Source organism: Kitasatospora sp. NPDC023120 (assembly GCF_055560835.1).
This window is the reverse complement of the sequence record NZ_JBVHHY010000013.1, coordinates 176985-234010: the sequence shown is the minus strand read 5'-3', so window position 1 is coordinate 234010 and position 57026 is coordinate 176985. Positions and strand designations below refer to the sequence as shown.

Sequence of the window (57026 nt, the reverse complement as noted above, 5' to 3'; positions counted from 1 at the left end):
CAGCGTGGTGCGGCCGGTCATCACCGAGCGCAGCGCGTCGTGGATCTCCGCCTCGACCTGCGGGTCCACCGCCGAGGTGGCGTCGTCCAGCAGGAGGATCCGCGGGTCGGTGAGGATCGCGCGGGCCAGGGCGATGCGCTGGCGCTGGCCGCCGGAGAGGGTCAGGCCCTGCTCGCCGACCTTGGTCTCGTAGCCGTCCGGGAGCGCGCGGACGAACTCGTCGGCCTGCGCGGCGCGCGCGGCGGCGACGATCTGTTCGTCCGTGGCGTCCGGGCGGCCGTAGGCGATGTTGGTGCGCACCGACTCGGAGAAGAGGAAGCTCTCCTCGGGGACGATGCCGACCGTCGCCCGGACCGAGTCCAGGGTGAGGTCGCGCAGGTCGTGGCCGTAGAGGCGGACAGTACCGGCGGCGGGGTCGTAGAAGCGGGGCACCAGCTGGGCCACCGTCGACTTGCCGGAGCCGGAGGCGCCGACCAGGGCGAGGGTCTCGCCGGGGGCCAGTTTCAGGCTGAGACCGTGCAGGACGGGAGCGGGGTGCTCGGGGTCGTAGCGGAACTCGACCCGGTCGAATTCCAGGGCGAGGTCGGGGGTCCGGGCACCGACGGTGGTGCCGCGCGGGGTGTCATCCTGCGGGACGGCGCTCTGCGAGCTGGCGTCATGCGGGACGGCGTCATGCGGGACGGCGCTCTGCGCGAGGTCCAGGGTGAGGGCGTCCGGGCGCTCCTGGACCAGCGGGCGCTCGTCGATCAGCTGCAGGACGCGCTCCACACCCGCACGGGCCTGCTGGCCGACCGTGATGATCATGGTCAGCATCCGCACCGGGCCGGTCATCTGCGCGACGTAGGTCGAGAAGGCGACGAAGGTCCCGAGCGAGACCTGGCCCTCGACGGCCAGCCAGCCGCCGAAGGCCAGGACGGCGACCTGGGCGAGGGCCGGGATCGCCTGCATCGCCGGGTTGTAGCGGGCGTTGAGCCGGATCGAGCGGAGCCGGGCGGCGAACAGGTTGTGGGAGGCCTGCTCCAGCTTGTCCAGCTCCTGCGCCTCCTGGCCGAAGCCCTTGACCACGCGGACGCCGCCGATCGCGCCGTCCACCACGCCGGCGACGGCGGCCGCCTCCTGCTGGGCTGCCCAGGTGGACGGGAACAGGCGCTTGCGGCTGAGCACGGAGACCCACCACAGCGCGGGCGCCATGACCAGCGCCACCAGGGTGAGCGGCGGGGACAGCCAGACCATCACGACCAGCGACATGACGAACATCAGCAGGTAGCCGGTCATCATCGGCACCATCGAGAGCAGCCCGTTGACCAGCTGGAGGTCGGAGGTCGCGCGCCCCACCACCTGGCCGGTGTCCAACCGGTCCTGGCGGTGGCCGTCGAGCCGGCCGAGCGAACGGAACAGGTCACTGCGCAGCTCGTGCTGGACGTCGACGGCGAGCTGGCCGCCGTAGTAGCGACGGACCTGGGTGCACCCGAAGACCACGGCCGCGGCCAGCAGCAGCACCACGGCCCAGGGGGTCAGCGAGCGGGTGTGGGCGACGATGACGTCGTCGATGATCAGCTTGGTGACCAGCGGCACCAACGCGGTGATGGCCATGCCGAGGAGCGAGGCGCCGAAGGCGAGCAACAGGCTGCGACGGGACCGCCAGCTGTAACCGATCAGACGGCGCAGCCAGCCGGCGGGCTCGGTGTGGCCGCCGTCGGCGTCCGCGCCGGATGCGCCCGCTCCGGATGCGCCCGCTCCGGAAGCGTGCTCGTCTGCGGGGGCCTCCGGGGTCTGGCCGGGGGCCGGTGGGCCGCTCGGGGATTGCTCCACCGTGGATCCGTGAGTCTCAGGCATATTTAGGGATGCTAACCATTTCGTCGGGTGGCCGCCACGGCGTTTCCGACCCGGGTGGGTTCGGGACGGGCCGGGGCGGCGCGGATCGTCCGGTCCGGCGGACTGGGCAACAGCTCGCGACCGGCGGAGATTCCCGATCGAACATCCGCACGGCCGCCATCGACCCGCCGTCTGTCTCCAGGGTCGCCGACCACCCGCCGAACGCCCAGCGACCGGGGGAGGTCGGGCACCGGCCTTTGGGCCTAGGCCTCCGGGCGGGCGCGGGGCGGGGACGGGCCGGGTATGCAGGCGGGACGGGTGTGCAGGCGGGGCCGGCTGGACTCAGCCGCTCGCGGACGCCGAGTCCGCGGTGGCCGCTTCCGCGGCAGCGGCGAACGCCCCGTGGGCGAGGGTGTGGAGCAGGGCGGCCATGCCGTCACGCTGAAGCCCGGAGCGCTCGCCCTGACCGGAGCGCTCGCCGTGGCCGGAGCGCTCGCTGTGGCCGGGGTTCGCGCCCAGGCTGTGCGGGGTCGAGTTGATCAGGCCGAAGACGGCGTGCACGGCGGCCCGCGCCACCGGCTCGGCGGCGGGGTCGGCCAGCGGCGGGTAGGCCTGCCGGACCACGTCCACCCACAGCTCGACGTAGCCGCGCTGGAGTCGGCGGACGGTGCGGCGGTCCTCTTCCTTGAGGTTCAGCAGCTCGCGGTCGTGCAGGGTGATCAGGTCGCGGTCGTCGAGGGCGAAGTCGACGTGGCCGCCGATCAGCGCGTCCAGCGCGGCCGCCGGACCGTCGCCGCCGCCCGCCCGGCGGCGCCCCTCCTCCAGCAGGCGCTCACTGATGCCGATCAGCAGGTCGGCGAGCATCGCGTCCTTGCCGGCGAAGTGCCGGTAGAGCCCGGGGCCGCTGATCCCGACCGCCTTGCCGATCTCGTCCACGCCGACACCGAGGAAGCCCCGGGCGGCGAACAGTCGCGCGGCCTCCCGGCGGATCTGGTCGCGGCGTGGGAGCGCGGAGGCTGCGGGGACGTTCGGCATGCCGCCCATCGTAGACAGTCGGGTTATCGGTCGTTAACCTGGGCGGCGTAAGTTAACGTTAATTAACGTGGGATTCCATGGGCGCGCCGCATCCGGCGCCCACCTGGTGCCGAGGGCAAGGGAGCTCTTGGGAATGGTCATCTCAACCGCCGGCGTACCCACCGGCGTCCAGCTCAGCGCAGCGAACGGCACCGCGGCGGCGTCGACCGCCGTACCGCCCGGAGCCGCCGCGCCGGCCCCCCGGCTCGGCACTTCCGTCGACCCAGGGTCCGCCGCCTACCGCGCGAACACCGAGGCGCACCAGGAGCTGGTCGCCGAACTGCGCGCGAAGCTCGACGTGGTCGCCCAGGGCGGCGGCGCCAAGGCCCGCGCCCGGCACACCGCACGCGGCAAGCTCCTCCCCCGCGACCGGGTGGACACCCTGCTCGACCCTGCCTCGCCCTTCCTGGAGCTGGCCCCGCTGGCCGCCGACGGGATGTACGACGGGGCGGCGCCCGCGGCCGGGGTGATCGCCGGCATCGGCCGGGTCGCCGGACGCGAGGTGGTGGTGGTCGCCAACGACGCCACCGTCAAGGGCGGCACCTACTACCCGATGACGGTGAAGAAGCACCTGCGCGCCCAGGAGGTCGCGCTGGAGAACCGGCTGCCCTGCGTCTACCTGGTGGACTCCGGCGGCGCCTTCCTCCCGATGCAGGACGAGGTCTTCCCGGACCGCGACCACTTCGGGCGGATCTTCTACAACCAGGCCAGGCTCTCCGCCGCGGGCATCCCGCAGATCGCCGCCGTGCTCGGCTCCTGCACGGCCGGCGGCGCGTACGTCCCGGCGATGAGCGACCAGGCCGTGATCGTCCGCAACCAGGGCACGATCTTCCTGGGCGGGCCGCCACTGGTGAAGGCCGCCACCGGCGAGGTGGTCACCGCCGAGGAACTGGGCGGCGGCGACCTGCACTCCCGCACCTCGGGCGTGACGGACCACCTGGCCGAGGACGACGCCCACGCCCTCTCCATCGTCCGGACGATCGTCGCCGGGCTCGGCCCGCGCGCGGCCAAGCCCTGGCCGCTCACACCGGTCGAGCCGCCGGCCGTCGACCCGGCGGGCCTGTACGGGGCCGTCCCGGTCGACCCGCGCACGCCCTACGACGTCCGCGAGGTGATCGCCCGCCTGGTGGACGGCAGCCGCTTCGCCGAGTTCAAGGCCGAGTACGGCGCGACCCTGGTCACCGGCTTCGCCCGGATCCACGGCCACCCCGTCGGCATCGTCGCCAACAACGGCGTGCTGTTCTCCGAGTCGGCCGTCAAGGGCGCCCACTTCATCGAGTTGTGCGACCAGCGCGGCATCCCCCTCCTCTTCCTGCAGAACATCACCGGCTTCATGGTCGGTCGGCAGTACGAGGCGGGCGGCATCGCCAAGCACGGCGCCAAGATGGTCAACGCCGTCGCCTGCACCCGCGTCCCGAAGCTGACCGTGGTGATCGGCGGCTCGTACGGAGCCGGCAACTACTCGATGTGCGGCCGGGCCTACTCACCTCGCTTCCTGTGGATGTGGCCGGGCTCCAAGATCTCCGTGATGGGCGGCGAGCAGGCGGCCTCCGTCCTCGCCACCGTCCGCCGAGACCAGTTGGAGTCGCACGGCGAGCAGTGGCCGACCGAGGCGGAGGAGGAGTTCAAGCGCCCCGTCCGCGAGCAGTACGAGCGCCAGGGCAACGCCTACTACGCCTCCGCCCGGCTCTGGGACGACGGTGTGATCGACCCGATGGACACCCGCACCGTCGTCGGCCTCGCGCTCACCGCCTGCGCCAACGCCCCGCTGGCACCGCCCGCCCCGTACGGCGTCTTCCGCATGTGATCCCGCGCCAGGGCTCCCCGCGTTCGTGACCCCTTCCTTCCGGGTCTGACGTCCACGGCGCCGGTCCGACCCCGGGCCGGCGCCCAACCGCCCACCGCCACCTCCTTCGTACGGCTCCCCTCGACCCGGAGGAACGCCTCCCATGTTCGACACAGTTCTGGTCGCCAACCGCGGTGAGATCGCCCTCCGGGTGATCCGCACCCTGCGGCGGCTCGGCGTCCGCTCGGTCGCCGTGTTCAGCGACGCGGACGCCGACGCTCCGCACGTCCGCGAGGCGGACGTCGCGGTCCGGCTCGGCCCGGCCGACCGCAGCGACAGCTCGGCTGCCGAGACCTACCTGCGGACCGACCAGATCCTCGCCGCCGCCCGCCGCACCGGCGCCCAGGCCGTCCACCCCGGCTACGGGTTCCTCGCCGAGAACCCCGGCTTCGCCCGCGCCTGCGCCGACGCGGGCCTCGTCTTCATCGGACCACCTCCTGGTGCGGTCGAGCTGATGGGCGACAAGATCAACGCCAAGGAGGCCGTCCGAGCCGCCGGCGTCCCAGTGGTCCCCGGCAGCCAGGCCACCGCGCCCACCGACGAGGAACTCGTCGCCGCCGCCGAGGGGATCGGCTACCCCGTGCTGCTCAAGCCGTCCGCCGGCGGCGGCGGCAAGGGCATGCGCCTCGTGCGGGACCCGGCCGACCTGCCCACCGAGATCGCCGCCGCCCGCCGCGTCGCCCGCACCGCCTTCGGCGACGACACCCTGCTGCTGGAGCGCTGGATCGACCGGCCGCGCCACATCGAGGTGCAGGTGCTGGCCGACGCCCACGGCACCACCGTCCACCTCGGCGAGCGCGAGTGCAGCCTGCAGCGCCGCCACCAGAAGCTGATCGAAGAGGCTCCCTCCGTTCTGCTCAATGCCGAGACCCGCGCCGCGATGGGCGCCGCGGCCGTCCGCGCCGCGGAGTCCTGCGGCTACACCGGGGCCGGCACCGTGGAGTTCATCGTCCCCGGCATCGACCCGGACGCCCCCGCCTCCGCCTCCGAGGGGGTGCGGGACTTCTTCTTCATGGAGATGAACACCCGTCTCCAGGTGGAACACCCCGTCACCGAACTCGCTGTCGCCGTGGGCGCCGACGCGGCCCGGCTCGACCTGGTCGAGTGGCAGCTGCGCGTCGCCGCCGACGAACCGCTCTCCTTCACCCAGTCCGACATCTCCTTCCTGGGCCACGCCATCGAGGCCCGCATCTGCGCCGAGGACCCGGAACGGGACTTCCTGCCCACCGGCGGCCGCATCCTCACCCTGGACGAGCCCCGGGGCGAGGGCATCCGCGTCGACTCCGGAGTCACCCCCGGAACCGTCGTCACCAGCGCCTACGACCCGATGCTCGCCAAGGTCATCGCGTACGGGCCCGACCGCCCGACCGCGCTGCGCCGGCTGCGCGCCGCGCTGGCCGACACCCGCATCCTGGGCGTCACCACCAACACCGGATTCCTGCGCCGGCTCCTCGCACACCCCGAGGTCGTCGCCGGCCGCCTGGACACCGGCCTGGTGGAGCAGACCGCCCAGCAGCAGCCGGCCCTGCTCACCGCGCCGTACTCCCCCGTCAACGCGACCGCCCCGGCCGACACCACGACGCCCGCCCAGCCCGGGACCGGGACCGACGCCGCAGCGGCCGAACCGTCGCCCGCTCACCTCCTCTACTACGCGGCCGCGCTGGCACGGCACCTGGAGCTCACCCCGGCCGCCACCCCCGGCGGCTGGACCGACCCGTTCTCCCTTCCCTCCGGCTGGCGCCTGGGCGGCACCCCCGCCTGGACCACCCACCGACTCCGTACCCCCGGCCAGGATCCGGTCTCGGTGCGCATCCGTTCGATCACTGCGGGCAACGTAACCGATGCCACTGACAATCCCGCCGGGTTCACCCGCGAGGTGGAGCTCCGGCTCGGCGACGGGCCCGTGCACCGCGCCCGCGCGGCCCTGGCCGGCGACCGGCTACACCTGACCGTCGACGGCCTGCAGACCACGTTCTCGCTGGCCACCGACGCCACCCCCGGCCTCGCCGCCGGACCGGTGACCTGGCTCGGCATCGAGGGCGACGCCTGGCCGCTGCACGCCTACGACCCGGTCGTGGAGAGCGCCGCCGGGGCCGGCGCGCACCACGGCGCCCTGACCGCCCCGATGCCCGGCACCGTCACCGTCGTCAAGACCACGGCGGGCGAGACGGTCCGCAAGGGCCAGCCCCTGCTCGTGCTGGAGGCCATGAAGATGGAACACGTGATCGCCGCACCGCACGACGGCATGGTGGCCGAACTGCGGGCCACCGCCGGCGCCACCGTCGCGATGGAGGACCTGCTGGTCGTGGTCACCCCGGTCGAGGCGGCGGCGGTCGAGGAGGCCGCGGTCGAGCCCTCCGCCGATGCCGGCGCCGAGCCCGCGGAGGTGCGGTCGTGACTTCCCCCGCCCCCGCCCCCGCCCCCGCCCGCGAGCCTGATGCCCTCGACCTCGGCCTGCCCGACCCCGTCCGCGCCCCCGGCCTGCCCGAGGAGATCCGGATCCACGAGGTCGGGCCGCGCGACGGCCTGCAGAACGAGGGCTCGCTGGTGCCCGTCGAGGTCAAGGCCGAGTTCATCGCCCGGCTCGCCGCCGCCGGTCTGCGCACCGTCGAGGCCACCAGCTTCGTTCACCCGAAATGGGTACCGCAGCTGGCCGACGCCGAGGAGCTGATGCCCCGGCTCGCCGACCTGCCGGAGCGCCACCCCGGCCTGCGGCTGCCGGTCCTGGTGCCCAACGAGCGCGGCCTGGACCGCGCGCTCGCCCACCGGGCCGGCGACGTCGCGGTGTTCGCCAGCGCCACCGAGACCTTCGCCCGCCGCAACCTCAACCGCTCGGCGGACGAGGCGATGGCGATGTTCCGCCCGGTCGTGACGCGGGCCGCCGAGGCCGGGATCGCGGTCCGCGGCTACCTCTCGATGTGCTTCGGCGACCCGTGGGAGGGGCCCGTCCCGGTCCCCCAGGTGGTCCGGTACGGCGTCCAGCTGCTGGAGATGGGCTGCTCGGAGCTGAGCCTCGGCGACACCATCGGCGTCGCCACCCCGGGCCAGGTCGGCGCGCTGCTGACCGGCTTCGCTCGGGCCGGGGTGCCCGCCGACCGGCTCGCCGTGCACTTCCACGACACCTACGGCCAGGCGCTCAGCAACACCCTGGCGGCGCTGCGCGAGGGAGTCACCACGGTGGACGCCTCGGCGGGCGGCCTGGGCGGCTGCCCGTACGCCAAGAGCGCCACCGGCAACCTGGCCACCGAGGACCTGGTCTGGATGCTGCACGGGCTCGGCATCCGGACCGGCGTCGACCTGCGCGCCCTGGTCGCGACCAGCGGCTGGATGGCCGAGCGCCTCGGCCGCCCGAGCCCCTCCCGCACTGTCCAGGCGCTGCTCGGCGCCACCCGGGGCTGACTCCGCCCCGCTCCCCGACTCCGGCGCCGGCCGCGCCCCCGTACGGTCCGGCCGGCGCCAGGCACCACGTTCATCCGCACCGCTCATCCCTCGACCACACCGTGCGACCGTCGGACCGTCAGACGGACGCCGGTCGTCCCGCTCACGCCCGCGGCCGCCCCGGCCGGGCACCAGGAGGATCACCATGTTCGACCACCGACTCAGCAGCGAGTACGAGGAACTGCGGCGCACCGTCGCCGAGTTCGCCCAGGACGTGGTGGCGCCGAAGATCGGCGAGCTCTACGAGCGGGAGGAGTTCCCCTACGAGATCGTCCGCGAGATGGGCCGGATGGGCCTCTTCGGCCTGCCCTTCTCGGAGGAGTACGGCGGCATGGGCGGCGACTACTTCGCCCTCGGCCTCGTCCTGGAGGAGCTCGCCCGCGTCGACTCCTCGGTGGCGATCACGCTGGAGGCCGCCGTCTCGCTCGGCGCGATGCCGATCTACCGCTTCGGCACGGAGGAGCAGAAGCGCGAGTGGCTGCCCCGACTGACCTCGGGCGAACTCCTCGGCGCCTTCGGCCTCACCGAGCCGGAGGGCGGCTCGGACGCCGGCGCCACCCGCACCACCGCGCGGTACGACGAGGCCACCGACGAGTGGGTCATCAACGGCACCAAGTGCTTCATCACCAACTCCGGCACCGACATCACCGGTCTGGTCACCGTCACCGCGCTCACCGAACCGATCGCTCGTTCGAGTGAAGAAGGCGAATTCCGCTCGCCCACGCGGGAGATCTCCTCCATCATCGTGCCCACCGGGACCCCTGGGTTCCAGGTCTCGAAGAAGTACTCGAAGGTCGGGTGGAACGCATCCGACACCCGCGAACTGTCCTTTACCGACTGCCGCGTTCCCGCGGCCAACCTGCTGGGCGAGCGTGGCCGAGGCTACGCCCAGTTCCTGCGGATCCTCGACGAGGGCCGCATCGCGATCGCGGCCCTGGCCACCGGCCTGGCCCAGGGCTGCGTCGACGAGTCCGTGAAGTACGCCGGCGAGCGTCGGGCCTTCGGCCGGCCGATCGGCGCCAACCAGGCCATCCAGTTCAAGCTTGCCGACATGGAGCTGCGCGCCCACACCTCCCGCCTGGCCTGGCGGGACGCCGCTTCCCGGATGCTGCACGGCGAACCGTTCAAGAAGGAGGCCGCGATCGCGAAGCTGTACTCGTCCGAGGCCGCCGTCGACAACGCCCGCGAGGCGACCCAGATCCACGGCGGGTACGGCTTCATGAACGAATTCCCGGTCGCCCGTTTCTGGCGCGACAGCAAGATCCTGGAAATCGGGGAGGGCACCTCCGAGGTCCAGCGCATGCTCATCGCCCGGGAGCTCGGCATCACCTCGTGACCACACGCTCGCGACCCGCGCGAGTCGTGCCGGTCAGGTCCTGAGCCGAGCCCACCGGGTCAACGCCCTGCTCCGCAACCGTCGTTGAGGAGCGGGCCACGGTGGAGGAGGCAACAGGACAAGAAGACCGAACGAACCCTCAGGGGATCACGATCACCGGGCGGTTGGCCCGCCGCGCCAGCCGCCCGGAGACCGAGCCGAAGATCTTGCCGAGCAGGCCGTGCGTCGTGCCGACGACGATCGCGTCGGCCGCGTACTCACGGCCGACCTCCTCGATCTCGTGGCAGATGTCGCCGCCGCGCTCGACCAGGATCCACGGCACCCCGGCGAGGAAGTCCGCACAGGCGAGCTCCAGGCCGAGGACCTCGGTCCGGTGGTCGGGCAGGTCGACGAAGACGGGCGGTTCACAGCCGGCCCAGACCGTCGCGGGCAGGCGGTTGGCGACGTGCACGATCACCAGGCCGCACTGCGAACGGCGTGCCATGCCCACCGCGTAGGCGAGGGCGCGCTCGCTCGACAGCGAGCCGTCGAAGCCCACCACCACGCCGTGCTGGAAGGCCGGGTCGAGGGACGGCGCGGGGGCTTCCTGCTCCGACGACTCGGTGCTCCCGCCGAACGCGTCGGCCGCGCCCGAGGCCGCCTCCGGACGCTCCGCGCCCGGGCCCAGGCGGCCCGTCACCGGACGCCCCGCAGGGTCGGCCGGGGGCTCGCCACGCCCCGGGCGGGGCCCGGACCGGTCGCGGCGGGCGAGATTCCCGCGGCGGGCGAGACTGCGGAGCGCGCGTGCGAGGCCCGGGAAACCGTCGGTCCCGTCGACCGGGTCGAGGTTCGTGCGGACGCCGTCTCCCCCGGTCGCTGCGCCCGCGTTGTGGGGCGTGTCCGGTTCGACCGGTCGGGGAGGCTCAAAACCAGCCATGGCTCACGGCTCTTCGAGGGAGAGGGGCCGACAGGAGAGGACAACGCTGCCCGTGCGGCAGGCCCGCCCACGGGATGACGTCGGTCTGCGCCGCGCAGCACCGTATGTGACCTGTTCCTTTCAGAATACGACGGGCAGGGGGCCCAGCCCAGCGGCGAAGCCCCGGAGCGACGTTGTTCCCGCGAAAGGAGGATGCGCCCGCCGTGGCAGTGCGCCCTGCCCGCAGGCGATCGCGCCCCCTCCGGAAAGGAGGTTCTCTGGAGCTTGACTGAGCGGACCGGGCGGCGCAACAGGCCCGCGGGACACCGTGACCGGACTGTCATTGATCGGCGACGATCCGTTGCGGCACGTCGCGAACCGTTACGCCCCGCCGGTCGCGGGCCTCCGCCCCAGGGCCTGCCCGCACACCGCCCGTACCCTGCGCGTACCCGGCTACGCACCTGGTGCGTAGCCGGCGCGCACCGGCTCGAGCGGGATCCGTACGTCAGGTGTCGGAGCCCGAATCAGCCACTTGGTACGGCTTCGCGACGCGGTCTGGCATTTGCCAGGTGCATAGGCGCGGGCGCTGGCACGATGCTCGACATGCCCCTGCTCCTGTTCGACCTCGACAACACGCTGCTTCCCCGGGACGCCGCTTTCCGGGCCTGGGCGCAGGATTTCCTCTCCGAACGCGACCTGCCGCCCGGTGACCTCGACTGGTTCGTCACCATCGACGGCGGCGGCTACGTACCGCGCAGCACCGTACTGTCCGCGGTCCGGCGCCGCTACGGCCTGGACGTCTCCGCCGAGTTCCTGCTCGCCCACTACCGACGCGGCATCAACTCCCACATTCACTGCCCGCCCCGGCACCTCGAGGCGCTGCGGGCCGCGCGGGCGGCGGGATGGACGCTCGGCATCGTCAGCAACGGCGGCACCCGGCCGCAGTTGGAGAAGATCCGCCGGACCGGGCTGGGGCCGCTGGTCGACGGCTGGGTCATCTCCGAGGAGGCCGACTGCGTCAAACCGGATCCGCTGATCTTCGAGATCGCCGCCCAGCGCTGCGGCATCGCGCCCACCGGGAACTGGGCCGCGCACACCTGGATGATCGGGGACCACGCGCCCGCCGACATCGCCGGGGCCGAACTGACCGGGCTGCGCAGCGTCTGGCTGCACCACGGCCGGCCGTGGGCGGAGCCCGGGTATCGGCCGACGCTGAAGGCGGCCGGACTGCCGGAGGCGGTCGGACAGGTGCTCGCCGCGCGCAACGCGCCCTCGACCCGGCCGGGGGCCCGGGTCGGCGGCGCGACCCGGCGGGCGGCTGCCGCGGCGTCGACGCGGGAGACGGCGCTGCTCGGCGCGCGGTCCGGCGTGCGCCCGACGGCGGTCGCCCCGGAGGGTTCGAGTGCGCCGGTTCCCGCGAACACCGGGGCGGGCAGCGGGTCGGGCGCGGGGGCCGGCTCCGGTGTCCGAAACCGATCAGGCGGGTTTGCCGTGATCGCCGCCGCCCGCACCGACGTGGGAGCCGTCTCCGGGGCACCGGTGGGCACCGGGCCGGGGGCCGCACCGGATCCGGGTGCGGACGGTCGCGGGCCCGCGCCGGTCGGGCGTCCGACGCCCCTCCGTACGGCGGCGGACGGGCCCGCGCCCACCCGGACCGCCTTCGCCCCGGTGCCCGGCCCGGTGCCCGCCACGGCAGCCGCAGCGGTCGCCGCCGCCCGATAGACACCGCCCGGTAGACGCCGTCCCTCACAACGCCGCCCGGTGGCAGCCCGCGGGTACGGCGACGACCGGCCGCCCGCGCGGCGGTCAGCACTCCGTCGAGGTACGGCTCCACCAGCAGGTTCGGGCCTGCTCGGTGAACCCGAGCTTGCGGTAGAGCGGTTCGCCGACCGAGGTGGCGACCAGGGTGGCCGGGCGGTCCGGGTGCGCGTGGACCAGGGCGGTCTGCAGGACGGCCTTGGCCGCCCCGCGGCCGCGCCAGTCGGGCAGGGTGGTGACCCAGTAGACGCCGGTGGCCCGGCCGTCGTCGTAGGTGAGGCAGGCGCCCGCCACGGAGCCGTCGACGCGACCGAGCCAGGCCCGCCAACCGGGTTCGCCCAGCAGTCGCTCCGGGAGTGCGTCGCCGCGGACCCAGGGCTGGCGGGCGGGCAGCGGGAAGCCCTCCACGATCGCCCGTTCGACCAGCGCGAAGCTGTCCGCGTCCGTCACCTCATCCACCGTCAGGGTTCCGCCCCCGTGCGCGTCGGAGACCGCCGACAGGGTGGTCGTCGCGCCCTCGACCGGGCCCGGGTCCCGGACCATCACCGGCATGACCGACGTCCGGTCGGTCCCGAAGCGGGAGAGGTCGAGGCCGCCGTACGGGTCCTCCACGGTGAAGCATATGGTCGACCACTCGCCCAGCAGATCCGCCAACTCCTGCTCCACTAGGCCTGGTTCGGCGTACGGACGGGTCACCAGGAAGCGGTGCCCGTCGTTCGGGGTGCGGGCGCAGCGGACCGCCGTCAGGCCCGGGAGGACGCGGGTCTGCCAGCCGTGCGCGCGGGCTTGGGCGAGCCAGAAGGCGGCGGCGTTGTCGTTGGCCCGTTCGAGCCGGCTGTCGGTGTTCACGGCAGGACCGTAACCCGGCGGTCCGGATGGCGGTTCCACCGCACCAGGCTTGGCCGGATGAAGCCTGGGAGGCGCACGACTCACGCCCATGCGCCCTCTCGTGCACCGCCGATTTTCGGTCAATTTCGCGCCGATCCCTCCCGCTTGGGCAAATCCGCAGCCCAGACCCGCCGATCGGGCGCACGGGGGCCGGACGCCCCAGGAGCGGCCCCGCGACAACCAGCCACCGTTGCCCCGGCCCTCTTCCCAGAAAGGTCGACGGGTGCCACGCTTCGTGATCGAATGCATCACGCCAAATAGCCATGTCGACATAGCGTCGGATGGTGAACTTGTCACAACGGCAATGGTCCACCCGATAGATTTCGATCTTGGCCAGCAGTGCCGCACCACCCACACCACACCACCGAGGGGGCTTGAGCGCCTTGAGCAGGGTGAGCAGGAGCGACGCGGGTCCTGACAGCGGCCAGGCGGTGGGCGGCACCGCGAGTCGGTCCGCGAGAAGCACTGGCACCTCCGCGATCGCCGCCACCACCCGCACCTCCGGCGCCCCGGGCCCCTCCGGTGCCGCTCCGCACTCCTCGCACCCCGTAGCGCACTCCCCCGCCGGCGGCCCGGGCACGGTCCCGGGCGGCGCCGAGCACGGCGCGCCGACCCCGAACGGGGGCCAGCCGCCGTACGGGAACCATCCGACGACCGGCGGACAGCCCGTCGGCGGACACCACGGCGGCGGACACCACGTCAGCGGCGGACCGCTCGTCAGCCGAGGCCCCGTCAGTCACACCCCGGCCTACGGCGGCGAGTACCCCGGCTATCCCGGCTACTCCGCCCACCCGAGTGGCGCCCCGGGGGCCCCCGGCGGCCCGAACGGCGCCTCCGGTGCCCTCGGCGGTCCGCTCGGCGGCATCGCGCTCGGAACCGCCCCCGGCCACGGTCCGCTGAGCCACGGCGGCGGCATCGCCGGCGGCATCGGCGGAGTCGGCGGCGGCCCCGGTGCGAACGGCGCGTCGACCTCGGCGACCGCCGCCGCCCCGCGCAAGCTGTCCGGCCGGCGCCGCCGGGAGACCGTCGCGGTGCTGATCTTCGGCGGCGCCCCGATCTTCGAGAGCTCCATCCCGCTCTCCGTCTTCGGCGTGGACCGCCAGGACGCCGGGGTGCCCCGCTACCGCCTGCTGGTCTGCGCCGGCGAGGAGGGCCCGCTGGCCACCACCGGCGGCCTGACCCTCTCCGCCCCGTACGGCCTGGAGGCCCTCGCCCGGGCCGGCACGATCGTCGTACCGGCCTGGCGCTCGATCTCCCAGCCTCCGCCGGTCGAGGCGATCACCGCCCTGCGCAAGGCCCACCACGAGGGCGCGCGGATCATCGGCCTCTGCACCGGCGCCTTCGTCCTGGCCGCCGCGGGCCTGCTCGACGGGCGCCCGGCGACCACCCACTGGATGTACGCGCCGACGCTCGCCAAGCGCTACCCGCGGGTCCACGTCGACCCGCGCGAGCTGTTCGTCGACGACGGCGACGTGCTCACCTCGGCCGGCACCGCCGCCGGCATCGACCTGTGCCTGCACGTGGTGCGCAGCGACCACGGCGCCGAGGCGGCCAACGCGCTGGCCCGCCGCCTGGTGGTGCCCAGCCGCCGCGGCGGCGGAGGACAGGCCCAGTACATTGATCAGTCTTTACCGGAGGAGATCGGCAACGACCCGCTGGCCGAAGTGGTCACCTGGGCGCTGGAGAACCTCAACCAGCAGTTCGACGTCGAGGTGCTGGCGGCTCGCGCCTACATGAGCCGGCGCACCTTCGACCGGCGGTTCCGCACGCTCACCGGCAGCGCGCCGCTGCAGTGGCTGATCACCCAGCGGGTGCTCCAGGCGCAGCGGCTGCTGGAGACCTCGGAGCTGTCGGTGGACGACGTCGCGCGCCGGTGCGGGTTCCGTTCGCCGGTGGCGCTGCGCGGGCACTTCCGCCGCCAGCTCGGGGTCTCCCCGGCCGCGTACCGGACCAGCTACCGGGCACGCCGCCCCGGGCAGCAGCCGCCCGCGGCGGCCGGTGCCCACGGCGGCGACCTGCGGCTGTCCGGCGCGCTGCCGCACCCGGCCGCCGGTGCGGCGGCCGCGGCGGGCGGGCCGCTGTTCGGCGGGGCGCACGGCGCGCAGCCGTTCCCGGCCGGTCCCGGGGCGCCGGTGCCGGTCGGTCCGCACGGACAGCCGGTCAGCCACGGTCAGCCGGGGGCGCACGGGCAGCCGGTCGGGTTCGGTCCGGGCCAGGCCTCGACGCCGGCCGCCCAGGCCTTCCACGCCCGTGCCGGTCAGGCGTACCCGCACCAGCAGGCCGCGCAGCAGCCGCACCCCGGGCAGCAGGGTGTGGCGGCGCGCGGTCCGGTGCGGCCGTCGGCGGTGCCGCCGCAGGGCGGACCGGGCGCGGGGGCGGGACGTCCGCCGCGTACCGCCGAGCACGCGGCGGCCGAGGACGGCCTCCCCCAGCCGGGGGCCCGCGGCCAGGGCCAGGGGCACCGGAGCGCGGTCGAGCGGCCCGCTGACGAGCCGGGTGCGGCCGGGCGCGGTCACGGCGCGGCCGCCGGACGGATGCCGACCCCGGCCGGGCAGTCGGCGCCGGGGGCGGGCGAGCTCCGCGGCCGTCAGGCGCGGTCGCCGCAGGTCCGTACCCAGGGCGGTCGCCCCGCGGCCGACGGTGTCCGGGCGGCTCGGGAGGCCCGTACCGGGCGGGACGGCCACCCGGTCCGCCCCGGCCGGGAGGGCGAGCCGGACGGTCGTGGCGCGCTCGGCGGGGCGGAGGAGCACCAGACCGAGGCCTGCGCTCCGGCACCCCGCTCGGCTCCACCGGTCCCCGCGGCGCGTGATCGCGCCGTAGGGTGAGTTGCGTGAATGACCGTTTGGTATGGATCGACTGTGAAATGACCGGCCTCGACCTCGACCGGGACGCCCTGGTCGAGGTCGCGGTGCTGGTGACGGACTCCGAGCTGAACATCCTCGGCGAGGGCGTGGACGTCATCATCCGTCCGCCGGCGGAGGCGCTGGCGAACATGCCCGAGGTGGTGCGCGCGATGCACACCGCCTCCGGCCTGCTGGAGGAGCTGGAGCAGGGCGTGACCCTGGCCGAGGCCGAGGAGCGGGTGCTCGCGTACGTGCGCGAGCACGTGCCGGAGGCCGGGAGGACGCCGCTGTGCGGAAACTCGGTGGCCACCGACCGCGGCTTCCTGGCCCGGGACATGCCCGCCCTGGAGAAGCACCTGCACTACCGGATCGTGGACGTCTCCTCGATCAAGGAGCTGGCCCGCCGCTGGTACCCGAAGGCGTACTACAACAGCCCGCCGAAGGGCGGGAACCACCGGGCGCTCGCCGACATCCGGGAGAGCATCGACGAACTGCGGTACTACCGCGAGGCCGTGTTCGTCCCACAGCCCGGCCCGGACGCCGACACCGCGCGCGCCATCGCCGGGAAGTACCAGACCTCCACCGACTGACCCGGCGCTCCCGGCCCGGTGCTCCCCATCCGGAGAGCCTGGTCCGGAGAGCCCGGCGGGACCTCGGCGGGACTCCGACGGGAGCCGACCGCGGGCCCGCTGCAGGGCTCACGAGGGTGCCCGCGCTCGTCGGAACGGAACCCTGGCGCGAGCACCCTCTCGGATCCTGTAGAGTTCTTCCTGTCGGAACGGGAACGCGAGAGCGGGAACGGACCGGACAGATGGTGGGTGTAGCTCAGTTGGTAGAGCACCTGGTTGTGGTCCAGGTGGCCGCGGGTTCGAGTCCCGTCACTCACCCCAGAGCCCGAGGGGCCGATCTCTTCAAGAGGTCGGCCCCTCGGGCGTTTTCGCGTTCTCCCATCGAGCACGGCCTCAACTGCGCCCGGCGGTGCGGGTTTTCCGGTCGGCCCCTGCCGCCGGAAGCTACCGGCTAGTAACATCGTCGCCATGACCACACCTACGATCGGCCAGATGCTCGACGCCACCGTGCCGATGGCGCACACCCTGAAGCTCGAGTACCTGGAGACCACCCCGGAGCGCGCCGTCCTCCGGCTGCCCGACCAGCCCGCGTACCACAACCACGTCGGCGGCCCGCACGCCGGCGCGATGTTCACGCTCGCCGAGTCCGCCAGCGGCTGCATCGTGCTCGCCGCCTTCGGCGACCAGCTGTCCCGGGCCGTGCCGCTGGCCGTGAACGCCGAGATCGCGTACAAGAAGCTCGCCATGGGCGAGGTCACCGCCACCGCCGTGCTCGGCCGCCCGGCCGCCGACGTCGTCGCCGAGTTGGACGCCGGCGGCCGCCCGGAGTTCCCGGTCACTGTCGAGATCACCCGCGCCGACGGTGCCGTCACCGGTGTGATGACGGTCACCTGGACCCTGCGTCCCAACTCCTGACGCGCGGTCGGTGGCCCCGGGGACGCCGCCCCCGGGGCCACTCGCACGATGACTGTCCGTGACGGCGGGCGTGACCTCACCGCCCGTCCGCTCGTTCTCAACTCACGTGCGAGCCAATCACGCGGCCAAGCCTCAGGAACCCGCCCCCCGCGGCGTCGCCGGAGCCCGGCGCGGGATCGCCCGGCGGTTGCCCCGCCCCCGCGCCGTCGCAGCCGGCGGGGCCCTGATCGCACAGCTCTGGGGCATCGGCGCCCCCGGCGCGTACGCGGCGTCCGCCGACCCGCTGCGGGAACCCGCCCAACCCGCCGTCCGCCGCGCCCTGCAGGGCGCGCCCGCGCTCGACGCACCGGCACACCCCCCGGCACTCGGCGGGCCCGCGCTCGACGGGCAGTCAGCCGGACGCTCCGTCGGGCTCGACGGCGAGCCGACCGGTGGCGCCCCGGTCGAAGGGGCCACCGGGACGGTCGGCGGCGGCCTCCAGGAACGGATCCGGGCCGGCGGACTGCCCCTGCCCGGCCAGCGGGCGGCCGTCCCCGACGCCTTCGCGATCGCCTCCGGCCTGCTCGGCACCGTCCCCGCCCAGGCCGGGCCCGCCGAGACCCGCGCCTCCCGCGAGGGCGAGCCCGCCGGGCTGCCCGCCGCCGACCGGTCCCACCCCGGCACCACCCGTTCCGCCGTACCGCGGCAGCCCGAGGCCGCGGAGGCTCCCCCGGCCCTGGAGGCGGTGTCCGAGACCGTCACCGCGGCCGACCGTGACGGCGCGACGGCAGCCCCCGCCGGTCCCGCCGCACCGGACGACGCCGGGACTCCGGAGACGCTCGCCATCGCCGACACCGCCACGGTCACCGCCGTGGACACGACGGGCTCCGCCACCGCGACCGCCGTCCTCGCCCCCATCGCCGCCGGGCTCCTGCTCACCGGGGCGGCCATGTGCAAGCACCGCGGGCTGCCCCGCGGGCACTGAGCGGGCGGACGGGGCGGTACCGATCCGGTGGCTGGATCCGCGGTCGCCCCCAGGGCCTCGCAGAACGGCTCGGCATCCGGGTCGGAGTCGATGGTGAGTCGGCGCAGACCGAGCTGTTCGGAGGGATCCGCTGTCGGCGGCAACTCGGATGCCTGCCGACGGCTTTACCGCGAACGACCGGGCCGCGAGTCGAGGGCGCGCTGGGCGGCGAAGCCGACGCGGGACCGCACGCGCCAGCTCCCCCCGCGCGTACAGCGCGATGGGCCCGTACGTCAGTGGAAGACGCCCGGTGGGGGTTCCGGGGACGGGGCGGCTGTGGCGTCGGTGGCCGGGGTGGCTCCGGCGGTGAAGTCGGTGAGGGCGCGGCCGTGTTCGACGCGGGCGTGGGCGGGGTCGGAGGCCGCGCGGCGGGTGAGGTCGGCGACCGGGAGCGGGGCGTGGGCGGCGGCCAGGACGAGGTTGCCGAAGCGCTTGCCGCGCAGGACGGCGGGGTCGGCGATCAGGCAGAGTTCGGGGAAGACCGCGCCGAGGGTGGCGACCTGGGAGCGGGCGAACGGGAGCGCGCCGCCGTCGGTGATGTTCGCGGCGTACCAGCCGCCGGGGGCGAGGGCGCGGGCCGCGAGGGTGGTGAACTCGACCGTGGTGCAGTGGGCCGGGGTGCGGGCGCCGGAGAAGACGTCGGTGATGACCAGGTCGACGGTGCCATCGGGGGTGCGCTCCAGCACGCTGCGGGCGTCCCCGCCGCGCACCTTGATCTGCCAGCCGCGGTCCAACGGCAGTTCGGCGCGGACGAGTTCGGTGAGCGCGGTGTCGATCTCGGCGACCTGCTGGCGGGAGCGCGGCCGGGTGGCGGCGACGTAACGGGCCAGGGTGAGGGCGCCGCCGCCCAGGTGCAGGACGGTGAGCGGGCGCCCGGGCGGGGCGACCAGGTCGATCAGGTGGCCGAGCCGGCGCTGGTACTCGAAGCCGAGGTGGGTGGGGTCGGCGAGGTCGACCAGGGACTGCGGGGCGCCGTCGATCAGCAGCGACCAGGCGGCCGGGCGGTCGCGGTCGGGCCGCAGCTCGGCCAGGCCGGAGCCGACGGGACGGCTGAGCGGACCCTGGGCGTGGGTGCGTCCGCCCGCGCCGGTGGTGGCCGCCGTCTCGCCGCCGCGCACGGCTCTGTTGCTTCGTCCCATGACGGCCATTATCGCCGCAGGCGCGGGGACAGCTTCCGCCGCAGGCGCGGGGACGCCCCTGGTCAGGGGCCCGGAGTCAGGGCCTGGAGTCAGGGCCCGCCCGGAGAACCGGCCCGAGGCAGGCCGGCAGGCCCTAGAACGGCCCGAGGCCGCCCGCGGTGAGTGTGCAGGCGGCCTCGCAGAGGGCGGAACGGAGGACCCAGGCGTCGGTGGGGCGTGCGGTGCAACCGGAGCCGGCGGGCGGGATCACCCAGCGCGGGTCGGTGGCGGCGGGCACGAGGGCGCCCGCCGTACAGGAGCTGCCGGGCAGGTGCCAGGTCTCCCAGGTGCCGGCCGGGACGAGGAAGGAGACCGTGCTGCCGTTGCGGCTCTGCAGGACGGCTCCGCAGGCGCGGCGCAGCCTCAGGATGTCGACGGCCTCCAGGCCGTGCCGCAGGGCGACCGTCACGGTGTCGCAGGCGGTGACGAGGGCGCCCTCGTCACCGAGGGCGCGCCGGGGGCCGCCGCAGGAGGCGCGTCCGCCGTCGACCGGACCCCGGCCGGGGATCCGGTCGTCGGCAGGGTCGGGCACCGGGGCGGGGGCCGCGCCGGCGAGCACACCCCCGGCGAGGGGTCGGTGCGGCGGCAGTCCGGTGGCCATCACGGGCCCTCCTGTACCTCGTCGGATCCGGAAGCGCAGCTGCCCGGAGGGGCCACCGGGCTGGGACGGGCCGGGGCGACGGCCTGGCTTCCTGGTACCAGGACAACGCGGCGGACGTGCCCCAGGCCACGGGGCGCCTTACAGCAAGGCATGGCATTTCATGGCAGATATCCCGCAACATCGACCGCTTTGCCCGGGATTACCAGCAAATGTCCCACGAACCTCATGTGTTCGCTCGGTGACTCCGAGTACTCTCAGCGCCATGGCAGCCACCCCACCGGCCGAGCCGAACCGACCGTCCCCCAACACCGTGATGCGCGCGCTGCGCGGCGACCGCTCGCCCGGCGAGTTCGCCATGGCGGTGCGCCGGGCCGCCCGCGAGATCGGCGAGCACGTCTCCTGCGACGCCCGCTACGTCGGGCGGGTCGAGTCCGGTGAGATCCGCTGCCCCAACTACGCCTACGAGCGGGTGTTCCGGCACATGTGGCCGGGCCGCACGCTCGGCGACCTCGGCTTCGCCTCCCGGACCGACGTCCGCCGCCGCTCGGCGGACGTCGGCGCCGGGCGGACGGAGCCTCCCCCGGTCCACCCACCGTTCCCGCCCCTGCCCGCCCCGCGCTCACCACTCTCCACCCAACTCCCGTACGCTGCCTCGCCGTACGCGGATCCAGCCGCACCGGAAGGCCCCCCGTGGCCGAGTCCCGGCGCGGTGCCCCGGGGGCCCGATGGATCGCCCTATCTCGACGAGGAGAACGACGACGTGCGTCGCCGTACGTTCCTGGCCGGCGGCACCACCGCGCTGGCCACCGTGATCGGCATCGACCGGCCGGCCACGGCCGCCGGTCGGCAGGCCGGCACCGACCGCGCCTCCGGTGGCCGCACCGGCCAAGGCGCCCTTCCCGGTGCGGAGTTCACCGCACCGTCGCTGCTCTCGGACGACCCCCTGGTGCCCGGCCGGCCCGGGCCGGTGCCACCACTGCGCCGGGTCGGCGCCGCCGAGGTGCTCGGCGTCGAACAGGCCGTCCGGGACATCCGGCTGGCCGACGACGCGCACGGTGCCGACGCGCTGTACGAGCTCGCCGGGCAGTCGCTGCGCACCGCGTACGTCCTGCTCAACGAGGGCGAGTACAGCACCGAGACGGAGCGCCGGCTGCAGGCCGGAGCCGGTGAACTCGCCATCTCCGTAGGCTGGTTGGCACACGACTCGAACCGGCTCGCGGACGCCCGCTCGTTCTACTCCGAGGCGCTGGCCACCGCCCGGATGGCCGGGGACTCCGCGCTGGAGGCGCACGTCTTCTGCAACAGCGCCTTCCTCGCCCGGGACGCCGGCCGCCCGCGCGAGGCGCTGCGCGCGGCCCAGGCCGGGCAGGTCGCCGCCCGCCGGCTGGGCTCCGACCGGCTGCTCGCCCTGCTGGCGATGCGCGAGGCCGGCGCCTGGGCCCTGCTGCAGGACCGCACTGCCTGCGAACGCGCGCTCGACCGGGCGTACGCGCTGTTCGACCGTGGTCCGGCCGCGGCCGATCCGGAGTGGATGTCCTTCTTCGGCGAGGCCGAGCTGGCCGGCCTCCAGTCGCAGTGCTGGTCCGCGCTCGGCGACTGGGACCGCGCCAGCGAGCAGGCCGGGCTGGCCATAACGCTGCAGGCGCCGCACTTCGTCCGCAACCGGGTGCTGTACACCGCCGAGCTGGCCCACGACCGGCTCGGCCGGGGGGACTTGACGGGCGCCGCGCACCACGGCTCGGCCGCCGTCGCGCTGTTCGGCGACGTCCGCTCGGCCCGGATCCGGTCCATGCTGGCGGACACCGCCGGACGGCTGCGCCCGCACGCCGCGGTGCCCGAGGTGCGCCGCTTCCTGGCCGAGTACGAGCGGGCGGCGGCCGCCTAGGGTCCGTCCCCGGCTTCGCCCCGCAGGCGGGGGTTTGAAGACGGACCCTAGGGTGCGAAGACGGACCCCGGCGCGGTGGCGGCGCCGCCCGCGGGCACCCGTCAGTGCCCGGCGTTCAGCCCCTCCAGGTGGGAGAGGTCGTTCCAGATCTCCACGGCCGGGGCGCCGTACTCCCAGGACAGCACGCACAGCGCGGCCGTGCCGAGCTTGAAGCGCTGGGCGAACTCGGGCGCCAGGCCCAGCCAGCGGGCGGTCAGGATGCGCAGCAGGTGGCCGTGCGCGAACAGGACGACATCCCGGTCGGCGCAGTGCATCACGGTGGTGTCCGGCTCCGGGACGCCGTGCTCCTGGTTGAGGTCGGCGAGGAAGGCATCCACCCGGGCCGCCACCTCGGAGAGCTTCTCGCCGCCGGGCACGCCGTCCCGCCAGATCAGCCAGCCGGGGTGGTCGGTGGCGCGGATGTCCGCGCCGGTGCGGCCCTCGTACTGCCCGTAGTCCCACTCCATCAGCTCCGGGCGATCCACCGCGCGGTCGCCGAAGCCGGCCAGCGCGCAGGTCTCCTTGGCGCGGCCGAGCGGGCTGGTGTAGACGAGCGCGTCCGGCAGCCCGTTCCAGGGGGCCTTGGCGAGGCGGGCGCCGAGGGCCCGGGCCATCGCGCGGCCCTCCTCGGTGAGCGGGATGTCGGTGCGGCCGGTGTGTCGGCCGGTGGCGGACCACTCGGTCTCGCCGTGGCGGACCAGCACGATTCGGGCGGGCATGGGGGCTCCTCACAACGGGGAGGTGGCAATGGTCGGTCTCACCCTTGAGCACCGGGTTCCATGATCCCCCACCCGGGCGGCGGCCACGATCGCGGGCCGGTGCGGAGCGCGGACGGGCGCGAGGACAGGCGCGAGGACGGGCCCGGGGCACCGGTTCCGGCCATCCGCGTGGTCGTCCGGAGGCCGTTCCGTGCCGCGTTGTCGGACCCGGATGCGACACTGGGCCGCACCATGAACGTCTCGACGAACGTCCCGCCCGGCGGGTCCGCTGAGCCGCTCGCCCAGCGGCTCGCCGAGCTGCGCGGACCGGCCCCGCAGCGCAGCCTGAACGCCCGCTCCCTCGCCGCGCTGGCCGCCAATCCGGGCTGCCACCGCCGCGCGGTGCTCGACGCGGCCGGGGTCGACAAATCGGCTCTGGCCGCCCGGCTCGGCCGTCCCGCCCCCTTCGGCCAGTCCCCCTTCGCGATCGCCCGCGGCGTGATCTTCGAGTCCCGGCTGAAGGCGGACGACTACGCCGCGCTGCTGGAGCCGCTCCGCCGCCACCTCGACGTCCCGGTGGACGGTCACGCCCCGCTGGAGGTGCCGGACCTGCTGCAGCGCTCCGGCCCCGCCGTCCGCGCCGACCGGACGGCCCAGGCGCTGGCCCGGGCCGCCGCCGCCCCGGAGGCCTGGACGCTGCTGGACCACCCGCTGCTGCGCCTGGACGTGGCCGGCAGCACCGCCTACCTGGAGCCGGACGCGCTCGTGGTGCACGGCGGGCGGTGCACGGTGGTCGAGATCAAGTCCTTCCCGGTGCTCGACGGCGGCGCGGACCCGGCCAAGGTCGGCGCCGCCGCCCGCCAGGCCGCCGTGTACGTGCTGGCGCTCCAGCAGGCCGCCGCCACCGCGGCCGGGGTGCCGCTGGGCGACGACCCGTACACCGAGCAGCGGCTGCCCGGCAGCCCCCGGACGAGCGTGCTGCTGGTCTGCCCGAAGGACTTCGGCAACCGGCCGACCGCGGTCGCCGTCGACGTCCGCCGCGAACTGGCCACCACCCGCCGCCAGCTGAGCCGGATGACCGGCATCGGCCGGCTGCTGGACGCGCTGCCGTCGGACACCGACTTCGACCTGGCCTCCGACGAGGAGGGCGTGCCGGCCCGGTCCGCCGAGCAGCTGGCCGCCTCGGTCGAGGCGGTGCCCACCGCGTACAGCCCGGACTGCCTCTCCACCTGCGAGCTCGGCTTCCACTGCCGCGCCCAGGCCCGCTGCGGCGACCGGGTCGAGCAGCTCGGCCGGGGCGTGCGCGGCGAGCTGGGCAGCATCCGGACGGTCACCGAGGCGCTGGCCGCCGCCGGCACCAAGAGCGAGGACCTGGACGGCGCGGACGACGCCGCCGAGCGCCTGGCCTACGCGGCCGCCCTGCGCGCGGAAGCCCTGGGGGCGGGCGCATGAGCGAGCGCAGCGAGGGAGTCATCATGAGGCGCGCGTGGGCGAATGCCCCTGCCGAGCGCAGCGAGGCGGGCGCATGAGTCTCCTGACCACCCTGGCCCGCCTGGAGGCGGTGCGCAGCGGCCGGGCCGAGCCGCTGGCCACCGTCCGGCACCGGCACCTGTCCGACCGCCCGATGGTGCTGGTCCCGCTGACCGCGGCCGGCGAGTCCGGCGCGCCGCTGGCGGTGATGCTGGGCACCGACCGGGACGCGCCCCGGCTGCACCTGGTGCCGCAGCCGCTCAACCGCACCCTGCGGTCGGACTTCCTGGCCGGGCTGGCCGCCGACCTGCTGCCCTACCTGGAGTCCTTCGCCGACGAGGTCGAGCAGATCGAGGGCTCCGAGAAGGACCCGGAGACCGGCGAGAAGACCCAGGTGTTCCGCGAGCTGTGCGCGGACGCCCCGCAGCTGATCGTGCCGAACGGCGCGGGCGTGCACCACCTCGCCCTGATCGGCCGCTCGACCCGCTTCCGCCGTACCGCCGAGGACGCCGAGCCGGGCCCCTACCCGGCTCCGGTCCGGGTGCCGCTGCTCGGCCGCTGGCTGACCCACCTCACCGACCGCGCCCAGGTGCCCGGCTCCAGCCTGCTGCTGCCGATGACCGGTCTGCTGGCCCGGCACTGGGCGACCGGCCAGAGCCACCTGGAGGACCAGCACCTGGCCGCCCGGCTGGCCTGGCACCGCCCGCCGCCGGGGCTGACCGGCGCCGAGGCGGCCGAGCTGGCCGAGTCCGCCCGGGACGACGGCGGGCAGCTGCTGCACCCGCCGGCCGGGCCGGCCACCGACCCGCGCTTCGACGAGGCCCTGCTCGCTCCGGCGATCGCCCGCTACGACTCCGCCGTGGTCGCCCTGCAGCACAGCACCGAGCAGCGTGACGAGGCCGCCGCCGGGCGTGCCCGGGCGGCCGTGCGGGCCGCGGTCGGGCAGCTGGAGGAGGTGCTGTCGGCGGTCCTGCTGCCCACCTGGCGGGACGTCTGGCTGGGCCTGGACCTGCTGCGCGAACTGCCGCCGGCCGGGCACGTGGCGGAGCGCTGGACCGGCGACCGCTGGTCCTACACCGGCCACCGGGACCGTCTGGCGGCCGGGGAGCCGCCGCAGCCGCGGCAGGACGACGCCGTCACCGCCGCCCGCAAGCTCGCCCAGCGCGAGCGCGAGCAGGCCCGGCTGGACGTCCAGGAGGCGCTGGACGACCCGCTGGCGATGGCCGAACACCGGCTGGCGGGCGAGGCGTTCAGCGGTGTGGTGACGGAGGTGGTGCCGGACTGGGACACCACCGGCCGCTCCCCCAAGCCCCGCCCGCTGGTCACCGTGCGCACCGCCGACCGCCCGCACGCGGACCTCGGCCGGGAGGCGCACCGGGTGTGGGGGTCCCCCCGGCCGGAAGGCGGGGGGAGCCCGTCCGCGCAGAAGGCCGAGATCGTCGCGGTCGACGCCTCCGAGGGAACCATCACCCTGCGAGTGCTGTCCGGCATGGGCCGCAGGAAGGAGCCGGAGCCGGGCAGCCTGCCCGAGCCCGGAGAGTCGGTCACCTTCACCCTGTTCGAGTTGACGGTCCGCCAGTCCGCGCCGCTGCCCGAGCCGGACGACACCCCGTGGACGCACGGCGGCCCGCCCGGCTCCACGCCCGTACCCGCCCCGTCCGTCTCCGAGGAGTGGGAGTGATGGCCACCCCGAACCCCCAGCCGAGCGCTAGAACCCGGCCGAGCGCGGGGACCCGGCCGGGCGCCGAAGCCCGGCAGGCCCCGGGCGCGGCCGCTGACGCCGCCGTGGCCGGGATCCTGGCGGCGACGGTCCGCCCGCCGGCCGGTGCCCCGCGCGGCGTGGTGGTGGACTCCCCGCCCGGCGCCGGGAAGTCCACGCTCGTGGTGCGGGCCGCGCGCGAGCTGGTCGGGGCCGGTGAGCGGCTGATGATCGTCGCCCAGACCAACGGCCAGGTGGACGACCTGGTCGGCCGACTGGCCGAGAAGGCGCCGGAGTTGACGATCGGCCGGCTGCACGCGGCGGACTCCCGGCCCGGGCCGGAGGTGCTGAGGCATGCCAATGTGACGCCCTCCGACAAGGTCGCCGACCTGGTCGAGCACGACGTGGTGATCTCCACCTCGGCCAAGTGGCAGTGGGTGCGGGCCGAGGCCCCGTGGCGGCACGCGATCGTCGACGAGGCGTACCAGATGCGCTCGGACGCCCTGCTCGCGGTGGCCCGGCTGTTCGAGCGGGCGCTGTTCGTCGGCGACCCGGGCCAGCTGGACCCGTTCACCGTGGTCGGCACCGAGCAGTGGGCCGGCCTGTCGTACGACCCGTCCGGCAGCGCCGTGGTCACCATGCTGGCGCACAACCCGCAGATCGAGCCGCACCGACTGCCGGTGTCCTGGCGGCTGCCCGCGAGCGCGGCGCCGCTGATCTCCCGGGCCTTCTACCCGTACACGCCGTTCCGTTCCGGCACCGGCCCGGACGACCGCCGGCTGACCGCCGCCGTCCGCCACGACGGCTCGGCGCTGGACGCGGCGATCGACCGGGCCGCCGAGCACGGCTGGGCACTGCTGGAGCTGCCCGCCCGGCACACCGTGCGGACCGACCCGCAGGCCGTGGCGGCGGTGGCGGCCACCGTCCGCCGGCTGCTGGACCGCGGGCTGACCGCGCACTCCGAGCAGGGCGAGGCGCCGCTCACCGCGGACCGGATCGCCGTCGGCACCGCCCACCGCGACCAGGCGGCGGCGGTGCGCGCGGCGCTGCTCAAGGTGGGCGTCCCGGTGGACGGCGCGGCCGGGCCGGCCGTCACGGTGGACACCGCCAACCGGCTGCAGGGCCGCGAGTACGACGTCACCGTGGTGCTGCACCCGCTCTCCGGCCGCCCGGACGCGACCGCCTTCCACCTGGAGACCGGCCGGCTCTGCGTGCTCGCCTCCCGCCACCGGCACGCCTGCATCGTGGTGGCCCGGGCCGGGATCGCGGAACTACTGGACGAGCACCCCGCCACCGAGCCGGTGCAGTTGGGGGTCCCGGTGGCCTTCCCGGACGGCTGGGAGGCCAACCACCAGGTGCTGGACTACCTGAGCGGCCACCGGGTGCGCCTGGGGCGCGTCTGACAACTCGCGCCGGGCGGGAACTGCCGGACACGCCCCGGGGGTGAGGCGCTCAGTCCTCGGTCTCGCAGATCGCGAAGGCCTTGACGGCCGTGTGGTCGGCCTGCGCGTGCCAGCCGGTGGCGTCGGGATTCGGCCCGTTGTAGGTGACGGTGTCGTGCGTCCCGGCCGGGAGCTGGTACCCGCCGCCGGTCAGGTGGGTGCCGCGCGGGCAGACGGCCTTCGACATGCCGCCCGGGAGGCTCGCCTCCCCCTGCACCACCACGGCCGTCTCGGCGGCGGAGGCGGCCGGGGCCGTCGCGATCAGCAGGGGCAGGGAGAGGGCGAGGGTCTTCAGGGCCTGGCGGACACGCATGGGTGCTCCTTCGGTACGACGACTGGACACCGGGAGAACCGGTTCGCATGCGACCAGGAAGCGGGGCGTCCGGAAGCACGCCCCCGGCGCGTGCCGGGGAATAGCGCCCGCACGCGCACCGTTCCGTTACCGGCCGCCGCCGCGAGACAATGGACGACGGCCACAACCCGGGCGGCGCAGCCCGGAGCAGCTCTGCCCGCCCCACCGAGACCCCGGAGGTGTCCTTCCATGCCCGACTCCCCTGCAGAGTCGACCGAGCCCACCAGGCGTCGCCGTCCGGCCCAGCTGCTGTTCGAGCCGCAGTCCGCCGAACCTGAGCCGGAACGATTCTTCGACCTGGAGTCGATCGCGGACCCGGCGGAGCTGCTGCGCCGCTCCACCGAGCTGGCCCTGGCCTTCCGGGCGGCCGCCGAGCGGGCCACCGACTTCCAGGCGGTCGCCGCCGCCCAGCTCGCCGACCCGCGCCGGTTCGACGCGCTGTCGGACGCGGAGATCGCCCTGCGGGCGGACTGGACCCCGGACTACGCGGCCAAGATGATCGAGTACGGCCGCACCCTGCTCCAGCCGCGCCGCCACGAGGACTGAGCACCGAGGGCTGAGCGCCGGGGAGCGACCGCCGGAGACTGATCGCCGCCCCTCTGGCATATGCCAGTGGCGCAGGGTACGCGATCGCCCGCCGCGCTGTCCGGCGAACCGCCCTTTCCGCCCCACCGCCGCTGCGCCCGGCGCAGGCTGCTGTGCGTGGACATCTGGACGCAACAGTCGGTGGAGTACGTCAGCGTGGCCGGGGAGGCCTGGCTCGCCTCCGCCAGCGAGTACCCGCGCAGCATGCGCGCCCTCTGGGAAGCCCGCCCGTGGGCTCCCTCGGTGCTGCCCTGCGGGCGCGCCTTCGACGTGATCAGCATGCCGGCGCTGTTCGGTCGCCGGGTGCTGGACGAGCTGTGGGCCTCGGGCCCGGGCTGCGGCCCGGTCGCGAACTACCGGGGGCGGACCCTGCTGTTCGTCCAGCCCGGCGCGGCACCCCGGCTGCGCCGGCTGCTGGCCTGGGAGGAGTGGGCCCGGGACGTGCCGCCGCTGCTCTGCCACGGCAAGGGCGACGCGGTGACCGTGCCGCCGCTGCAGCGGATGGTGAACAGCCCGGACTCCCCCGGCCAGGGCGCCGGCCGGTGGATCGTCGCCCCCGAGGACCGGGAGCCCTGGCTGCCCGGCGCCTCGGTGGTGCTGTGGGCCTGTGTCCGGGCGACGCGGGAGCCGGGCGCGCCGGTGCCCGCCGGGGTGGCCGTCGTGACCGGACGGTGAACGCCGGTCGACCGGTATTCGATTTTGGCTCGGACGCACGGCGCTGCTAGAGTCTTCTCTGTCAGCAAGCGCCGCTAGCTCAGTTGGTTAGAGCAGCTGACTCTTAATCAGCGGGTCCGGGGTTCGAGTCCCTGGCGGCGCACAGACAGCCGGAAGGCCCCTTGCGAAAGCGAGGGGCCTTCCGGCGTTTCCGGCTCCGAACGAAGCCGGCCGGGTCGAGCCGCCCGCCGGAGCGGACGGCCCGAACCGGGGCTCAGCGGCCGCGCAGCGCCCGGTAGCGGGCGACCAGCTCGGCGGTGGAGCTGTCCAGCTGGTCGGCGCCCTCGCCGGTGAGCAGCACCGGCTCGATCCGCTTGGCGAGCACCTTGCCGAGCTCGACGCCCCACTGGTCGAAGGAGTCGATGTTCCAGATCGCGCCCTGGACGAACACCTTGTGCTCGTAGAGCGCGACCAGCTGGCCGAGCACCGACGGGGTCAGCTCGCCGGCCAGGATCGTGGTGGTCGGGTGGTTGCCCTTGAAGGTCTTGTGCGGGACGAGTTCGGCGGGCACGCCCTCGGCCGCGACCTCCTCCGGGGTCTTGCCGAAGGCCAGCGCCTGGGTCTGGGCGAAGAAGTTGGCCAGCAGCAGGTCGTGCTGGGCGACCAGGCCCGGGAGCAGGTCGGCGACCGGCTTCGCGAAGCCGATGAAGTCGGCCGGGATCACCTTGGTGCCCTGGTGCAGCAGCTGGTAGTAGGCGTGCTGGCCGTTGGTGCCGGGGGTGCCCCAGACCACCGGGCCGGTCTGCCAGTCCACCGGGGTGCCGTCGCGGGTCACCGACTTGCCGTTGGACTCCATGTCCAGCTGCTGCAGGTAGGCGGTGAACTTGGACAGGTAGTGCGAGTACGGCAGCACCGCGTGCGCCTGGGCGTCGAAGAACGCGCCGTACCAGACGCCCAGCAGGCCGAGCAGCAGCGGGACGTTCTCCTCGGCGGGGGCGGTGCGGAAGTGCTCGTCGACCAGGTGGAAGCCGTCCAGCATCTCGCGGAACGCGGTCGGGCCGATGGCGATCATCAGCGAGAGGCCGATCGCCGAGTCGTAGGAGTAGCGGCCGCCGACCCAGTCCCAGAACTCGAACATGTTGGCGGTGTCGATGCCGAAGTCCTGCACGCCCTGGGCGTTGGTGGACAGTGCGACGAAGTGCTTGGCCACCGCCTCGGTGCCGGCGTCCAGGCCGCCGAGCAGCCAGTCGCGGGCGGAGACCGCGTTGGTGATGGTCTCGATGGTGGTGAAGGTCTTCGAGGCGACGATGAACAGCGTCTCGGCCGGGTCGAGGTCGCGGACCGCCTCGTGCAGGTCGGCGCCGTCCACGTTGGAGACGAAGCGGACGTCGAGGTCGCGCTTGGTGTACGAGCGGAGCACCTCGTAGGCCATCGCGGGGCCGAGGTCGGAGCCGCCGATGCCGATGTTGACGACGGTGCGGATCGGCTTGCCGGTGTGGCCCTTCCACTCGCCGCTGCGGACCCGCTCGGCGAATCCCGCCATCTTGTCCAGGACGGCGTGCACGGCGGGCACCACGTTCTCGCCGTCGACCTCGACCACGGCGCCGCGCGGGGCGCGCAGCGCGGTGTGCAGGACGGCGCGGTGCTCGGTGTTGTTGATCTTCTCGCCGCGGAACATCGCGTCCCGCAGCTCGGCGACGCCGGTGGCGGCGGCGAGTTCGCGTAGCAGCTCCAGCGTCTCGTCGGTGACCAGGTGCTTGGCGTAGTCCACGTGCAGGTCGCCGACCCGGAGGGTGAGGCGACGGCCGCGCTCGGGGTCGGCGGCGAACAGCTCGCGCAGGTGGGTGTCGCCCAGTTCGGCCCGGTGCTTGGCAAGGGCGGCCCACTGCGGGGTGCGGTCCAGCGGGGTGCGGGCGTCGGCGCGGGTCTCCGACATCGGTGTGTCCTCGATTCATCTGGGTGCAGAAACCGGCAGGGCCAGGCGTGAGGGGCCCAAGAAACGAGGGTCCCGTCGCGAGGTCGTGCGGGTACTGGTGGTGCGCCGACTCCGTTGACGGCCTGCCCGGGTTCAGCCTATGCAACCCCAGGGGCGGTCGCGCACATTCCGCCCGGCGGAGGCTACCGGCTCGTCACCCACCCCCGGGACGGCCCGTCACTTCCGTTCCGAGCGCAGGTCCAGCCCTCGCAGCACCTGGTCGACGAGCTCCGGGTCGGCGCCGAGCTCGCTGCGGGCCGCGAGCATCTCGCGGCGGGAGGCGGCGATCATCTCCTGCTCGACGTCCCGGGCGGCCCGCCACTGGGCCAGCCGCAGCTTGGCCTCGGCGGCCTCCTCCTCGGCGTAGTTCTCCGGGCAGAGCCGGGCCAGCCGGTCGTGCTGACGGTCCCGCAGGCGGTCGGCGACCTCGGCGGGCAGCCGGTCCTGCTCCTCCAGCTCGCCGAGCCGCTGGAGCCCGGCCCTGGCGGCCCGCCACCACAGCTGACGGACGGCCTGCTCGTGCCGGTCCTGGTCGATGTCCAGCCGGAGCCGCCTGGCCAGCCAGGGCAGCGTCAGGCCCTGCACCAGCAGGGTGAAGAGCACCACGCTGAAGGCGATGAACACCAGTCGGCCGCGCTCCGGGAAGGCCTCGCCGGAGTGCAGGGTGAGCGGGATGGCGAGCGCCAGGGCGACGGTCGCCACCCCGCGCATGCCGGACCACCAGAGGACCACGCTCTCCTTCCAGCTGAAGGGCGTGTCCTCGTCGTCGCCGCGGCGCACCCTGCGCGACACCCAGCCGGCCGGCAGCAGCCAGAGCAGCCGGACCGCCACCACGACGGCGATCACCACGGCGGCGTCACCGATGAAGCCGGTCCAGCCGCGGCCGGCCTCCTTGAGCACGGTGGCCAGCTCCAGGCCGATCAGCCCGAAGGCGACACCGGTGATCAGGATCTCGACCACCTCCCAGAAGGCGTTGCCGACCAGTCGGAAGGAGACGGCGTCCGCGTCGGAGGCCCGCTCGGCGAGGTAGAGGGCGCAGACCACGACGGCGAGCACGCCGGAACCGTGGATCTCCTCGGCGATCGTGTAGGCGGCGAAGGGCACCAGCAGGTTGAGCGCGACCTGCTGGGTCGGGTCGTCCAGCCGTTCGGCGAGCTTGGCGTTGATCCAGCCGAGCACGACGCCGACGACCACGGCCAGCACCGCGGACAGGACGAAGCGCAGCACCGCGTGGCCGACCGAGAAGTCGCCGCTGACCACGGCCTCGATGGCGAGCGAGTAGATGACGATCGCGGTGACGTCGTTGAACAGGCCCTCGCTCTCCAGGATCGACACCAGGCGACGGGGCAGGCCGACGCTGCCGGCCACCGCGACGGCGGCGACCGGGTCGGGCGGGGAGACCAGCGCGCCGACCGCGATCGCGGCGGCGAGCGGCAGGGCGGGCAGCAGCCAGTGCACCGTACTGGCCACCGCGATGGTGGTGACCACCACCAGCGCGACGGCCAGCAGCAGGATCGAGCGGATGTTGGCCTTGAAGTAGCGCACCGAGGAGCGCCGGGCGACGGCGAAGATCAGCGGCGGCAGGACCAACGGGAGGATCAGCTCGGGCTCGACGCTGACGTCCGGGATCTGCGGGACGAGCGCCATCACGATGCCGAGCAAGGTCATCAGGACCGGCTGCGGTACGCCCGTCCTGCGCCCGAGCGGCATGGTGACCACCGAGGCGAGCAGCACCAGGAAGAACAGGGGCAGCTGGCCCACCGGGAGGTTCCTCTCGACGACGGACGGCTGAGCGCCGCCCAGGATAAATCTGACAATGCGCCCATCTGTGAAGACGCGCCGAACAATGGCTTGACCTCAAGTGCACTTCAGGTCCGAGGATCGGGGACGGGTCGGCGGACACGGTCGACGGGAACAGTCGGACAGTCGAGAGACAGTCGAGAGACAGTCGAGAGACGGCCGGGAGACGGCCGAGCGACGGTCGAGAGGGCGGGGAGCAGACATGAAGGCGGTCACCGTGACGGGGTCCGGCGGTCCGGAGGTCCTGCGGGTCACCGAGCTGCCCGATCCGGAGCCCGGCCCGGGCGAGGTGCGGGTGCGGGTGTACGCGGCCGGGGTGCAGCCGGTGGACCTCGCGATCCGGGAGGGGTTCTGGCCGCCCGGGCTGGCGGTCGAACCGCCGTTCGTCCTCGGCAACGAGTTCGCCGGGGTGGTGGACCGGCTCGGGCCGGACAGCGGGGACTGGAAGGTCGGCGACGAGGTGCTGGGCTTCCGGCTGCTGAACAGCCACGCCGAGCTGGTCACGGTGGACGCCGCCCAGCTGGTGGCCAAGCCGGCCGGGATGCCCTGGGAGCAGGCCGGCTCGCTCTCCGCCTCCGGCCAGACCGCGCACACGGCGCTCGCCCTGCTCGGGGTCGGCCCCGGCGACACCGTGCTGGTGCACGGGGCCTCGGGCGGGGTCGGCACGGTCGCCGTCCAGCTGGCCCGGACCTGGGGCGCCACCGTGATCGGCACCGCGAGCAAGCGCAACCACGCGTACCTGCGCGAGCTGGGCGCGATGCCGGTCGCGTACGGGGAGGGGCTGGTCGAGCGGGTCCAGGCGGCGGCGCCGCAGGGCGTGACCGCGGCCTTCGACGCCGCCGGACGGGGCGCGCTGGAGGCCTCGGTCGAGCTGGTCGCCGACCGGGACCGGATCGCCACGGTGGTCGACTTCGAGGGCGCCGCGCGGCTGGGCGTGCGGTCGGTGCGCACCGACCGCACCGCCGCCCGGCTGACCGAACTGGTCAGGCTCTGGGAGGCGGGCGGGCTGCGGCTGGAGATCGCCGAGGCCCTCCCGCTGGAGCGGGCCGGCGAGGCCCACCGGCTGGTCGGCACCGGGCACGTCCGGGGCAAGGTGGTGCTGACCATGTGAGCCACGGGCCGAGAAGCCACGATCGGCCCGGAGGAACGGGGGACCTCCGGGCCGATTGTGTGTTTCGGCCGCTGACCAGGTAATGTTCTCCACGTCAGCAGGCGCCGCTAGCTCAGTTGGTTAGAGCAGCTGACTCTTAATCAGCGGGTCCGGGGTTCGAGTCCCTGGCGGCGCACAGACAGCCGGAAGGCCCCTTGCGAAAGCGAGGGGCCTTCCGGCGTTTCCGGTTTTCCCGACCACCCGACCACCCGACCACCCGACTGCCCGACACCTGGCGTTTCCGGCTTCCCGGCCTTCCGGCCGGGCTCGGGCGCGGTGGCAGGAAAGGTGGGCGACAGGTCATTGCTGCCGCTCCGGCCCGCTGACAGGCTGGCCGCATGAGAGCACGCAGCGTGCTGGTCGTCCTCTACGAGGGCGTGCAGAGCCTCGATGTGACCGGCCCCGTGGAGGTGTTCACGGGCGCGGGCAACGCCTCCGGGCAGCCGGACGCGTACCGGGTGGTCACCGCCTCGCCGGGCGGGGTGCCGGTGCGCAGCACCGGTGGGCTGCGGCTGCTGCCGGACGCGGACCTCGCCGAGGTCGGGCCGGTCGACACCCTGCTGGTCCCGGGCGGGACGGGCACCGAGCACCCGGACGGCGCGCTGGTCGCGCGGATCCGGGAGCTGGCCGGACGGGCCGAGCGGGTGGTGTCGGTGTGCACAGGGGCCTTCCTGCTCGCCGAGGCCGGACTGCTCGCCGGACGCCGGGCGACCACGCACTGGGCCTTCTGCGAGACGCTGGCCCGGCGGTTCCCGGACGTCGAGGTGGACCCGGACCCGATCCACGTCCGGGACGGGCACATCGCCACCTCGGCCGGGGTCACCGCCGGGATCGACCTGGCGCTGGCCCTGGTCGAGGAGGACCTCGGACGGGAGACCGCGCTGCTGATCGCCCGTCACCTGGTGGTCTTCCTGCGCCGGCCCGGCAACCAGGCCCAGTTCTCCACCCAACTGGCCGCCCAGGTGGCGGTCCGGCAGCCGCTGCGCGAGGTCCAGCGGTGGATCGCCGAGCACCCCGAGGCCGACCTGTCGGTCGAGGCGCTGGCCCGCCGCTCGGCGCTGTCGCCGCGGCACTTCGCCCGCGCTTTCGCCGCCGAGGTCGGGGTGACCCCGGGCCGGTACGTGGACGGCGTCCGTCTGGAGGCCGCCCGGCGGCGGCTGGAGGACACCGACGACGGCATCGAGGAGATCGCCCGCCGCTGCGGCTACGGCACCCCGGAGGCGATGCGGCGCGCCTTCGTCCGGACCCTGGCCGCCCCGCCCGCCGAGTACCGGCGCCGCTTCCATCCGAGCCCCCACCCGGGCTCCCACCCGAACTCCCACTCGAGTCACGACGGAGGACACTGATGCGCATCGCCGTTCTGCTCTACGACGACTTCACCGCGCTGGACGCGGTCGGCCCGTACGAGGTGCTGTCCCGGATCCCCGGGGCCGAGGTGGTGTTCACCGCCGCCCGGCGCGGGCCGATGCGCACCGACATGAAGTACCTGGCGCTCACCGCGGACGCCGCGCTGGACGAGGTGGACTCGGCCGACGTGCTGCTCGTCCCCGGCGGGCCCGGGACGGCGGCCCAGCTGGCCGACCCGGCGGTGCTGGAGTGGGTGCGCGCCGTGGACGGGACGACCACCTGGACCACCTCGGTCTGCTCCGGCTCGCTGCTGCTGGGCGCCGCCGGGCTGCTGACCGGGCGGCGGGCCACCTCGCACTGGGTCTGCCTGGAGGAGCTGGCGAAGTTCGGGGCGGAGCCGACTGGCACCGAGCGGGTCGTGGTGGACGGCAAGTACGCCACCGCGGCCGGGGTCTCGGCCGGGATCGACCTCGCGCTGTCGCTGACCGGCCGGCTCGCCGGGGACGCGGTCGCGGAGGCGATCCAGCTGGTCATCGAGTACGACCCGCAGCCTCCGTACTCCGCCGGCTCCACCGCGACCGCGCCGCCCGGGCTCGTCGCCCGGCTGAAGGCGGACGGACTCGAGGTTCGGTAGGGCGTGTCCGGCAGACGCTAGGGCCGCTCCGGCGGGAAGGCGTGGCGGCGGGCGGCGACGGTCACGGCGAGGACGGGAAGCGTCAGCGCGAGGACCGTCCATGGCAGGGCGCCGGTGCCGAGGGCGCCCAGGACGACGCCGCCGACCACTCCGCCGCCCGCCATCGCGGCGTTCCAGAGCGTCACCAGCACGGCCTGGGCGGCGTCCGCCTGCTCTCCGCCCGCGTCGCCGAGGGCGGTCTGCAGCAGGGTCGGGGCGCCGCCCCAGCCCAGGCCCCAGAGCAGTGCCGCGAGGTACACCGGCGGCGCGCTGCCGGACCACAGCGCGAGGGCGCCCGCCGTCACCGCGAGCAGCAGCGCGCCGCCGATCGTCAGCTGCCGCAGCCGGCGGTGGATGTGGGCGCCGGTGAGCCAGATGCTCGCCATCGAGGCCAGGCCGAAGACCAGCAGCACGGTGCCGGTGGCGCCGCCGAGGCCCGCCCGGTCGAGGAGGGGCGCGATGTAGGTGAACAGGATGGTGTGCGCGAGCACCCAGAGCACGGTCACGGCGAGCACCGGCACCACGCCGGGCACGGTGAGCGCGCGCCGGACCGGGGTGCGCTCACCGCCCGGCTGCCCGGGCTGGTCGGGCAGCACCGCCGTGATCCAGCCGACCACGCCGACCGCCAGTGCCGTCATGGCCAGGAAGGGCACCCACCAGGCGAATATCCGTCCGAGGAAGGTGCCGACCGGCACTCCCAGCGACAGCGCCACCGGTACTCCCGCCATCGCCACGGCCATCGCCCGGCCCTGCTGCTCGACCGGCACCAGCCGGCGGGCGTACCCGGCCAGCAGCGCCCAGGCGAGGCCGGCCGCGACGCCCGCGAGGAAGCGCGCCACGAGGGTGAGCGGGTAGTCGCCGGAGACCGCGGTCACCGTGTTGGCCACCGCGAAGCCTCCCATCGCGGTGAGCAGCAGCCGCTTGCGGCCCCGACCCGCGGTGGCCGCGGTGAGCGGGATGGCGGTGACCGCGGAGCCGATCGCGTAGACGGTGACGGTCTGTCCGGCGGCCGACTCGCTGACACCGAGGGACTCGCCCATGCCGGGCAGCACCCCGGCGGGCAGGTTCTCGGTCAGCGCGGTGACGAAGACGGCGGTCGCCAGGGCCAGCAGGGACGGGAGCGGAAAGGGCTTGCGGGGTACCGGAGTCGGGAGCTGTGTGGTCGCCATGGGGACCATGCTTGGACCTCACACCGGTGTCAGGTTCAAGCACGGTCCCGCGGGCGGGACGTCGGGTCAGCGGCCGAAGTACCCGTCGAAGTTCTTCGAGAACTCCTGACCGCCGAACCGGTCCCGGGAGCTCCTGCGACGGCGCGGTCGTGGGGGACGTCCGAGGGCACGCCGGAGCACGCGCCAGTGGGGGGAACGGCCCGGCCTGGCACCCTAGTTGGACTAGACCACTGAAGTGGATCCGGCCGTACGGTGTCAATGGTCCAGACCGGTCAGGGAGTCGCGAGCACTGCTTCCGGTTGCCGGGTGTGACAGCCCGTCGAAGGATGGAGGGGTGACCCCGCCCGGCTACCTCCGCCACCCCCACCTGCACGGCGGCCTGCTCACCTTCACCGCCGAGGACGACGTCTGGGTCGCCCCGCTGGACGCCGGGAACGCCGTCACCGGCCGGGCCTGGCGGATCACCTGCGACCGCACCCGGGTCAGCCACCCCCGCCTCTCCCCCGACGGCGGCACCCTCGCCTGGACCAGCTGGCTGAGCCTCACCCCCGAGGTGTGGACCGCCCCCGTCGACGGCGGCGAGGCGCACCGGCTCAGCTTCTGGGGCAGCCAGGACACCCGGGTGCGCGGCTGGCTGCCGGACGGCGAGGTGCTGGCCGTCACCTCCTTCCACGAGCCCTTCGGCCACTACACCTGGGCGCACGCCCTCCCCCCGGACGGCTCCCCCGGCCGCCGGATGCCCTGGGGCCCGGTCGGCGACGCCCAGATGAGCCGCGAGCGGACCGTGCTGCTCACCGGCTCCGCCCCGCACGAACCGGCCGCCTGGAAGCGCTACCGGGGCGGCGCCGTCGGCCGGCTCTGGGTGGACGGCGAGCGGATCCTGCCCGACCACACCGGGCACCTCGCCTCGCCCATGCCGGTCGGCGGCCGGGTCGCCTTCCTCTCCGACCACGAGGGCATCGGCAACCTCTACTCCTGCCGCCCCGACGGCACCGACCTGCGCCGGCACACCGACCACGCCTCCTACTACGCCCGCGAGGCCGCCACCGACGGCACCCGGATCGTCTACCAGCACGCCGGCGACCTCTGGCTGCTGGACGGCCTGGACGCCCCCGCCCCGCGCCGGCTGCACGTCCCGCTCGGCGGCGCCCGGGCCGGCCGCCGCCCGTACCAGGTCAGCGCCGCGACGCAGGTCAAGGACCTCGCCTGCGACCAGAGCGGCCGGGCCGGCGTGGTCACCGTGCGCGGCAGCCAGTACTGGCTCACCCACAAGGACGGCCCGGCCCGCGCGCTCGCCGACACCCCGGGGGTGCGGACCAGGCTGCCGGTGATGCTCGGGCACACCGGCGAGGCGGCCTGGATCACCGACGCGGAGGGCGCCGACGCGATCGAGGTGGTGCCGCTGCCCGGGCACGAGGCAGCGGCCGGGCAGCACCGCCACCGGGTGCTCGCCGCCGGCCGGCTCGGCCGCGTCCTGGAGCTCACCGCCTCCCCCGACGGCAGCCGCCTCGCCGCCTGCTCCTCGGACGGGCGGCTGCTGCTGGTCTCCGCCGCCGACGGCGAGGTGCGCGAGGTGGCCGGCTCCGAGTACGGGCCGGTCTCCAGCGCCCGGTTCTCCCCCGACTCGCACTGGATCGCCTGGTCCCAGCCGGTCGCCGGGCGCTCGCTGCGCCGGATCCGGCTGACCCGCGCCGAGGCGCCCGGGCCGATCACCGAGGTCACCGACGGGCGCTTCGAGGACGAGCAGCCGGTGTTCACCAGGGACGGCCGCTACCTGGCGTTCCTGTCCTGGCGCGGCTTCGACCCCGTTCACGACGTGCACACCGGCGACCTCTCCTTCCCGGTCGGCTGCCGCCCGTACCTCGTCCCGCTCACCGCCGACACGCCCTCGCCGTTCGCCGCGCCGGTCGAGGACGGCGCCCCGCGCGGGGACGGCGGCGGCGACGGCACCGTCCTGGTCGAGCCGGAGGGCATCGGCGAGCGGCTGCTGCAGTTCCCGGTGATCGCCTCCAAGTACTCGGCCACCGACGCGGTGCGCGGCGGCCTGGTCTGGCTGCGCTGGCCGATCTCCGGCACCCTCGGGCAGACCTTCGCCAGTCCGGAGGACACCTCGGGCCGCCCCTCGCTGGAGTACTTCGACCTGGCCCGGGGGACCCGCAGCACGCTGGTGGACAAGCTGGACGGCTACGCGGTCTCCGGGGACGGCGGCTCGGTCGCCGTGTACTCGGCCGGGACGCTCCGGGTCGTCCCGGTCTCCGCCCCCTCCGCCGGCAGCAGCGTCGACCTGCGCCGGATCAGCCACACCGTGCACCCGGCCGCCGAGTGGCGCCAGGCCTACCACGAGGCGGCCCGGATCGTCCGGGACCAGTTCTGGGACGAGCGGATGTCCGGCCTGGACTGGCCCGCCCTGGTCGCCCAGTACGAGCCGCTGCTGGAACGCGTCTGCTCACCCGACGACTTCGCCGACCTGCTGCGCGAACTCCTCGGCGAGCTGGGCACCTCACACGCCTACGTCACCCCGTCCCGGCGGGCCGAGGGGCCCTCGCTCGCCCAGCAGCCGCTCGGCCTGCTCGGCGCCAACGCCCACCGCTCCCCCGACGGCCGCTGGCTGGTCGACCGGGTGCTGCTCGGCGAGTCCTCCGACCCGCGCGCCCGCGCGCCGCTGGCCGCCCAGGGCGTACGGGACGGCGACGAGCTGCTCGCCGTCGGCGGGCGCCCGGTGGACCCGGTGCGCGGACCGCTGCCGCTGCTGGCCGGCACCGGTGGGACCACCGTGGAGCTGGCCCTGCGCGGCGACCCGGACGGCCCGGTGCGGCGGATCGCGGTCACCCCGCTGACCGATGAGCGGCCCATCCGCTACCAGGACTGGGTGGCCAAACGCCGTTCCCTGGTAAGGGAGTTCAGCGACGGGCGGTGCGGTTACCTGCACATCCCGGACCTCGGCGGCTCCGGCTGGGCGCAGTTCAACCGGGACCTGCGGCGCGAGCTGGACAAGCCCGCGCTGGTCCTGGACGTGCGCGGCAACGCGGGCGGCAACGTCTCCGAGCTGGTGCTGGAGAAGCTCACCCGGCACGTCCTGGCCTGGGACTTCACCCGGGACCGCCAGCCGGTCCGCTGGCCGCGACACGCGCTGCGCGGCCCGCTGGTGGCCCTCGCGGACGAGGCGACCAGCTCGGACGGGGACGTGATCATCGCGGCGATCAAGCTGCTCGGGCTCGGCCCGGTGATCGGCAACCGCACCTGGGGCGGAGTGGTCGGGATGTCCGGGCGGCACACCCTCGGAGACGGCACCCAGATCTCGGTGCCGAAGAACGCCTCCTGGTTCGGCGGTGGGCTCGGCTGGTCGGTGGAGAACCGGGGCGTCGAGCCGGACGTGCACGTGCTGCGCTCCCCGCGGGACTGGGCCCGGGGGCGCCACCCCGAACTGGTCGTCGCCGTTCAGCTCGCGCTGGAGCTGCTGGAGGACGCGCCCGCCGCGGCGCCCCCGCCCTCCGACACTCCCCGGCCGGACCTGCGGCGCCCGCCGCTGCCGCCGCGGGCGCGGTGACGCCCCGGGCCGATGTCCCGGTGATGCCCCCCGGGTGATGCCGTGGGTGATGCCCTGGGGGTTCAGTCCCAGGGGTCGCCCTCGGCGGTCATGTTCTCGGCGGCGCGCCGGTCGGCGTCCTCCTGCGCGAGCCGCTCCTCGGTCTCCCGCTTGCGCTCGACCTCGTTGCCGAACGCGTCGGCGGCCTCGTCGTGGGCGAGCGCGGCCCGCTGGGCGGCGCCCTCGCCGGTGGCCTCGTGCTGCGGCGGCCGGTGGAACAACCTGTCGAAGATGCCCATGACTCCTCCTCCGGAGGGAATGCCGGAATTCCGGGCTGCCCCCACTCTCACACCGGGGGTCCGCGGACGCACGTTGAGCCTTTGGTCCCTGCCGAACACGCCCAAGGGCCGTAGCCGGGGGCCCGCGGCAGGCGCAGGGTGGCGGTGTGAGGAACTCGACCGAGGAACTGCACGACGGGCCGCGCCGACGGGTCGGCCCGCTGGCCGCACTGGACGGGCGGCTGCCCGGAGCGCACGACCTGCTGCTGATGCAGTGCCCCGGCTCGCTGCGGCCCCTCGCCGGCGGCGAGCTGCCGGACTGGGCACGCGCGGTGCTGCGGGCGCACCCCTGGGTGACGGTCGGCCGGGCACCCGCCGTGGTCGGCAACCCGGTGGACCTGCCGCACCCGCAGCGCTGCACCCGGGACCCGGAGGCGGCACCCGAACTCTGGTTCCCGGTGACCGTACGCGGCCCGCGCCCCGGACAGCGGCTGGACGCGCTCGCCCCCTGGGCGGCGGTCGCCCGGACCCTGCGCCCCGAGCAGCTGCCCGAACGTCGCGCGCGGCTCGCCCCCGAGCGGCTCACCGGGATCCCCTCGCTGGCCCTGCTGCCGGAGGTCGGCCGCCTGGTCGAGGACCACCGGATGCCCTGGGGCCCGATCGGCGCGGTCGGCTACGAACTCGGCAGCGGGGTGCCCGTCACCGGAGCGCTGAGTCCGCTGCGGCTGGTGCTGCGCTCCCCGCAGCCGGTCAGCCGCCGCGACGCCCTGCAGTTGCGGCGGGCGCTCGGCAAACTGCCGGTGCCGGTGCAGGCCGAGCTGGAGACCCGGCACGGCTCGGTACAGCTCGCCGAGTACGCGGCCGGACAGCACACCCTCACCCTGCTGACGCCGTACGGGCCCTGCGAGGTCCACGACCCGTGGTTCCCCCGGGGGCCGTACGGGTGAGCTGCCGCAGGCCCCACCACCCGCGGCGGGTGGTGGGGCCTGCGGTACCGCTCTGCGGGATCGGCGATCAGCCGGTGACGCTCGGGGCACCCGTCTCCAGGTGGCCGGTGAAGCGCTGGGACCAGCCGGCGTCCGCGTCCACCGTCACGGTGAAGTCGTACCAGCCGTTGGTGTAGGCCACCGCGTTGAAGTAGTCGCTGACGCTGCCGCCGGCCGGGACCCGGTACGTCCAGGGGCCGTCCGTGCGGTAGTTGTTGGAGGCGATGGTGAAAGTCATCGGCGTGCTGCCGGAGTTGGCCAACGTGAAGTACACCGCGAGCTTGCCGGTGCCCGGCTCGACCGCGTACGAGGCGGTGACGGCCGCGTTCTTGCCCGCCTTCGTGGCGTCGCCCTTGAAGCGGCGCAGGAAGCGGTTGGGGCCGACCACCGAGAGGTCGTACGGACCGCCGCCGAAGCCGGTGCCGCAGTTGAAGAAGTCGCTGGTGTTGCCGCCCGGGTCCACCGTGTACTGCCAGGGGCCGCCGCTGCGGTAGGCGTTGGCGTACGCCGCGAAGTGGGCGGACTTGGTGGCGGTGCCCGCGTTGTCCATCCTGATCCAGACCTTCATCACCCCGGCGGAGCCGAACTCGAGGTGGTCCAGGTTGGCGTTGGGCTGGTACGGCAGGGCCCGCGCGGGGCGGGTGCCGGACTCCTGCACCGGGAGCTGGTTGTTGACCGGGGCCGGGTTGGGCAGCGGGCCGCAGGCGGACAGGCCGATGGTCTGGGAGGTGTCGGGCAGGGCGGGCAGGCCGTACACCGGGTTGGCGAAGTCGAACACGCTGGTCAGGTCGCCGCAGACGCGGCGACGCCAGTCGCTGATGTTGACGCACTGCGCGGGCTTGCCGAGGGCGGCCGTCCAGGCCTCCAGGAAGCGCAGCACCGAGGTGTGGTCGAAGGTCTCCGAGTTGACCCAGCCGCCGCGGGTCCAGGGCGAGATCGCGATCATCGGGACGCGGAAGCCGAGGCCGATGTTGGTGCCGTTGTAGAACTCGCCGGGGGTGCCGGCCGGGGCGACCGGCGGCGGGACGTGGTCGAAGAAGCCGTCGTTCTCGTCGTAGTTGACGAACAGGACGGAGGAGTTGAAGACGTTCGGGTCCGCGTTGAGCGCGTCGATCACATTGTGGACGAAGTGCGCGCCGTCGGCCGGGGTGGCGTACGGGTGCTCGGAGGAGCCCTGGTCGGGGACGATCCAACTCACCTGCGGGAGGGTGCCGTTGAGCACGTCGGCCTTGATCGCGGCGACGATGTCGTCCGGGGTCCTGCCGGTGACCTTGGGCACCGAGCCCATGCCCTTGACGGCGAGCGGGCTGTCGGCCGGGGCGCTCGAGAACTGGTTGAAGTAGGCCAGGGCGTTGTCGCCGTAGTTGTCGGCGGCGTTCTGGTAGACCTTCCAGCTCACCCCGGCGCCTTCCAGCGCCTCGGCGTAGGTCTGCCAGCGCAAGCCCTTCTCGTCGCCGCCGTCGTAGGCCGGGCCGCCCGCGGCGCCGGAGGGGTCGATCTGGCCGGACCAGTGGTAGGTACGGTTGGGGCCGGTCGCGCTGAGCACCGAGCAGTGGTAGGCGTCGCAGATGGTCCAGTTCTCGGCGAGCGCGTAGTGGAACGGGATGTCCTGGCGGGTGAGGAAGCCGAGCGTGCGGACGTTGCCCTTGGCGGAGACCCAGTTGTCCATCTTGCCGCTGTTCCACGCGCTGTGCTGATCACCCCAACCGTGGGAGAGGTCCCCGTTGCACTGGGCGAGGCGCTCGGGGTCGGCGCCGCCGGCCGGCTTGGTGAGGCTGAACTGCCACGGGTACTGACGGTTGAACAGGCCGTTGGGCTGGTTGAAGACGCTGTAGCCGCCGGCGATCTGGATGGCGCTGCGGTCGGCGAAGCCGCGCACGCCGCGCAGCATGCCGAAGTAGTGGTCGAAGCTGCGGTTCTCCTGCATCAGGATCACCACGTGCTGCACGTCGTTGATGGTGCCGGTGGCGCTGAGCGCCGTGCCGGAGACCGCGCTCGGGGCGGCGCCCGCCGTACCGGTGCCGGCCACGGCGAGGCCGGCCGCGGCGGCTCCGGACAGCGTGACGAACTTCCTACGACTCAGCTCGGCCATCAGCCCGGCCCGTCCCTTCGGTGGCAATGTTGTGTACACAAGTCGGGGCTCACTCGATCGCGGAGCAGTTTCCACCCCGAACGGAGCGGTCCACCAGATGCGTGCACCAGGTTTGGCGGACTGTTCGCCGAGGGGTCACCACCGTTCGTCCGGGCGTCACCGAGCGACGCCCGGCTGAACGCGGGGGCCCGGCACGGGCACGCCATCGACAATGTTGAACGCGTTCAACTTCTCTGCCATGCTGATGCCCGCCGTGCGAACCTGGGGGGAAATCCATGCAGTTGGCGCGCTTTGCCCTGCCCGCGGCCGCGCTGCTGGCCATCACGCTGAGCGGCTGTGCCACCGGGGCGGTCACCTCGCCCACGCGTCAGGCCGACGGGCCCTCGGCCGAGCTCCGCGCCGCGGCGGACGCCATGCGGCACGCCGGGAACGGCGTGATCCGGCTCGCCGACCCCACCGAACCGGACGCCTCGGACATCGGCGGCGCCGGGTACGCCCACTGGGGCGCCCGACCGGCCCTCGAGTTCTACGGCAGCATGGGCTCCCTGCTCCGCGTGGTCGACGACGTCGCCTACTTCGGGCAGGTCAAGGCCGACCACGACGGCAAGCGCCACGAGAGACTGATCCGCCTGGCCGAGTCACCGCTGCTGCCCAGCCCGACCTTCGACGTCATGGCGCGGATCGCCGACCCGGTGACGGAACTGCGCCGGGCCGCCGACGAGCCGACGCTCACCAAGGCCGGCACCGAGAACCTGGGCGGAACGACCGTCGCGCACTACCGCACCACGGGCCGCTACCCGCAGCCGAACGGGTTCGCCCCGCACACCGTCGCCGCCGCGCTGCCTGCGACAGCGGTGCCACCGGACACCCCCGAGACCGCCGACTACTGGGTGAACGACGGGTACGAACTCGTCCGGATCTCCCTGCTGCTCGGCTCCGCCGGGGAGCGGTCGGACTACCAGGCCACCTTCGTCCGGCTCGGCGCCGCACCGGCGATCCGCGCCCAGGACCAGCGCGACGTGCTGGCCGAACCGGACGTCCGTAGCGCCGGGAAGCACGCCTGGCTCTCCCCCGGCGTCAGCGGTCCTTGACCTCGATCCCCAGCGCCTGGGCGAACTGGGGTGCCAGCTCCAGCAGTTGGGTCGAGCTGATGACCGCCCCACGCAGACCCTGGTGGCCGTCGGTCAGCCCGAGCCGGACGGCTCCGCGAAGATCCGTCTTGCTCAGCGTGGCGCCGCGCAGCCGGACCTCCTCCAGCGTCGAACCGGGGAAGGACACCCCGGTCAGCTTCGCCTCGCCGAAGTCCACGTCGCGCAGCAGGCAGTCCTCGAAGACGACGTCCCGCAGCACGGCCGCCCGCAGGTTGACCGCCTCCAGCTTGCAGCCGCGGAACACCACCCGGCGCAGCGCCGAGCCGTACCCTGCGACCCCGGCCAGCACACCGCCGACGAAGGCGCTGTCCTGCCACTCGGTGTCGCTGAGGTCGCAGGCCACCCAGCGGCCGGCCTGCACCCAGACCTCGTTGAACCGGGCCTGGCGCAGCTTGAGCCCGCTCAGCGCGACCCCGGTGAAGGCGCACTCCAGGAAGGTCGCCCCGGTCGCGGACTCGTCGGTGTGCTCGCCACCGTCGAAGTGCACGGTGTCGTAGCGCTCGTCGCTGCGCAGCCGTCCGGTGTGCGGGCTCAGCAGCTCGGCGTACGGGAGGTCGGCGAGCTTGTCGGGAGCGGAACGGGACATGGCGGTGGCACCTCGCGGTCGGGGCGGACGGGTCTCGACCGCATGCTCGCACGCGGCACCGACGACGCCCGTGCCGACAGCGCTCGCACCGTCGACACCCGAACCGACGACACCCCGGACCGGCCGCAGCGGTGTACGGCCGGTCCGGGGGTGCTCGGTGACGTCAGCCGCGCGCCCAGAGGGAGTTGACGCGGCTGCGCTCGGTGCCGTTCGGGTAGGGGTTGGTGCAGGAGGTGCCGGGGCCACCGCCCGACATCAGCTCGCTGCACGGGCCGGAGTAGTGGTCCGGCAGGCCGAGCACGTGCCCGGTCTCGTGGGCCGTCACCCGGACCGAGTTGTACTGCCGGTTCTGCTGGTAGTCGAGGAAGATGTAGCCGCGCCCGTGGCCGTCGGTGCTGGCGTACGAGCCGCGGCTGTCGTTGCCCTCGTAGTAGCGGAAGTCGGCGGCCGAGCCGGACCGCAGCTGGACGTTGGTGACCGAGCTGTTCCATATCTGCGCGGCCTGGGATATCTGGGTGCGGAAGGTCGGTGCCGAGCTGGCGTCGTAGGTGACCACGACGGTCGCCAGGCCCGGGTTCGCCGCCTGCTTGGCCTTCGCGGAGGCCATCACGGCCTGGAAGAAGGCCTGGTTGTCCGCGGTCTCGGCGGCGGAACCGGCGTAGGTCGAGGCGGTGTAGCCCTGCGCGGCCGGGGCCGCCGGGGCAGCCGCGGCGGTGGTGGTGGGCAGCACGGCGAGGCCGGCCGCGAGGGCGAGGCCGAGGGTGGCGGACAGCACGGATCGCTTCATGTGGGGGTCTCCGATTCCTGTGGTGCCGTGGCCGGTTGGGGCCGGCTTGGGGGGACACCTGGTCAACGGGTGATGTCCCCAGAGCTTCGGGCAGCCCGGCGGGCTCGCGGATGATGTCAATCCGCGATAGCTCCGTGCAATACCCCTGCGTCCCCGCGGAATTGAGCCGTCTTTCCCTGTTCTTGACTCGATCGTGCCCCTGGCATTCCGTTCCGGGGGCGGCTAGGCTCCGAGGCGGGGAAGTACCCGGAGCGGCGGGCCGCCCGATTCCGGCCGGGCGGCCCGCCCCACCCGAACACGCCTACCGGGCTGCCGGGTTCACTGCCGCAAGACCGTTCGCCCAGAGGTAGTCGACCTGGCTGCGCTCGTTGGCGTCGGGGTACGGGTTGGTGCAGGAGGGGCCGGGGCCGCCGCCCGACATCAGCTCGCTGCACGGGCCGGAGTAGTCGTCGGGCAGGCCGAGCACGTGCCCGGTCTCGTGGGTGGTGACGCGCACCGAGTCGTACTCCTGGTTCTGCTGGTAGTCGAGGAACACGTAGCCGTGGCCGTGCCCGTCGGTGCTGGCGTAGGAACCCTGGCTGTCACTGCCCTCGTAGTACGAGAAGTCGCCGTTGCCGCCGGTCTCCTGGAGCCGCACGTTACGCACCGAGCTGTTCCAGATCTGCGCGGCGGTGGCGATCTGGCCGGTGAAGGAGGGCGCGTTGGCGGTGTCGTAGGTGACGGTGACGGTCCGCAGCCACGGGTTGGCGGCCCGCTTGGCCTTGACCGAGGCCACCACGGCCTCGAAGAAGGCCCGGTTGTTCGCGGCCTCCGTGGCCTGCGCCGCCGGACCGGCGTACGTCGCCGGGGTGTAGCCCTGCACGGCCGTCGCGGCAACGGGCACGGCAGGAGCGGCCGGAGCGGCGACGGCGGTGGCGGGCAGGGTCGCGAGGCCGGCGGCGAGGGCGAGGCCCAGGCCGGCGGACAGCACGGATCGCTTCATGTGGGGGCTCCGAATTCGCGGTGCGCCGACCTCGCCGGAGCCGGTGGGGGCCGGGCACGGCGGCGGCGCACGGTGGGGGCCGCCCCGACCGGTGGCCGGGGCGGGTTGCTGCCCCCGAGCTTCGACCCGCCCGGGTCCGTCGCGGATGATGTCAACCGGCGATAGCACCGCCGCATACCGGTGGGGATCCGTCGCACGGTCCATCGCCCGTTCCGCCGCCGCACACTTGACCGAGTGTCATGTCCTTGGCGAGATGACGCGATGGCGTCTATGCTCCCGACGTGGAGCTCGACGTGAGACACCTGCGGGTGCTGTGCGCGATTGCCGACAGCGGCAGCCTCCGCAAGGCCGCGCTCCAGCTCGGCATGACCCAGCCCTCCCTCACCACCCAGCTGCACCGCATCGAACGGGCCATCGGCGGCACCCTGTTCACCCGTGAGCAGACCGGCAGCCGGCCCACCCCGCTCGGCCACTCGGTGCTCTCCCGGGCCCGGCCGGTGATCACCGAGATGGCCGCGCTGGTCGCCGCCGCCCGCCAGGAGGCCCGCGAAGCGACCGGGCCCGGCCGGCAGCGGCGGCTGCGCATCGGCAGTGTCGGCAGCCGGGCGGTCGCGGCCTGGCTGCGCCGGGTGCACGAGCGGCTGCCGGACACCGACACCACCATCCACGTCGACGTCTCGGCCAGCGCACTGCTGCGCATGGTCGCCGCCGGCCAGCTGGACGTGGCCTTCGTGCACGAGAGCGAGGGCTTCCCGCTGCGGGTGCCGCCGGACGCCGAGCAGCGGGTGCTGATGGCCCGCGAGCCGCAGTACGTCGAGCTCGCCGCCGGGCACCCGGCCGCCGCCCGCCCGGTCGTCCACCTCGCCGACCTCGCCGAGGACACCTGGATGGTCGACCCGACCGCCGACCACGAGTACGCGGCGATGCGCCGGGTGTTCAGCGAGGCCGGGCTCAACCCCCGGGTGCTGCAGGTGCGGGACAACGCCACCGCCGCCGAGCTGGTCGCCTCCGGCGAGGCCGTCCGCCCCTGCCAGCCGACCTCCCCGCCCGGGCCCGGCACGGTCGTCCGCCCGGTGGACGGGGACCCGCTGGCCGTCCGGCTGCTGTTCACCTGGCGCCCGCGCGCGCTCAGCCCACCCGCCCTGGACGCGCTGTACGGCGAACTGCGCGCCGCCTACCTGGACCTGGCCCGGGTCAACCCGCCCTACCTGGCCTGGCTGGCGCGGCACGAACCGGTGCTGCTGGGGCGCGGCTGAACCGGTGCCGCCGAGGCAGGGCTGAACCGGTGCCGCCGGGGCAGGGCTGAACCGGTGCGGCCGGGGCAGGGCTGAACCGGTGCGGCCGGGGCGCGGCTAGGACGCCTCAGCCGCTCCGCGGCCCCCGGTCTCCCGGCTGTGGATCAGCACGCCCACCGCCACCATCAGCGCGCAGACCAGGCCCGCCGCCAGTACCCCGGAGGCGCCGAACGCGGTGCAGGCCAGCACCAGCGCGGCCCCGACCGGCGCCACCGACTGGGCGACCGCACCGCGCTTGGTGTGCCGGGAGTGCAGGAACCAGACCGTGACCAGGTAGACCGCGGTCGGCACGGTGACGGTCGCGGTGGCGGCGGTCTCGGAGATCTCCACCTTGTGCACCGCCGACTCCACCGCCACCTCCAGCCCGGCGCCGATCGCCGCCGCCGAGGCGAACACCACGTAGTGCCCGTAACCCCAGGCGAAGGCCTGCCGGTTGGAGCGCAGGTGCTCGTGGACCGGTCGGGCGAAGTAGATCCACCAGGCGGAGAAGCAGATCAGCAGGCCGCCGATCGCCACCGGCACCAGTCGGCCCAGCTCCTCGTGCTCGTCCACCGCCGACTGCACCGCGACCGTCGCCGCCGCCACGGTCTCGCCGAGCACGATCAGGGTGAACAGCCCGTACCGCTCGGAGATGTGGTGCGGGTGCCAGGAGGTCTGCATCCGCAGCTCCGCGATCACCGGCACCGCCAGCTCGCACAGCACCCCGATCGGGACGAGGTACGGGCGGGCGCCGTGCGGCAGGAACAGCAGCGCCACCCAGCCGACCTGACAGAGCGTGATCCCCGCCGCGTACCGCAGCGCGACCTTGCGCGCCTCGCCCTGCTCCCCGGCCGCCGCGCGCAGCCACTGGGTCACCATCGCCAGGCGCATCACCACGTACCCGGTGATCGCCAGCGCCAGGTCCTGGGTGGCGAACAGCCGGGGCACCCCGGCGGCGAGGATCAGCACGCCGGCGATCTGCACCAGCGTGGTGACCCGGTACGGCACGTCGTCGCAGTCGTACGCGGAGGCGAACCAGGTGAAGTTCATCCAGGCCCACCAGATCGCGAAGAAGGCCAGCACGTAGCCGCGCAGCCCGTCTCCGTAGTGACCGGCCACGAGGGAGTGGGCGAGTTCGCGCCCGGCCTGGCCGACGGCGACCACGAAGCAGAGGTCGAAGAAGAGTTCCAGCGGGGTGGCGACCCGGTGCGGCTCGTCGCGGTCGCGCGGGACCATCCGGCGCACCGGCGGCGGGTCGACGTGGTGCCCGCGGGGTGCCGCGGCCGCGGGATCACTGGCCATCGGGGCTGCTCCGGAGTCGGGAGGGCTGGGTCGTCCCGCGCATCCTGGCAGCGCCCCGGGCCCGGCGCACGCACCGGCGCGGCGCGTGCGCCGGGGATTGAGCCCTTCGGCCCGGGGCGGTCGGGACCGCCCGCCCTCCGGGGGCTCCGGGCGGAACACGTGGCGCTCCCGGTTCGATGACCCCTTATGTCCCTTTTTTCCTTGCCGTCAGCCCCAGTTGACGCTTCGGTGCGCGAACCGGGTGACAGCACTGCGGGTTTCCGGACGCGCCCCGCGCGCTGCGCCGCGCGGGGCCGGGGCGCCGCTAGATTCATCCCCGGTCGGAAGAGCGCGGGCCCTGCGGGGCCCCATGACACGGGCGGCCTGCGGGCAACGCGGAAGGTCAAGGCGGGTGGCGGGACAGCGGGGGCGGCGGAGCCGACCTTCCCCTGTGCGCACCACCGGTCTCGTGATCACCGCGCTGCTCGCCAGCGCCTGCCGTGCGGCCCGGCTCGTCGCGGCCGCTACTTCTCCCAGCCGACCTTGCTGTAGTCCTCGCCCGCGAGGCCGAAGGCCCCGTAGTTGGCCAGGCCCTTGCGGGTCGCCACCACCTCAGGCCGCTGGTAGAGCTCGACGGTGTGGCCGAGCTCCCAGATCTTCGCGTCCGCCTGGTTGTAGAGCTTCGCGGCCTCCGCCGGGTCGACCGTCCCGGCCGCCTTCTTCAGCAGGTCGTCGATCTCCTGGCTGCCCAGGCGGGAGGGGTTGCTGAAGCTGTTGTCGCCCACCGGCAGCCGGAAGTTGGTCAGGCTCTTGGACAGCGGGAAGGAGTCGGTGTTGCGCCAGCTCGCGATCTCGAACTTGCCCGGGTTCACGTACTTGGTGAAGAAGTCGTTCGCGGGCACCTTGTCCAGGCTGACCTTGACGCCGGCCGCCTGCCACATCGCCACCGCCGCGGTGGCCAGGTCGATCTGGGCCTGCGGGGTGGACTCGTTGACCACCCAGTGCAGCTCCAGCGCCCCGCCGTCCTTCGTGCGCGGCTGACCGCTGCCGGCCTCCTTCCAACCCGCCTCGTCCAGCAGCTTCTTGGCGGTGGCCAGGTCGTATTTGGCCCATTCGCCAGAGGTGTCCTGGTAGCCGGTCTGGTTGGGCATGAAGATGTGGTTGCCGAGCGGCTTGAACTCAACCGGCACCCCGTTGTTGGCGATCTTGATCAGCGCGGAGCGGTCCAGTGCCTTGCCGAGCGCCTGGCGGACCCGCTGGTCCGCCAGCGCGCCGGTGCCGCCGAAGGAGATGTGCACCTCGTCCCAGGGGCTGGCGCTGCGGATCGTGGTGTCCTTGGCGTTCTTGAGCTGCCCGTAGGCGGTGGCGGTGCCGGCCGCGGCGTAGTCGATCTCGTTGTTGAGGTACGCCTGGGTCGTCGCCGACTGGGACATCACCCGGAAGGTGATCTTGTCGGCCTTGGGCTTGGTGCCCCACCAGGCCGGGTCCGGGACGAGGGTCAGGGTCTGCGCGGTCTTGTCCGCCGTGCCGACCTTGAACGCGCCCGCGGTGATCGGGATCTTCTCCACCCAGCCCTTGTTGAAGTCGTCCGGGGTGGAGATGCCGGCCGCCGGGATCAGCGGGCGGAACAGGTTCTGCCAGTCGGCGTACGGCTCGGCGAAGGTGACCTTCACCTCGGTCGGGTCGGCACCCTGCTCGACCGCGGAGATCTGCTCGTAGCCGGACGGGTCGGAGACGTTGTACGCCGGGTCCTTGCCGCCCGCGGTCTGCCAGTCGGCCTTGAAGTCCAGGTAGCCGAGCGGCTTGCCGTCCGACCACTTGGCCTTGGGGTTGAGCTTGTAGGTGACCACCTGCGGCGAGGTCGAGGTGACCTTGGCCTCCACCAGGTAGTCGGGGTTGGGCACGAAGGTGCCGGCGGCGTCCGTGTTGAAGAGCGAGGGCTCCAGGTTGCGCATGATCGAGACCGCGGAGCCGTAGTAGCCGTCCACCTGCAACGGGTTCCACTGGGTGATCCACTGGTACAGCGGGAAGCGCACCTCCCCGCCGTCCTTGACCTGGTCCAGCGGCTTGGGGTTGAGGTCGTTGGCGCCCTGTCTCGGCGCCTCGCTCTTGGCCGCGCTGTCGGCCGAACCTCCCCCGCCCGAGGTGCACGCGGTGGCCGCCAGCGCGACGGCGACGGCGAGGGCGGTCGCCCGGCCGAGGTGACGGGCCGTGGTGGAAGCGTCCATGAGGGTCCCCCTGGTGAGGTCTTCGGTGCGGGTGTCGCGCCGTGCGGGAGTCGTGCCGTGCGCGTCGTGCCGTGCGGGTGATGCCGTGCGGGTGATGCCTGTGCGGGTCGTGTCGTGTGCGTCGTGCCGCACGAGTTGTGCCGCGCGAGGTGTGGCGGGGCTTGAACGTGGGCAGCCAATTCGGCGCCGGGCGAGCAGAACGTAACAGCGGATCCGGGCCGCCACCAGGGGGAGGAGCGAACACCTGATCCAAAAGTCACGCGCGGCAATGCCGTTGCAACACAGCCGCCGCGCGCCGGTGCAACACTCTGACCTGCTCCTTCCCCAACTCCCCTGACTTCCCTGCCCCCACCCGCCCCGACCGGGCCCCGACCGAAAGCCGCCACCCGATGCCCACCAGACGCGTCGGCCCCGCCCCCGCCACCCCGGGCGGCCGTTGATGCTCCGTTACCTGGCGAAGCGACTGAGCTACTACGCGGTCCTGCTGATCGCCGCCGTGTTCCTGGCGTACGCGATATCCGCGACCGCCCTGCAGCCGCGCACCTACTTCGACGCCAAGGTCCCCCGCCCGGCCGTCGAATCGGTCGAACGCCAGCTCACCGCGCTCAACCTGAACGACCACACCCCGGTCGTCGAGCGCTTCGGCCACTGGGCCGGCGGGCTGCTCCACGGCGATCTCGGCCGGACCATCCACGACACCCCGGTCAACGACGACTTCGGCCGCCGGGTCTGGGTCTCGCTGCGACTGCTGCTGATCGGCAGCCTGCTCGGCATGGTCCTCGGCGTCGCCGCCGGGGCCTGGAGCGCCGTGCGCCAGTACCGGATCTCCGACCGGCTGCTCACCGTGCTGTCCTTCGTGCTGCTCTCCACCCCGGTCTTCCTGGTCGCGCTGTTCCTCAAGAACGGCGCGATCGCCGCGAAGGACGCGGCCGGCCACGACGTCGTCCCGTTCACCGGCTACGAGACCCCCGGGCTCACCGGCGGCCTCGGCACCCATCTCGCCGACTGGGCGCTGCACCTGCTGCTGCCCACCATCTCGCTCGCCCTCGGCGGCCTCGCCACCTACAGCCGCTACCAGCGCGGCACCATGCTCGACGTGCTCGGCTCCGACTACCTGCGCACCGCGGAGGCCAAGGGGCTCACCCGCCGGCAGGCGCTGCTCCGGCACGGACTGCGCACCGCCGTGATCCCGATGTCGACCATGTTCGCCTACAGCTTCCTGGGCATCTTCACCGGCGCGATCTTCACCGAGACGATCTTCGGCTGGCACGGCATGGGCGAGTGGCTGATCCAGTCGATCAACGAACAGGACGTCAACTCCGTGGTGGCGGTCAACCTCTTCACCGCCGTCGTCGTCCTCGCCTCCGGCTTCCTCGCCGACACCCTGCACGCCGCCCTCGACCCGCGCGTGCGGTCCTGACCGGAGGAGACCCGAGATGACCACCACCGTCGCCGAGTCCGCCGCCGAGCCCCCCGTCGCGGCCACCGTGCCCCGGGCCGCCGGGCGGGGACGGCTCGTCCTCACCCGGCTGCTCGCCGCCCGCGGCGCCGTCACCGGGGCCGTCATCGTCCTGCTGCTGTTCGCGCTCGCCTTCGGCGGCCCGTACCTCACGCCCTGGGACTACGCCGCCCCGGACTTCTCCGCACTGCACCAACCCCCCTCCGCCGAGCACTGGTTCGGCACCAACGGGGTCGGCCAGGACGTGTTCGCGCAGACCGTCCGCGGGCTGCAGAAGTCGCTGGTCATCGGCCTGCTGGTGGCGCTGTTCTCCACCGTGCTGGCCTCCCTGGTCGGCGCCTGCGCGGGCTACTTCGGCGGGTGGGCGGACCGGGCGCTGATGTTCCTGGTGGACCTGCTGCTGGTCTTCCCCAGCTTCCTGATCATCACCATCGTCTCGTCCCGGCTGAAGAGCGCCGGCTGGATCGCCTTCGTCCTGCTGCTCGCCCTGTTCAACTGGATGATCACCGCCCGGGTGGTCCGCTCGATGACCATCTCCCTGCGCGAGCGCGAATTCGTCCGCGCCGCGCGGTTCATGGGGGTGCACCCGCTGCGGATCATCAGCCGGCACATCCTGCCGAACGTCGCCTCCTTCCTCATCATCGACGCCACCATCGCGGTCGGCGGCGCCGTGATGAGCGAGACCGCGCTCTCCTACTTCGGCTTCGGGGTCAAGGCGCCGGACGTCTCGCTCGGCACCCTGCTCGCCGCCGGAACCAGCGAGGCCCCGGTGTTCCCCTGGCTGTTCTACTTCGCCGCCGGGCTGCTGGTCGTCTTCGTCCTCGCCGTCAACCTGATCGGGGACGGGCTGCGCGACGCCCTCGACCCCACCTCCGGGGCCGCGCCCCGCCGTCGCCCCCGCCGCCCCCGTAGGAAGCGCCCGTGACCACCACCGCCACCGCCGGAACCACCGCCCTCGACACCCCGCTGCTCGCCGTCCGGGACCTGCGGGTGGACTTCGCCGGGCCGCACGGCCCGGTCCCCGCCGTCCGCGGGGTGGACCTCAGCCTGCGGCGCGGCGAGACCCTCGGCATCGTCGGCGAGTCCGGCTCCGGGAAGTCCGTCACCGCACTGTCCGTGCTCGGGCTGCTGCCCGGGACGGCGCGGGTCAGCGGATCGGTGCGACTGGACGGACGGGAGCTGGTCGGGCTGCCGGGCAAGGAGCTCGCGGCGATCCGCGGCCGCCGGGTCGCCATGGTCTTCCAGGACCCGCTGTCCGCCTTCACCCCGGTCTACCGGATCGGCGACCAGATCGCCGAGGCGGTCCGCATCCACCAGCGGGTGGACAAGGCCACCGCGCGCCGCCGGGCCGCCGAACTCCTCGACCTGGTCGGCATCCCGGCGCCCGACCGGGCGCTGGACAGCTTCCCGCACGAGTTCTCCGGCGGCATGCGCCAGCGCGCGATGATCGCCATGGCCGTCGCCAACGAGCCCGACATCCTGCTCGCCGACGAGCCCACCACCGCGCTCGACGTCACCATCCAGGCCCAGGTGCTGGACGTGCTGCGCACCGCCCGTCGGGAGACCGGCGCCGCGCTGGTGCTGGTCAGCCACGACCTCGGGGTGATCGCCGGCACGGCCGACCGGGTCGCGGTGATGTACGCCGGGCGGGTGGTCGAGACGGCCGGTGTGGACGAGCTGTTCGCGGCCCCGCACCACCCGTATTCGCTCGGGCTGATCGGCGCGCTGCCCCGGCTGGACGGCCGCGGCGGTCCGCTCGTGCCGATCCCCGGCGCCCCGGCGCCGATGGCCGAGCTGCCGCCGGGCTGCCCGTTCGCGGCGCGCTGCCCGCTGGCGGAGGAGCGCTGCTCGACGGCGGAGCCCGTGCTGGAGGGCAGCGACGGGCACCTGTCGGCCTGCGTACGGTCGGCGGAGCTCGCCGAGCGGCGGCCCGCGCCGGCCGAGGTCTACCCCGTGCCGGAGCTGCCGGCGGCCGCCGATGGTGGCGGCGCCCGCTCCGAGCCGTCCGATCGCTCCGACCGCTCCGACCGGGCGCCGGTGCTGGCGGTGAGCGGCCTGGGCAAAACGTTTCCGCTGCTCAAGGGCGCGGTGTTCAAGCGCAAGGTCGGCGAGGTGTACGCCGTCGACGGCGTCGACCTGGACCTGCGGGAGGGCGAGACCCTCGGCTTGGTCGGGGAGTCCGGCTCCGGCAAGTCCACCACGCTGTTCGAACTGCTGCGGCTCGGCGCCCCCGAGACCGGCCGGATCGAACTGCTCGGCCACGACACCGCGAAGCTCACCCGGGCCGAGGCCCATCGGCTCCGCGCCGAGCTGCAGATCGTCTTCCAGGACCCGATGGCCAGCCTCGACCCCCGGATGCCGATCGGCGACATCGTCGCCGAACCGCTGCTCGCCCAGCGCACCCCCCGCGCGGAGATCGCCCGCCGGGTGCCCGAGCTGCTGCGCCAGGTCGGCCTCGACCCGGACCACGCCGTCCGCTACCCGCACCAGTTCTCCGGCGGCCAGCGCCAGCGCGTCTCGATCGCCCGGGCGCTCGCCGTCCGCCCCAAGCTGCTGGTGCTGGACGAGCCGGTCTCGGCGCTGGACGTCTCCATCCAGGCCGGGGTGCTCAACCTGCTGCAGGCGCTCAAGGCGGAGCTCGGGCTCTCCTACCTGTTCGTCTCGCACGACCTCTCGGTGATCCGGCACCTCGCCGACCGGGTCAGCGTGATGTACCTGGGCCGGACGGTCGAGCAGGGCGAGGTCTCCGCGGTCTTCGACCGCCCCCGCCACCCGTACACCCGCGCCCTGCTCTCCGCCGTCCCGCTCCCCGACCCCGCCGCCGAGCGCGCCCGCGACCGCATCCTGCTCGCCGGCGACCCGCCCTCCCCCACCGAACGCCGCACCGGCTGCCCGTTCCGCACCCGCTGCCCCCGCTACGCCGGGCTCACCGCCCCGGCGGACCGGGCCCGCTGCGAACAGGAGCGCCCGCCCCTGACCGGCGACGCCCCGGGCACGGCGCGGACGGACCACCAGGCGGCCTGCCACCACCCGGAGCCGCCCGCAAGTGTTCACGCTGGGTGATCAGTCGCCCACGATTCGGTGGAACGGGCCCGCGCCGTGTAATGTCTTCGACGTCAGCAAGCGCCGCTAGCTCAGTTGGTTAGAGCAGCTGACTCTTAATCAGCGGGTCCGGGGTTCGAGTCCCTGGCGGCGCACATGGCAACGCCTCAGGCCGTCCACTCCGGTGGGCGGCCTGAGGCGTTTCCGGGGCGGTGGGCCTCAGCTCGTGTCGAGCACCGCCGAGGCCACCGCGTCCG

General features: G+C 74.1%; 43 protein-coding genes, 4 tRNA genes and 1 pseudogene (2 of these 48 cut by a window edge). 29 read left to right on the top strand and 19 right to left on the bottom strand.

The window, feature by feature from the left end; genetic code table 11:
* Positions 1 to 1836: the beginning of an ABC transporter ATP-binding protein gene (locus tag ACZ3TI_RS21170; RefSeq protein WP_465728310.1), read on the bottom strand. It extends 2193 nt beyond the left edge of the window; only the first 1836 of its 4029 coding nucleotides appear in the window; the start codon lies at positions 1834 to 1836; the stop codon falls past the left edge of the window.
* Between the two features lie 321 nt (positions 1837 to 2157).
* Entirely contained in the window at positions 2158 to 2850 is a 693-nt protein-coding gene (locus ACZ3TI_RS21165; RefSeq protein WP_465728308.1) for a TetR/AcrR family transcriptional regulator, read from the bottom strand.
* A 133-nt stretch (positions 2851 to 2983) separates the two neighbouring features.
* On the opposite strand from ACZ3TI_RS21165, the gene ACZ3TI_RS21160 reads away from it, so the two are divergent.
* From ACZ3TI_RS21160 to ACZ3TI_RS21145, 4 genes are all read left to right on the top strand, one after another.
* Complete coding sequence (locus tag ACZ3TI_RS21160) at positions 2984 to 4696, top strand: carboxyl transferase domain-containing protein (protein WP_465728306.1); 1713 nt, start codon at positions 2984 to 2986, stop codon at positions 4694 to 4696.
* A 142-nt stretch (positions 4697 to 4838) separates the two neighbouring features.
* Complete coding sequence (locus tag ACZ3TI_RS21155) at positions 4839 to 7133, top strand: acetyl/propionyl/methylcrotonyl-CoA carboxylase subunit alpha (protein WP_465728304.1); 2295 nt, start codon at positions 4839 to 4841, stop codon at positions 7131 to 7133.
* Entirely contained in the window at positions 7130 to 8134 is a 1005-nt protein-coding gene (locus ACZ3TI_RS21150; RefSeq protein ID WP_465728302.1) for a hydroxymethylglutaryl-CoA lyase, read from the top strand. The genes ACZ3TI_RS21155 and ACZ3TI_RS21150 overlap by 4 nt, the downstream gene beginning before the upstream one ends.
* A 184-nt stretch (positions 8135 to 8318) precedes the next feature.
* Positions 8319 to 9509, top strand: coding sequence for an acyl-CoA dehydrogenase family protein (locus ACZ3TI_RS21145; protein WP_465728300.1), 1191 nt, complete (start codon positions 8319 to 8321; stop codon positions 9507 to 9509).
* A gap of 139 nt (positions 9510 to 9648) precedes the next feature.
* On the opposite strand, the gene ACZ3TI_RS21140 is transcribed toward ACZ3TI_RS21145, so the two are convergent.
* Positions 9649 to 10188 carry a universal stress protein gene (locus ACZ3TI_RS21140; protein WP_465728298.1) on the bottom strand — a complete coding sequence of 180 codons (540 nt, stop codon included), beginning with the start codon at positions 10186 to 10188 and terminating at the stop codon, positions 9649 to 9651.
* Positions 10189 to 11007: 819 nt separating this feature from the next.
* Here ACZ3TI_RS21140 and ACZ3TI_RS21135 point away from each other — a divergent pair.
* A complete protein-coding gene (locus tag ACZ3TI_RS21135) occupies positions 11008 to 12126 on the top strand; it encodes an HAD family hydrolase (RefSeq protein ID WP_465728296.1) in 1119 nt (372 codons plus the stop codon).
* A gap of 84 nt (positions 12127 to 12210) precedes the next feature.
* On the opposite strand, the gene ACZ3TI_RS21130 is transcribed toward ACZ3TI_RS21135, so the two are convergent.
* On the bottom strand, positions 12211 to 13011 hold the full coding sequence (locus ACZ3TI_RS21130) for a GNAT family N-acetyltransferase (RefSeq protein WP_465728294.1): 801 nt from the start codon (positions 13009 to 13011) through the stop codon (positions 12211 to 12213).
* 1037 nt (positions 13012 to 14048) lie between these two features.
* Between ACZ3TI_RS21130 and ACZ3TI_RS21125 the strand changes: the two are divergent.
* The 5 genes and pseudogenes from ACZ3TI_RS21125 to ACZ3TI_RS21105 form a co-directional block, all read left to right on the top strand.
* A pseudogene (locus ACZ3TI_RS21125) lies at positions 14049 to 15030 on the top strand (helix-turn-helix domain-containing protein); the annotation flags it as partial.
* 850 nt (positions 15031 to 15880) lie between these two features.
* Positions 15881 to 16483, top strand: coding sequence for an oligoribonuclease (orn, locus tag ACZ3TI_RS21120; protein ID WP_465728292.1), 603 nt, complete (start codon positions 15881 to 15883; stop codon positions 16481 to 16483).
* A 224-nt stretch (positions 16484 to 16707) separates the two neighbouring features.
* Positions 16708 to 16783: transfer RNA gene (locus ACZ3TI_RS21115), tRNA-His, on the top strand.
* Between the two features lie 147 nt (positions 16784 to 16930).
* Positions 16931 to 17377, top strand: coding sequence for a DUF4442 domain-containing protein (locus ACZ3TI_RS21110; protein ID WP_360497173.1), 447 nt, complete (start codon positions 16931 to 16933; stop codon positions 17375 to 17377).
* A gap of 187 nt (positions 17378 to 17564) precedes the next feature.
* Complete coding sequence (locus tag ACZ3TI_RS21105; RefSeq protein ID WP_465728290.1) at positions 17565 to 18341, top strand: hypothetical protein; 777 nt, start codon at positions 17565 to 17567, stop codon at positions 18339 to 18341.
* Between the two features lie 272 nt (positions 18342 to 18613).
* On the opposite strand, the gene ACZ3TI_RS21100 is transcribed toward ACZ3TI_RS21105, so the two are convergent.
* Both ACZ3TI_RS21100 and ACZ3TI_RS21095 read right to left on the bottom strand, forming a co-directional pair.
* Complete coding sequence (locus ACZ3TI_RS21100; protein WP_465728288.1) at positions 18614 to 19519, bottom strand: spermidine synthase; 906 nt, start codon at positions 19517 to 19519, stop codon at positions 18614 to 18616.
* 133 nt (positions 19520 to 19652) lie between these two features.
* Positions 19653 to 20159 (bottom strand): hypothetical protein, encoded by a 507-nt coding sequence (locus tag ACZ3TI_RS21095; protein WP_465728286.1) that lies wholly within the window; start codon positions 20157 to 20159, stop codon positions 19653 to 19655.
* A 262-nt stretch (positions 20160 to 20421) separates the two neighbouring features.
* Between ACZ3TI_RS21095 and ACZ3TI_RS21090 the strand changes: the two genes are divergently transcribed.
* Positions 20422 to 22044 (top strand): tetratricopeptide repeat protein, encoded by a 1623-nt coding sequence (locus tag ACZ3TI_RS21090; RefSeq protein WP_465728284.1) that lies wholly within the window; start codon positions 20422 to 20424, stop codon positions 22042 to 22044.
* 101 nt (positions 22045 to 22145) lie between these two features.
* On the opposite strand, the gene ACZ3TI_RS21085 is transcribed toward ACZ3TI_RS21090, so the two are convergent.
* Positions 22146 to 22802: a histidine phosphatase family protein gene (locus ACZ3TI_RS21085; RefSeq protein WP_465728282.1), complete on the bottom strand. Its 657-nt coding sequence runs from the start codon at positions 22800 to 22802 to the stop codon at positions 22146 to 22148.
* Positions 22803 to 23033: 231 nt separating this feature from the next.
* On the opposite strand from ACZ3TI_RS21085, the gene ACZ3TI_RS21080 reads away from it, so the two are divergent.
* The 3 genes from ACZ3TI_RS21080 to ACZ3TI_RS21070 all read left to right on the top strand — a co-directional run bounded on the left by ACZ3TI_RS21080 (position 23034) and on the right by ACZ3TI_RS21070 (position 27353).
* The gene (locus ACZ3TI_RS21080; RefSeq protein ID WP_465728280.1) at positions 23034 to 24233 is read left to right on the top strand and encodes a hypothetical protein; all 1200 of its coding nucleotides are present in this window, start codon (positions 23034 to 23036) and stop codon (positions 24231 to 24233) included.
* Positions 24234 to 24306: 73 nt separating this feature from the next.
* Positions 24307 to 25932, top strand: coding sequence for a hypothetical protein (locus ACZ3TI_RS21075; RefSeq protein ID WP_465728278.1), 1626 nt, complete (start codon positions 24307 to 24309; stop codon positions 25930 to 25932).
* Positions 25932 to 27353, top strand: coding sequence for an AAA family ATPase (locus ACZ3TI_RS21070; RefSeq protein ID WP_465728276.1), 1422 nt, complete (start codon positions 25932 to 25934; stop codon positions 27351 to 27353). Before ACZ3TI_RS21075 ends, ACZ3TI_RS21070 begins: the two co-directional genes overlap by 1 nt.
* A 49-nt stretch (positions 27354 to 27402) precedes the next feature.
* Here ACZ3TI_RS21070 and ACZ3TI_RS21065 read toward each other — a convergent pair whose 3' ends face one another.
* Entirely contained in the window at positions 27403 to 27705 is a 303-nt protein-coding gene (locus ACZ3TI_RS21065; RefSeq protein WP_465728274.1) for a hypothetical protein, read from the bottom strand.
* A gap of 228 nt (positions 27706 to 27933) precedes the next feature.
* Here ACZ3TI_RS21065 and ACZ3TI_RS21060 point away from each other — a divergent pair, with 228 nt between their 5' ends.
* From ACZ3TI_RS21060 to ACZ3TI_RS21050, 3 genes are all read left to right on the top strand, one after another.
* Positions 27934 to 28290: a hypothetical protein gene (locus ACZ3TI_RS21060; protein WP_030061951.1), complete on the top strand. Its 357-nt coding sequence runs from the start codon at positions 27934 to 27936 to the stop codon at positions 28288 to 28290.
* Between the two features lie 60 nt (positions 28291 to 28350).
* A complete protein-coding gene (locus ACZ3TI_RS21055) occupies positions 28351 to 29004 on the top strand; it encodes a bifunctional DNA primase/polymerase (protein WP_465728272.1) in 654 nt (217 codons plus the stop codon).
* Between the two features lie 68 nt (positions 29005 to 29072).
* Positions 29073 to 29146, top strand: a tRNA-Lys gene (locus tag ACZ3TI_RS21050).
* A gap of 111 nt (positions 29147 to 29257) precedes the next feature.
* Here ACZ3TI_RS21050 and pgi read toward each other — a convergent pair.
* Positions 29258 to 30919 carry a glucose-6-phosphate isomerase gene (pgi, locus tag ACZ3TI_RS21045; protein ID WP_465728270.1) on the bottom strand — a complete coding sequence of 554 codons (1662 nt, stop codon included), beginning with the start codon at positions 30917 to 30919 and terminating at the stop codon, positions 29258 to 29260.
* 216 nt (positions 30920 to 31135) lie between these two features.
* Positions 31136 to 32719 (bottom strand): Na+/H+ antiporter, encoded by a 1584-nt coding sequence (locus ACZ3TI_RS21040; protein ID WP_465728268.1) that lies wholly within the window; start codon positions 32717 to 32719, stop codon positions 31136 to 31138.
* A 241-nt stretch (positions 32720 to 32960) separates the two neighbouring features.
* Between ACZ3TI_RS21040 and ACZ3TI_RS21035 the strand changes: the two genes are divergently transcribed.
* The 4 genes from ACZ3TI_RS21035 to ACZ3TI_RS21020 all read left to right on the top strand — a co-directional run bounded on the left by ACZ3TI_RS21035 (position 32961) and on the right by ACZ3TI_RS21020 (position 35889).
* Positions 32961 to 33869: an NADP-dependent oxidoreductase gene (locus tag ACZ3TI_RS21035; RefSeq protein ID WP_465728266.1), complete on the top strand. Its 909-nt coding sequence runs from the start codon at positions 32961 to 32963 to the stop codon at positions 33867 to 33869.
* A 101-nt stretch (positions 33870 to 33970) separates the two neighbouring features.
* Positions 33971 to 34044: transfer RNA gene (locus ACZ3TI_RS21030), tRNA-Lys, on the top strand.
* Positions 34045 to 34246: 202 nt separating this feature from the next.
* Entirely contained in the window at positions 34247 to 35254 is a 1008-nt protein-coding gene (locus tag ACZ3TI_RS21025) for a GlxA family transcriptional regulator (protein WP_465728264.1), read from the top strand.
* A complete protein-coding gene (locus ACZ3TI_RS21020; protein WP_465728262.1) occupies positions 35254 to 35889 on the top strand; it encodes a DJ-1/PfpI family protein in 636 nt (211 codons plus the stop codon). Before ACZ3TI_RS21025 ends, ACZ3TI_RS21020 begins: the two co-directional genes overlap by 1 nt.
* Positions 35890 to 35906: 17 nt before the next feature.
* Here ACZ3TI_RS21020 and ACZ3TI_RS21015 read toward each other — a convergent pair whose 3' ends face one another.
* Positions 35907 to 37097 (bottom strand): MFS transporter, encoded by a 1191-nt coding sequence (locus ACZ3TI_RS21015; protein WP_465728260.1) that lies wholly within the window; start codon positions 37095 to 37097, stop codon positions 35907 to 35909.
* A gap of 334 nt (positions 37098 to 37431) precedes the next feature.
* Here ACZ3TI_RS21015 and ACZ3TI_RS21010 point away from each other — a divergent pair, with 334 nt between their 5' ends.
* The gene (locus ACZ3TI_RS21010) at positions 37432 to 40644 is read left to right on the top strand and encodes a S41 family peptidase (RefSeq protein ID WP_465728258.1); all 3213 of its coding nucleotides are present in this window, start codon (positions 37432 to 37434) and stop codon (positions 40642 to 40644) included.
* A gap of 62 nt (positions 40645 to 40706) precedes the next feature.
* On the opposite strand, the gene ACZ3TI_RS21005 is transcribed toward ACZ3TI_RS21010, so the two are convergent.
* Complete coding sequence (locus ACZ3TI_RS21005; RefSeq protein WP_465728256.1) at positions 40707 to 40922, bottom strand: hypothetical protein; 216 nt, start codon at positions 40920 to 40922, stop codon at positions 40707 to 40709.
* A 146-nt stretch (positions 40923 to 41068) separates the two neighbouring features.
* On the opposite strand from ACZ3TI_RS21005, the gene ACZ3TI_RS21000 reads away from it, so the two are divergent.
* Entirely contained in the window at positions 41069 to 41848 is a 780-nt protein-coding gene (locus tag ACZ3TI_RS21000; protein WP_465728254.1) for a phosphoribosyl-dephospho-CoA transferase MdcG domain-containing protein, read from the top strand.
* Between the two features lie 67 nt (positions 41849 to 41915).
* On the opposite strand, the gene ACZ3TI_RS20995 is transcribed toward ACZ3TI_RS21000, so the two are convergent.
* Positions 41916 to 43979 (bottom strand): phosphocholine-specific phospholipase C, encoded by a 2064-nt coding sequence (locus tag ACZ3TI_RS20995; protein WP_465728252.1) that lies wholly within the window; start codon positions 43977 to 43979, stop codon positions 41916 to 41918.
* Positions 43980 to 44260: 281 nt separating this feature from the next.
* On the opposite strand from ACZ3TI_RS20995, the gene ACZ3TI_RS20990 reads away from it, so the two are divergent.
* Entirely contained in the window at positions 44261 to 45070 is an 810-nt protein-coding gene (locus ACZ3TI_RS20990; RefSeq protein WP_465728250.1) for a hypothetical protein, read from the top strand.
* On the opposite strand, the gene ACZ3TI_RS20985 is transcribed toward ACZ3TI_RS20990, so the two are convergent.
* From ACZ3TI_RS20985 to snpA (ACZ3TI_RS20975), 3 genes are all read right to left on the bottom strand, one after another.
* Complete coding sequence (locus tag ACZ3TI_RS20985; protein WP_465728248.1) at positions 45057 to 45716, bottom strand: pentapeptide repeat-containing protein; 660 nt, start codon at positions 45714 to 45716, stop codon at positions 45057 to 45059. The genes ACZ3TI_RS20990 and ACZ3TI_RS20985 overlap by 14 nt on opposite strands.
* Before the next feature lie 163 nt (positions 45717 to 45879).
* Positions 45880 to 46503, bottom strand: coding sequence for a snapalysin (gene snpA, locus ACZ3TI_RS20980; RefSeq protein ID WP_465728246.1), 624 nt, complete (start codon positions 46501 to 46503; stop codon positions 45880 to 45882).
* Between the two features lie 301 nt (positions 46504 to 46804).
* The gene (gene snpA, locus ACZ3TI_RS20975; protein WP_465728244.1) at positions 46805 to 47485 is read right to left on the bottom strand and encodes a snapalysin; all 681 of its coding nucleotides are present in this window, start codon (positions 47483 to 47485) and stop codon (positions 46805 to 46807) included.
* A 281-nt stretch (positions 47486 to 47766) separates the two neighbouring features.
* Here snpA (ACZ3TI_RS20975) and ACZ3TI_RS20970 point away from each other — a divergent pair, with 281 nt between their 5' ends.
* Entirely contained in the window at positions 47767 to 48741 is a 975-nt protein-coding gene (locus tag ACZ3TI_RS20970) for a LysR family transcriptional regulator (RefSeq protein ID WP_465728242.1), read from the top strand.
* Between the two features lie 96 nt (positions 48742 to 48837).
* Here ACZ3TI_RS20970 and ACZ3TI_RS20965 read toward each other — a convergent pair whose 3' ends face one another.
* Positions 48838 to 50061, bottom strand: coding sequence for a low temperature requirement protein A (locus tag ACZ3TI_RS20965; RefSeq protein ID WP_465728240.1), 1224 nt, complete (start codon positions 50059 to 50061; stop codon positions 48838 to 48840).
* 503 nt (positions 50062 to 50564) lie between these two features.
* Positions 50565 to 52268, bottom strand: a complete 1704-nt coding sequence (locus tag ACZ3TI_RS20960; protein ID WP_465728238.1) for an ABC transporter family substrate-binding protein — start codon at positions 52266 to 52268, stop codon at positions 50565 to 50567.
* Between the two features lie 439 nt (positions 52269 to 52707).
* Between ACZ3TI_RS20960 and ACZ3TI_RS20955 the strand changes: the two genes are divergently transcribed.
* The 4 genes from ACZ3TI_RS20955 (at position 52708) to ACZ3TI_RS20940 (ending at position 56924) form a co-directional block, all read left to right on the top strand.
* A complete protein-coding gene (locus ACZ3TI_RS20955; protein WP_465728236.1) occupies positions 52708 to 53688 on the top strand; it encodes an ABC transporter permease in 981 nt (326 codons plus the stop codon).
* A 16-nt stretch (positions 53689 to 53704) separates the two neighbouring features.
* A complete protein-coding gene (locus tag ACZ3TI_RS20950) occupies positions 53705 to 54652 on the top strand; it encodes an ABC transporter permease (RefSeq protein ID WP_465728234.1) in 948 nt (315 codons plus the stop codon).
* Positions 54649 to 56790: an ABC transporter ATP-binding protein gene (locus ACZ3TI_RS20945; protein ID WP_465728232.1), complete on the top strand. Its 2142-nt coding sequence runs from the start codon at positions 54649 to 54651 to the stop codon at positions 56788 to 56790. Before ACZ3TI_RS20950 ends, ACZ3TI_RS20945 begins: the two co-directional genes overlap by 4 nt.
* 60 nt (positions 56791 to 56850) lie before the next feature.
* Positions 56851 to 56924 (top strand) — tRNA-Lys (locus tag ACZ3TI_RS20940).
* A 64-nt stretch (positions 56925 to 56988) separates the two neighbouring features.
* Here the strand turns inward: ACZ3TI_RS20940 and ACZ3TI_RS20935 are convergent.
* A protein-coding gene (locus ACZ3TI_RS20935) for an alpha/beta fold hydrolase (RefSeq protein WP_465728230.1) crosses the window boundary here: on the bottom strand, positions 56989 to 57026 show its end. 871 nt of this gene lie beyond the right edge of the window; the window shows 38 of its 909 coding nt (coding positions 872-909); its start codon lies beyond the right edge, outside the window; it ends in the stop codon at positions 56989 to 56991.

What these genes read in the sequence shown, in the direction of transcription:
- ACZ3TI_RS21165 (WP_465728308.1), bottom strand. Translation starts at nt 2,850, where the DNA reads ATGCCGAACGTCCCCGCAGCCTCCGCGCTCCCACGCCGCGACCAGATC.
- ACZ3TI_RS21160 (WP_465728306.1), top strand. Translation starts at nt 2,984, where the DNA reads ATGGTCATCTCAACCGCCGGCGTACCCACCGGCGTCCAGCTCAGCGCA.
- ACZ3TI_RS21155 (WP_465728304.1), top strand. Translation starts at nt 4,839, where the DNA reads ATGTTCGACACAGTTCTGGTCGCCAACCGCGGTGAGATCGCCCTCCGG.
- ACZ3TI_RS21145 (WP_465728300.1), top strand. Translation starts at nt 8,319, where the DNA reads ATGTTCGACCACCGACTCAGCAGCGAGTACGAGGAACTGCGGCGCACC.
- ACZ3TI_RS21135 (WP_465728296.1), top strand. Translation starts at nt 11,008, where the DNA reads ATGCCCCTGCTCCTGTTCGACCTCGACAACACGCTGCTTCCCCGGGAC.
- ACZ3TI_RS21110 (WP_360497173.1), top strand. Translation starts at nt 16,931, where the DNA reads ATGACCACACCTACGATCGGCCAGATGCTCGACGCCACCGTGCCGATG.
- ACZ3TI_RS21100 (WP_465728288.1), bottom strand. Translation starts at nt 19,519, where the DNA reads ATGGGACGAAGCAACAGAGCCGTGCGCGGCGGCGAGACGGCGGCCACC.
- ACZ3TI_RS21095 (WP_465728286.1), bottom strand. Translation starts at nt 20,159, where the DNA reads ATGGCCACCGGACTGCCGCCGCACCGACCCCTCGCCGGGGGTGTGCTC.
- ACZ3TI_RS21090 (WP_465728284.1), top strand. Translation starts at nt 20,422, where the DNA reads ATGGCAGCCACCCCACCGGCCGAGCCGAACCGACCGTCCCCCAACACC.
- ACZ3TI_RS21085 (WP_465728282.1), bottom strand. Translation starts at nt 22,802, where the DNA reads ATGCCCGCCCGAATCGTGCTGGTCCGCCACGGCGAGACCGAGTGGTCC.
- ACZ3TI_RS21080 (WP_465728280.1), top strand. Translation starts at nt 23,034, where the DNA reads ATGAACGTCTCGACGAACGTCCCGCCCGGCGGGTCCGCTGAGCCGCTC.
- ACZ3TI_RS21075 (WP_465728278.1), top strand. Translation starts at nt 24,307, where the DNA reads ATGAGTCTCCTGACCACCCTGGCCCGCCTGGAGGCGGTGCGCAGCGGC.
- ACZ3TI_RS21070 (WP_465728276.1), top strand. Translation starts at nt 25,932, where the DNA reads ATGGCCACCCCGAACCCCCAGCCGAGCGCTAGAACCCGGCCGAGCGCG.
- ACZ3TI_RS21065 (WP_465728274.1), bottom strand. Translation starts at nt 27,705, where the DNA reads ATGCGTGTCCGCCAGGCCCTGAAGACCCTCGCCCTCTCCCTGCCCCTG.
- ACZ3TI_RS21060 (WP_030061951.1), top strand. Translation starts at nt 27,934, where the DNA reads ATGCCCGACTCCCCTGCAGAGTCGACCGAGCCCACCAGGCGTCGCCGT.
- ACZ3TI_RS21055 (WP_465728272.1), top strand. Translation starts at nt 28,351, where the DNA reads ATGCCAGTGGCGCAGGGTACGCGATCGCCCGCCGCGCTGTCCGGCGAA.
- pgi (WP_465728270.1), bottom strand. Translation starts at nt 30,919, where the DNA reads ATGTCGGAGACCCGCGCCGACGCCCGCACCCCGCTGGACCGCACCCCG.
- ACZ3TI_RS21035 (WP_465728266.1), top strand. Translation starts at nt 32,961, where the DNA reads ATGAAGGCGGTCACCGTGACGGGGTCCGGCGGTCCGGAGGTCCTGCGG.
- ACZ3TI_RS21025 (WP_465728264.1), top strand. Translation starts at nt 34,247, where the DNA reads ATGAGAGCACGCAGCGTGCTGGTCGTCCTCTACGAGGGCGTGCAGAGC.
- ACZ3TI_RS21020 (WP_465728262.1), top strand. Translation starts at nt 35,254, where the DNA reads ATGCGCATCGCCGTTCTGCTCTACGACGACTTCACCGCGCTGGACGCG.
- ACZ3TI_RS21015 (WP_465728260.1), bottom strand. Translation starts at nt 37,097, where the DNA reads ATGGCGACCACACAGCTCCCGACTCCGGTACCCCGCAAGCCCTTTCCG.
- ACZ3TI_RS21005 (WP_465728256.1), bottom strand. Translation starts at nt 40,922, where the DNA reads ATGGGCATCTTCGACAGGTTGTTCCACCGGCCGCCGCAGCACGAGGCC.
- ACZ3TI_RS20995 (WP_465728252.1), bottom strand. Translation starts at nt 43,979, where the DNA reads ATGGCCGAGCTGAGTCGTAGGAAGTTCGTCACGCTGTCCGGAGCCGCC.
- ACZ3TI_RS20985 (WP_465728248.1), bottom strand. Translation starts at nt 45,716, where the DNA reads ATGTCCCGTTCCGCTCCCGACAAGCTCGCCGACCTCCCGTACGCCGAG.
- snpA (WP_465728246.1), bottom strand. Translation starts at nt 46,503, where the DNA reads ATGAAGCGATCCGTGCTGTCCGCCACCCTCGGCCTCGCCCTCGCGGCC.
- snpA (WP_465728244.1), bottom strand. Translation starts at nt 47,485, where the DNA reads ATGAAGCGATCCGTGCTGTCCGCCGGCCTGGGCCTCGCCCTCGCCGCC.
- ACZ3TI_RS20965 (WP_465728240.1), bottom strand. Translation starts at nt 50,061, where the DNA reads ATGGCCAGTGATCCCGCGGCCGCGGCACCCCGCGGGCACCACGTCGAC.
- ACZ3TI_RS20960 (WP_465728238.1), bottom strand. Translation starts at nt 52,268, where the DNA reads ATGGACGCTTCCACCACGGCCCGTCACCTCGGCCGGGCGACCGCCCTC.
- ACZ3TI_RS20955 (WP_465728236.1), top strand. Translation starts at nt 52,708, where the DNA reads ATGCTCCGTTACCTGGCGAAGCGACTGAGCTACTACGCGGTCCTGCTG.
- ACZ3TI_RS20950 (WP_465728234.1), top strand. Translation starts at nt 53,705, where the DNA reads ATGACCACCACCGTCGCCGAGTCCGCCGCCGAGCCCCCCGTCGCGGCC.